The organism is Shewanella xiamenensis, from assembly GCF_014647135.1.
GTDB classification, from domain to species: domain Bacteria; phylum Pseudomonadota; class Gammaproteobacteria; order Enterobacterales; family Shewanellaceae; genus Shewanella; species Shewanella xiamenensis.
Genome location: NZ_BMOP01000030.1, coordinates 1 through 45017 on the forward strand (window position 1 = coordinate 1; position 45017 = coordinate 45017).

Here is a 45017-nt window from a genome sequence, read left to right on the forward strand (position 1 = left end):
TTACTCACCCGTCCGCCGCTCGCCACCTCATAAGTAAACTTACTTGTGCTGCCGCTCGACTTGCATGTGTTAGGCCTGCCGCCAGCGTTCAATCTGAGCCATGATCAAACTCTTCAATTAAAGTTTTTTGAATCCGAAGATTCGGCTCAATGAATTCTGAATCGACTTAACTTAATAAGTCGTTGTACATATTGCTATGAACACTCATTCATTGATTTAATTCTTTGATTACTCGCCAAACGGCAGAGTAATTTCGATTAACTCAACACCTGTGAGTGTCCACACAGATTTCTTGTTTAGATTGTTAAAGAGCGTTTGACCTCATCGCTTGCGTTACCGCTCACTGGGTCAGGGCTGCGTATTCTACGCATTTCCCTTGTCGCGTCAAGGCGTTTTTGCAAACTTCTTGAGGCTTTCGAATCAACTGCACAATTTGCATTCGATTCGCACTGTAACCGCGCTCGCTTTCGCTGTCTGCCGTGTCAGTGGATGCGCATTATAGGCAGCAGAACTTTTTGTGCAACCCCTAAATTGAAGATAATTAGCTTTTTTACGCTGTTCGTTGGATATTTGACCTGACCAGTCAGTTTTTAGCCTTTATAATGCGAAAAACCACTCAATTAGGGACTTTTTTATGTCAGGGCCACTCAGAACTTACCAAGGGATTCATCCACAACTCGGCGATAATGTGTATGTAGACCCAGCTTCGGTACTCGTTGGTGATATCGCTTTAGATACAGACGCCAGTATTTGGCCTATGGTGGCGGCGCGTGGTGACGTAAACCATATTCGTATTGGTAAGCGCTCCAATGTACAGGATGGCAGCATATTGCACGTGACCCGTAAATCCGCCTCTCGTCCAGAGGGTCATCCACTGATCATTGGTGATGATGTGACAATTGGGCATAAGGCGATGTTGCATGGCTGCAAAGTTGGCAATCGTGTATTAGTCGGGATGGGCGCGATTATCCTCGACGGTGCCATATTAGAAGATGATGTGATTTTAGGTGCGGGTTCGTTAGTACCGCCGGGTAAGGTGTTGCAGAGCGGCTACTTATATGTCGGCAGCCCAGCGAAACAGGCGCGACCTTTAACCGAAGCGGAATTGAAGTTTTTACCTGAATCCGCGGATAACTATGTGCGCTTGAAAAACGAATACTTGGCAGAACCTCAGCCAGAGTAGTGTTTCTATTAAATTGGATGGCAGTGTTTACGCTGCCATCTTGTTCATTTTGCTCTTAGCCTAAGTGCACTGCGCCAAACTCATCAAACTCTTCTGCTTCAATTAAGGCTTCTGCCATTTCTTCGGCATCGAATCGCACCGCATCAAATAGCGCTAACATGGCGGCCGCTTCATCGCTATTAGGCTGAGGCGAAAAGTCATTTAACTGCGCCAGCTTCTGCGCGCTGATATAACACTTAATGTTCATTCCCTGCTGCTGGGCAATAAAGCAAATGTGCTTTTGGGTTTCATCCCAATGTTGCAGATCGGGGAATAAAATACTCTGATTCATCTTATCTTCCTCTTGAGCCTCTATTGCGCATCGGCCTGTAGTTTGTCCCTGAGCAATTTAAGCACTCCTGAGGTATCTGGCTCGACGCCACGCCAGAGTGCAAAACTCTTCGCCGCTTGACCGACAAGCATACCTAGTCCATCAATCACTTGCGCTGCGCCCTGTTGCACAGCCCATTGATTAAATGCCGTTGGTTTTGCGCCATACATCATATCGTAGCAAGCCGTTTTGTTGCCTATGATGGACTGTGGTAGTGGCGGTAGCTCTCCCGCGAGACTCGCTGAGGTCGAGTTAATCACTAAATCGAACTCCCCCGACAACTCTGGCATCGGCATCGACTGGAGTTTATCGCTGTAACGCCCTTGTTGTACTTGGCTAAAAATCTCTACTAAGGCCTGCGCCTTACTTTGAGTGCGGTTAGTGATGACCAGTTGACCCACTTCAGCCTTAAGCAATGGCAAGATACAGCCGCGCGCCGCGCCGCCCGCCCCTACCAAGAGCACCCGCTTATGCTGCAAACTGCCGAGATGGCGAATAAGATCGGCCACCAGCCCCAAACCATCGGTGTTATCACCATAAATAGTGCCATCGGCCAACAAGCTTAGGGTATTGACCGCCCCCGCCAGCGTCGCTTCGGCACTTAGGCTGTCGCAGAGAGCAAAGGCTTGCTCTTTAAAGGGAACTGTCACATTCGCGCCCTTTCCTCCCGCCTGAAAAAATGCTCGTAAACTCGCTTCAAAACCATCGATGGGCGCCAGAATCGCCTCATAACTCAAAGGCTGCTGCGTAAGGGACGCAAACTGTCCATGGATAAAGGGCGATTTACTGTGACCTATCGGGTTACCAAACACTGCATAACGATCAAGCACTGGCGTAGTTACTGAGGGCATATCTGTAATCTGCGGGATTCTATTGGCTGTGAATGGCTTGCAGTCTAGCGTGCTTTTAGGCGGTAGCACAGCTCCTAAGTTGTTGCCCTCTGACTTTAGCCTTCTGTTTCGCTGTGGCATTCAGGCTATAATGCGCGCATCAATATTGTAGATGCAGTGCAGTTAGACCTATGAACTGGCTTAAAAAGATTTTTAGTAAACACACGAGCGTGCCGGATGACAGGGATCCGAATCAGTCTAATGCCTATGATTTAATTGGTGGCGACAAAGTGATCCGTGCTATTGCCAATAGTTTCTATCAGAAAATGGCAAGCTCAGCAGAAACACAAGCTTTATTCGCGATTCACCGAGCGCCGATTGCGGAGTCGGAACAAAAGCTCTATGAATTTTTAAGCGGCTGGCTCGGCGGTCCGCAGTTATATCAGCAAAAGTATGGTCATCCCGCATTGCGCGCACGCCATATGCCCTTCGCGGTAGATGAGACGATGCGGGATCAATGGCTATTTTGCATGAAGTTTGCCATTGAAAAACATATAAAAAAGCCAGAGCATCGCGCCGCTATCTATGAGGCGATTTCAACTCTGGCTGATCATATGCGTAATCAATAAAGTGCAATGACGCTACTCATACTGATACCCGTTGCTTATACCCAATCCCGTGGCTTGAGGTAGTTATCGTAAAGATCTGCCTCTGGAGTGCCCGCCTCTGGCGTATAAGCATATTGCCAACGTACCAATGGCGGCATTGACATCAAAATAGACTCTGTGCGACCACCGGTTTGCAGGCCGAACAAGGTGCCTCTGTCGTATACCAGATTGAACTCAACATAACGGCCGCGACGATATAACTGGAACTCACGCTCACGCTCACCATACGGAGTCTCTTTACGACGCTCAACAATCGGCGCATATGCAGTTAAGAAGCCGTTGCCCACCGCCTGCATAAAATCGAAACTCTTATCGAAGCCTGCTTGGTTCAAGTCATCAAAGAACAGACCGCCCACGCCGCGGGTTTCATTACGATGTGGCAGGAAGAAATACTCATCACACCACTTCTTATACTTAGGATAAACGTCGTCACCAAAAGGCTGGCATAGATTTTTAGCACTTTGATGCCACTCGCGCACATCTTCTTCGAAAGGATAGTAAGGCGTTAAATCGAAACCACCACCAAACCACCAGACAGGATCCGCGCCGTCTTTATGGGCAATAAAGAAACGCACATTAGCATGGGTGGTTGGAATGTAAGGACTTTTTGGATGAATAACTAAGGAGACACCCATAGCCTCAAAGCTGCGACCCGCCAGTTCAGGGCGATGAGCCGTTGCCGATGCGGGCATCGCAGCCCCTGTCACATGGGAAAAGTTAACCCCGGCTTGCTCAAATACCGCACCTTGGGTTAAGACCCGACTGGTGCCGCCACCGCCTTCAGCACGCGTCCATGAATCGGCTGCAAAGTTTGCTTGCCCATCCAACTGCTCAAGACCCGCACAAATTCGATGTTGTAGATCGAGTAAAAATGCTTTTACCACTGTCGCATCTGGCACACTCATAGCTTTTATCCTTATTTTTATTAATTAGTTACTGTCCGTTGCGCAAAATCTTGCCACTTCGAGCATCAACAATGGTGGACGGCTGACGCTGTTGACCTAATTGGCCTAGCACTAAGGCATCTATTTTGCCTTCAAAAGCGTTGAGAATGTCATCATCACTAAGTGCGGGATCTTCGCCGGCTAAGTTGGCACTGGTTGAGACGAGTGGTTTACCCAAGGCTTGGCACAAAGCCCGCACACCTTCATGGGCGGAGACGCGCACGGCGATAGAATCAAATTCACCGGATAAATAACGCGAGACATGCGGTTTAATCGGCATCACAAAGGTAAAAGGCCCTGGCCATTTAGAAAAGGCAAACTCAAGCTGCTCGGCGCTCAACTGTGATTCATCGACATAGTCTAATAACTGTGAAAACTCGCTCGCTACTAAGATAAGGCCCTTCTGCCAAGGACGTTGTTTTACGGCGAGTAATTTTTGAATGGCAGTATCATTATCTGGGTCACAGCCTAAACCATAGACGGCTTCAGTGGGATAAGCGATAACGCCACCGTTTAACACTACGTCTTTAATGTCAGAGGGGTGCAGCTGTAACATCTTTGGATTACCTTATGAATTTAATCGTTTTTCCAAACAAATTTTGGCATCTTGGCTACCCCATCCATGGTTGGACAGGGATTATACCTAAGGCGGTTTAAGCGGCCAAACTTTTAGAGGTCGATCACACTAAAGCGCTCGTTTGTATTTACAGCTTTTTTGCGGGCATTCTAAACGCATTCCCGCCGCACCTTTACGCTCGACTAAAATCCCAAAGCCACAACTCGGACAGCTTTCGCCAACGGGTGGATAATTGACGATAAACTTACATTTGGGATACGCGCTACAGGCATAAAAACTCTTACCAAAACGGCTGGTTCGATGCTCAAGTTTACCCGTTTTACATTCAGGACAGGCCACCTCAGGTTTATCGCTCTCCTGATCAGGTCTTTCAATATGAGTACAATTGGGATATTGGGTACAGCCGATAAAAATGCCAAAACGCCCCGATTTAACCGCCAACTCATGGCCGCATGCGGGACATTTAGAACCTTCAATCACTTGGGTTTCAATCGATTCGTGCTGCACTAAAGGACGAGTATATTCACAGGTTGGATAATTATTACAGCCAATAAAACTCCCATGCTTACTGTGTTTTACCGACAACTCGCTGCCACACTCGGGGCATAACTCGTATTCTTTTTCCAGTGCATGCTCATGGGCACTAAATAGTTGTTCATCGATCTTAGACATAATCATTTACCACTAGTCATTGCGGCTAATCCGCAGATAACTCACCGCACAGGTCTCAACAAACATATGGCATCAAAAAAGGAGGGCTAGCCTCCTTTCTCATTATTTATCACGTCGCAACACTTAAGAATGTAGCCGGCCTTCTTCAGGCTGCTCAAAAATTAAATCTTCCATTTGCTCATAGGCAGACTCATGGCCGGGCGCATTAAAGAGCACCATCAGAATAACCCACTTAAGATCTTCGAGGATCAAGGCAGGCTCATCAAGCTCCATGACTCTATCGATCACCATCTCACGGGTTTCGACATTAAGCACTTTAACTTGCTCTAAAAATAGCAGGAATCCACGGCACTCCACATCCAGCTTTTCCATTTCGTCTTTGGTGTAAATCCGAAACGAATGCTGATCATGATTACACAGGTAAGGCTTATCCCCTTCCTGTAACTCTGCCAGACGCTCCAACCAAGTTAAGGCTTTTAAAATCTCCGACTGATGAAAACCAGCGCGAGTGAGTTCCTTGGTTAACTCGTCTTCATCAACTAATAGTTCGACTTCACTGTGAACATAGTTTTCAAATAGATACATGAGGATATCAAACATGGCTAGCTCCTCTTTACTCTGACGTAACCACCGGGTACTGCAACAACCCAACCTTGCAACTCAAGTTCAAGCATTTGTTCTAACACCAGATCTATCGTTTTCCCACTATGTTCAACTACAGCATCAATTGTTGTAGTTTCATAACCTACACTAGCTAACAGCGATGAAAATGGCAAATCACAAATCTCACCTTGCTGTATATGGTGGCTGGAGTAAAGTTCTTCAAGATGAAAGGCTGTCAAACTTGCCAGCTCTTCCACTATATCGGCCGCGCTTTCCACAAGTTTTGCCCCATCACGTAATAAATCGTGACAGCCTTGGTGAAATCCTCCTAGGATGGAGCCAGGCACGGCAAACACCTCACGCCCTTGCTCCATAGCCAACCTTGCGGTGATGAGTGAACCACTTTTGCGACAGGCTTCAACCACCAGCGTCCCTAAAGAAAGACCGCTAATGATGCGATTTCGTTTCGGGAAATTGCCCGCAAAAGGCCCTACATCCGGCCAAAACTCGCTTATTATACAGCCTTGGCGCTGAATATCCTCATAAAGCTGCTTATGTCGGCGCGGATAAGTAATATCAATCCCAGTTCCCAGCACGGCGAGCGTTCTTCCACCATGATCAACACAAGCTTTATGCGCCGCACCATCAATCCCCATCGCCATGCCGCTACAGATACTAAATCCAAGCGCCGACATCTCTCGAGCCAATTGATAAGCCACCTGCAACCCACCAGGAGATGCATTACGGCTGCCCACAACAGCAAGAGATGGAATCGCTAGTGCCTCGACGCAGCCCTTAACAAACAAAACGCAGGGTGGATCGGTTAATTGTTTTAGCAACGGAGGATAAAGCGGATCGGAAAAACAGACTAAATGATGATGTGCGGCCTGTTGTTGCCACTCTAAAGCAGCATCGACTTTTTGATAGTCAATAACCAAGCTGTGGAGCTGATTGTCAGACAAAGGGAGCGAGTGTTTCTCATGCTCGAGCCTTTGCCTGAGGTCGTCCACATCCATGTGCGTTAATAATTGTTGTGTCCGAGCGGGTCCGAGCCCAGATACCGCACTAACAATTAACCAATCAACCAAGTTTTCAGAGATTATTGACCTCTAAAGGCTAAGGAATCTGGGGCGATTAATTTATCATCGACCCGCACAGAACGCTCCGTCGATACAATCAATCCTAAACTTGCTTTATCAAACACTTTGAATACTAATAACTTACCATTGTAAACATCAGGCATTTTGAGTGCCCTGTCAGATGAAAGTGACGCAACCACATTGTCATAGGCTGTCCGCTCCATCGTGGGCACAGGTTGGCCATCGTTATTGATCACGATTTCTTCGCCATCGCGATAAATGGAGAATACCTCGCCAGGCTCAATACCGTCCTGTGTACCTTTATCAAGATAGACAACATTGAGTTTACCGGCTTCGCGCATTTTCGACTCGATGGCCAATATGGTCGCTGGCGTCTTAAGTTCTGCGGGTTTTGGCGTAAAGTAAGCTGACATTAACGCTTCATCCTCCATAGGCAACACCCTAAAGCCCGCTTTGGTTTCACGGAAATTGCTCAGAATTTTTACCTTAGACACTTTGCCAGACTCAATGACTTGGCCTGTGGATGCCAGAATCGCTTCCTGTCCTAGCGCCTCGCCCGTTTCTTTATTAAAGAATTCTCGGCCACGCTCATAGACTCCTAACTTTTGATGCAAAGGTAATTCGCTATTGATATAAATCACATCACCAACAATATGATGGCGCGATGGGCTTTCACCGCCGAGTACCATAGGTTGCATGCCTAGCCAGCTAGCATCAACCACACGGTTTTGAACGAGATAGTTTTGGATTAATGCCAAATCAACCGCAGGAACTGCATTGCTCTTGGCAATTACGCGTCCCTCTGGAGTTTTGCGAATATGGGGTTTTGCTTCACTACCTCCAATACTCGCACTCGCGCCATTAAGCACTAATCTGGGTTGACCATCGATAAAGACTAAGGTGAGTTGATCACCGGGATAAATTAAATGAGGATTGGCTATTTGAGGGTTAACATCCCATAAACGTGGCCACTTCCACGGATCATTTAGAAAGGTTGCAGAAATATCCCACAGGGTATCGCCCTTCTTTACCACATATGACTCTGGATACCCTGCTTTCAACGTGAGAGTGTCAGCGTAAACCAATGTGCAATGAAAGGTCATTAACGCAAGTAAAATTAGCCGTTTCATGGTGCGGTCCATGTTGTTTAGCTCTTAAATCGAGCTTTTACTGTTATTGATAGGCACTAAAGATTAAAATTAACCCATTAGCCTCAGTCAGTATAACCAACTGATTGAGATTTGACAGACTTGTTAAGAGTTTAAGTATGGCACTATTAAAAGTTTTACGCTTTCCCGATGAAAGATTGCGAACTCAAGCACAACCTATCACAGAGTTTACTGCTGAGTTGCAAACTCAAATCGATGATATGTTCGAAACCATGTACCAAGAAAAAGGGATTGGTTTGGCCGCGACCCAGGTTGATTATCATAAACAACTGATCGTCATGGATTTACAAGACGAGGTTGAACGTCCTAAAGTCTTTATCAATCCCGAGATTATTGCCAGTAGCGGTGATTTCTGTAACGAAGAAGGTTGTCTGTCAGTCCCTGGTATCTATGCCAAGGTTGACCGCGCCGAATTTGTTACCGTTAAAGCTCTGGATAGACACGGTAATGAATTCACCGTTGAAGCCGATGACCTATTTGCGATTTGCATTCAGCATGAAATGGATCACCTGAAAGGTAAGTTATTTGTCGACTACCTGTCGCCATTGAAGCGCCAACGGATCAAACAGAAACTTGAAAAAGCGGCCAAACAAGACGCCAAATAAGCATTAGGATCAGATTTGAAACCACTCAATATCATCTTCGCCGGAACACCGGATTTTGCCGCTCGCCATTTACAGGCGCTGATTAACTCACACCACAATGTGATTGCTGTTTACACACAGCCGGATAGACCCGCAGGGCGCGGTAAAAAACTCACCGCCAGCCCAGTGAAAGAGCTCGCGCTCGCCCACAATATTCCAGTTTATCAACCCGGTTCGCTACGCAAAGAACCCGCGCAGCAACAACTGGCCGCCCTTGATGCCGATATTATGGTGGTGGTTGCCTACGGTTTGATCCTGCCTAAAGTCGTGCTTGATACGCCACGTTTAGGCTGTATCAATGTTCACGGTTCAATTCTGCCTCGTTGGCGCGGTGCGGCGCCGATTCAACGCGCATTGTGGGCAGGTGATAAAGAAACCGGCGTGACGATTATGCAGATGGATATCGGCCTAGATACGGGTGATATGCTGCTAAAAACCTACTTGCCAATTGAAGATGACGATACTTCGGCAAGTCTGTACGAGAAGTTAGCCCAGCAAGGACCCGATGCGCTACTGCAAGCTCTCGAGGGTTTAGCCAACGGCACCTTAGCCGCTGAAAAACAAGATGAAGCCTTAGCTAACTACGCCGAAAAACTCAGTAAAGAAGAAGCGAGGTTGGATTGGACTAAATCCGCGACCCAATTATGGCAAGAAGTTCGCGCCTTCAATCCTTGGCCTGTGAGCTACTTTGAGCACCAAGGCAATACTATCAAGGTGTGGCAGACCCAAGTCAGCACCACCAGCAGTAATGCCGCACCCGGCACTATTATCAGCGCCAGTAAAAAAGGCATTGAAGTCGCCACCGGCGATGGTGTGTTAACCCTACTCAGCATGCAATTACCCGGCAAGAAACCCCTCAGCGTTGCAGATATTCTCAATGCCCGCGGCGAGTGGTTTACCCCAAATACTCGTCTCAATAACGAGGCGCTATAATGATGAACTTGCGAGCACTGGCGGCCAAAGCCATCTTCGACGTATTAGAAAAAGGCGTGTCACTTTCAGTTGCCCTGCCAGAACAGCAAAGGCATCTTGCTAGTGGTAAAGATAAAGCTCTGCTCGCCGAGCTCTGCTACGGCGTAATGCGTACTTTGCCACAGATAGAAAAACGCGTTGCCGAATGTTTGGCCAATCCCCTCAAAGGTAAGCAAAGGATCATCCACCAGCTATTGATTGTTGGCTGTTATCAGCTTTACTTCACCCGCATACCAAGCCATGCGGCCATATCCGAAACCGCTGAGGCCTGCCGTCAGTTAAAGTTTGAGGGAATGGTAAAGGTCGTCAATGGCGTGCTGCGTAATATTCAGCGCCAATTAACACCGCTTAGCACAGAGTCGGAGACCTTAAGCTACAACACGCCGGGCTGGTTAATTAAGCGCTTAAAAGCCGCTTATCCCGATCATTGGCAAGAGATAATCCAGCAAAGTCATGAGCGTCCACCCATGTGGCTACGTAACAATCGCCTCTCCCAAAGCCGCGATGAATATCTTGCCGCCCTCAGTGAGCTTGAGATAGAAGCCAGTGCGGGCCTGAGTGATGATGCAATCCTGCTTGCCCATCCCAAGGATGTGGCGACATTACCACGCTTCCACGAAGGTGCAGCATCAGTGCAAGATGGCGCAGCCCAATGGGCAGCGACCCTGCTGGCTCCGCAAGCCAATGAACTGGTTCTCGACGCCTGTGCGGCACCGGGCGGTAAGAGTTGCCATTTACTCGAACTTGAACCTAGCATCAAGCTGGTCGCCGTCGATTTCGATGCCAAACGTCTTGAGCGCGTGCAACAGAACCTTGACCGTTTATCATTAAAAGCGGAAGTTATTCATGGCGATGCGGCCAATATCGACTCATGGTGGCAGGGTGAACAATTTGATCGTATCTTACTCGACGCACCTTGCTCAGCGACTGGCGTTATCCGCCGCCATCCCGATATCAAATGGTTACGCAAAAACCATGACATCGAAGAACTGGCAGAGCTGCAAAGACAAATTCTCGATCACTGCTGGAAGTGGCTCAAGCCCGGTGGCACACTCCTGTATGCAACTTGCTCTATTTTGCCGCAGGAAAATCGAGACCAAATTAGTGCATTTTTAGCCAGAACCGCAGATGCTAAGCTAGACACACTAGCCCAGCAGGCTTCAAGCCAAGATATTGGTTGGCAAATCACGCCAGGACAACACAACATGGATGGGTTTTATTACGCCCGTTTATTGAAAGCGACCCATTAGGAAGTAAGCAAGGCCATGAAAATTATCATATTAGGTGCGGGTCAAGTTGGGGGAACCTTGGCCGAAAATTTGGTGGGTGAAAACAACGATATCACCATCGTCGATAGCGACAAATCCAGATTACGCGCCCTGCAGGATAAATATGACCTTCGCGTCGTGGCGGGCCATGGTGCCCACCCCGATGTACTGAAAGAGGCTGGCGCCGAAGATGCCGACATGCTGATTGCTGTGACGAACAGCGATGAATGCAACATGGTCGCCTGCCAAATGGCCTACAGCCTATTTGGTACTCCGACTAAAATCGCCCGTATTCGCTCCGAACCTTATCTAGCGATGCGCGATAAATTATTTATCGACAGTGAGACCAAAAATAGTGATGGGCGTCCTCGCGGCGGTTTTGTAATCGATGAACTTATCGCACCCGAACAGTTAGTGACCGCTTACATTCAACGTTTGGTTGAGTATCCCGGTGCGCTGCAAGTGCTCGAATTTGCCGAAGGCCGCTTAAGTTTAGTTGCGGTTCGCGCCTATTACGGCGGCCCTTTAGTCGGTAATGCCTTGGCCGCGCTTCGCGAGCATATGCCAAATATTGATACCCGGGTGGCGGCGATTTTCCGCCAAGGTCGCCCTATCATGCCCCGCGGTACGACTATTATCGAAGCCGATGATGAAGTGTTCTTCGTGGCCGACAGTCGCCATATCCGCGCGGTGATGAGTGAGATGCAAAAGCTGGATAACTCCTACCGCAATATCATGATTGCCGGCGGTGGTAACATAGGCTTAGGCCTGGCTAAACGCCTCGAACGCACCCATTCAGTCAAATTGATTGAACACAAGTTCGAACGCGCAGAGTCTCTATCCGAACAACTTGAAAACACCACAGTATTTTGTGGTGACGCCTCAGATCAAGAGCTGCTACTCGAAGAACATATCGACCAAACCGATGTGTTTATTGCCGTCACCAACGATGATGAAGCCAATATCATGTCCGCCCTGCTAGCCAAGCGCATGGGGGCGAAAAAGGTGATGGTGCTGATCCAGCGCGAAGCCTATGTGGATATTGTGCAAGAAGCTAATATCGATATCGCGATTTCACCCCAGCAGGCAACGATTTCAGCCTTACTGACCCATATCCGCCAAGGCGATATCTGTAACGTGTATTCCTTACGTCGAGGCGCCGCCGAAGCCATCGAAGCCATTGCCCACGGTGACTCCAGCACCTCTAAAGTTGTTGGCAAGGCCATTGGCGATATCAAGCTGCCGCCGGGAACCACTATTGGCGCCATTGTGCGGAATGAGGAAGTGTTGATGGCTCATGATAAAACAGTGATTGAGCAAGGGGATCACGTGATTTTGTTTTTGGTAAACAAAAAATTTATCGGCGAAGTCGAAAAGCTGTTCCAACCTAGCGCCTTCTTCTTTTAAGTCATCATCCTATGCTGAACTTTAGACCGTTATTGTTTATTTTAGGGCTGTTTTTATCGATGTTAACAGCCTTTATGTTAGCGCCCTTACTTCTTGCCGCATTCAACGGCGAGGAGACCGTAGGCTCTTTCATGTTATCGGCTTTAGTCACAGGGATTTGCGCCAGCCTGTGTTTGCATAACGGCCAAAGTAAGGCCATTAACCTCAATATTCGAGATATGTTTCTGCTCACCAGCCTAACTTGGCTGATCGTGAGTCTGTTTGCGGCTATGCCTTTTACGCTTTACCACGGTATAGGTTATACGGATGCCTTCTTCGAGACCATGTCCGGTATTACCACCACAGGTTCAACCGTGCTCTCAGGGTTAGATACGATGGATCACAGTATCTTAATCTGGCGCTCGTTATTGCAATGGCTCGGTGGCATTGGCTTTATCGTGATGGCGGTTGCGATTCTGCCCTTCTTAAACGTTGGTGGTATGCGGCTGTTCCGCACTGAGTCATCGGATTGGAGTGACAAGGCAGTTCCTCGTACCCAAAGCATGGCTAAGCATTTATTCTTTATCTATATTTTACTGACTATTATCTGCTGTATTGCCTACCATGTTGCAGGCATGACGTGGTTTCAAGCCATCAACCATGCGATGACCACACTGTCGACGGGAGGCTACTCAACTTCAGATAATTCGATGGCGGCGTTTTCCAATTCTGCCCATTGGGTTGGTGTTGTTTTTATGGCGGCGGGAGGTTTACCCCTGCTGATGTTTGTGCAGATGATCCAACAGCGCGATTTAAGCGTTTGGAATGATGCCCAAGTCAAAGGCTTCTTATTTTTTCTGACCTTTGTTTCTTGCTTTATTGGTGTTTGGTTATGGCAAACCCGCGATATCGCCTTGATTGATGCATTACGCTTATCCAGCTTTAACGTCGTATCTGTTGTGACCACAACGGGCTATGGTTTAACCGACTATGGCACGTGGGGCGCGTTTGCTAATATCGCTTTTCTGTTCTTAATGTTTGTCGGTAGCTGTTCTGGCTCGACCTCTGGCGGTATCAAAATCTTCCGCTTTCAAATTGCTGGCGCCATTATGCGCGAGCAGTTAAAGCAGCAATGTCATCCCAATGGGATATTTAGGGAGCGCTATAACAATCGCCTGATCAGTGAGGATATTGTGCGCTCGCTGATCACCTTTGTACTGCTATTTATGTTTGTGATTGTTGGGCTTTCGGTGATTTTGGTGTTGACAGGGCTCGACCCCATGACCAGTTTTACTGGCGCAATTACCGCAGTCACCAACGTTGGCCCAGGACTAGGCCCCATTATTGGCCCAGCGGGTAACTTCTCGACACTGCCCGATCTGGCTAAGTGGGCGCTTGCATTAGGTATGTTGCTAGGACGCTTAGAGATTTTAACTGTGGCCGTACTATTCCATCCCAGTTTTTGGAAATACTAGTCGTATCAGTCATCAACTAAAAATGCGCTCACAGAGCGCATTTTTATTAGGCGGGCTCAGCAACCTTGGCCAAAGTCAGCAAATGGTCGGCATAGACCTTCACATCTTCCCAGTCGGTATAATCGATCACCGCCTTAGGATCCGTTGGCCCTTTGGTGATTTTCATAATCAATTGGATCATTAATCTGTCGTACCAAGGCCACGAAGGGTAATCCACCTTACCAGCAATAATCTTCAAATCGGCGGGAGTCCAAGGTGATAAGGTTATGAATTTTTGCAGGTATTTATTGTTCTCTGGAATACGTTTTTCAGGATTACGCGCCACCACATTGACGCAGAAAAAACTGTTTGGCAACGCACTCAACGCTTGCGAATGTTGTTCAACAAACTGGAATACGCTCTTGTCATAGGTACCATAGAGTACGCAAGCCCCCAAAGCCACCAGTTGATAATCGGGCCAGTTAATCCTTGTTGCAGCCGCACTATTGATGTCGACTAAGTCAACCTCAGCACCACGCAGAGTCAATTGCTGCGCGATTGCATTCGCAATCTTGGCCGTGTGGCCACCACGGGTAAAATAAAGCACCAAAATGCGTGTCATGGGGTATTCCCGTTCCGTTAAAGTGTGGCACCATTGTGGCAATCATCTGTTAAATAAACCCCTGATAGGATCACAAATCAGCGTTGTCTCATATTCTGAAATGCAAAAATTGAGATCTGAATTGCCGAGCAGTATGATTGCGTATAGAAACATGTTCAATTAGAATTATCTAATCAAAAGCGATCAAGTGAGTACCTTATGCAAAATGATATAGATGTAAATGCAATGGTAACTAATGCGGAAAGTGCGGCTAAATGGCTTAAAGCTATAGCGAATCCTTATCGCTTAATGATTCTGTGCCTTTTACTGGATAAAGAGCTGAGCGTGACGGAACTGAATGCGACAGTTCCTTTAAGCCAATCGGCACTATCACAGCATTTAGCAGTATTGCGAGCTGAAGACTTAGTCGATACCCGTAAGAGCTCCCAGATTGTGTATTACAAGCTTAAGAATGAACAAGTCACCCAAGTGATTTCCATTCTACATAGTCGTTACTGCGCGGTATAAATCGTTAAACGACGCCATGCAGTCATAAAGCCCTAGCTGAGACTAGGGCTTTATCATTTTTACAGCTTGCTAAAGTGCGTTCCGAAGGCTTCGACTTTACCCCAATCGGTAAACTCGAAGGTGCCCTTCAGGTCAGTCGGCCCCTTAGTCATCCACATGATAAAGCGGATCATGGTCCGGTCGAATAAACTATATTTAGGATAATCAATCTTGCCTGCAAACACCGCCAATTGCTGTGGTTGCCACAGCGATAATTTAAGGAACTTTTGCATGTAAGGATTGGTTTCTGGCGTGTTCTTTAATGGCTTACGCGCCACCACATTTACAGTGAAAAAACCGTTAATTTTTGCACTTAACACCGCGTGGTTGCGATTTACAAACTGATATAGCTCAGGTCTATGTTTACCATAACGAATACTCGCACCAATCAGCACTTTATCGAAATCGACAAGACTTAAGGCCTCGGCCTGTTCTAAGGTGACTAACGACACCTGCTCACCCGCTTGTTCGGCAAGCGTTTTGATTTTTCGGCAAATTTCCAGTGTTTGGCCATCGATTGTCGAATAGATTATTAATGTCTGCATATCAATCCTTCCAGAAAGTTGGCGTGAACAAAATCAACAAGGTAAAGACTTCGAGGCGACCAAATAACATGGCCACCACCAGCACCCATTTGGCGCCATCACCGATACTGGCATAGTTACTCGCCACTTCCCCAAGCCCTGGGCCAAGGTTATTTAAACAGGCAGCGGTGGCACTAAAGGCCGTAATATCGTCCAGCCCCATGGCCATTAGCGCCAACATACACAGTACGAAAACTAAAGCGTAGGCAGAGAAAAATCCCCATACTGCATCGACGACACGATCTGGTAACGCCTTGGAGCCAATACGAATTGAGAACATCGCCTTAGGGTGAACCAAGCGCTTAAGTTCACGAGAACCTTGCAACAGCAGCAGGATAACTCGGATCACCTTTATCCCGCCCGCAGTTGAACCACCACACCCACCGATAAAGCTTGAGAAGATCAACAGAATCGGCAGGAAAAGCGGCCACATATGGAAACTTTCAGTACCAAAGCCAGCAGTTGTCGCCACCGAAACCGCTTGGAATAAGGCGTGATCTAAGGTTTCTTCTGGCGAGTCATAAATCCCTGAGTGATAAAGGGTTAAGAAGCAAATCGCCGTCAGCACCAACTGAATTGCCACCAGCATCTTGAACTCAGTGTCTCGAAAATAGACTCTAAAATTGATCCCGCGGCGCGAAAATGCCGCAAAGTGCACGCTAAAGTTCACTGCAGAGACTATCAAAAAGAATACGCAAATCAGATTGATTACAGGGCTGTTAAAGTAGCCCATACTGGCATCGTGGGTCGAAAAGCCCCCGATGGCGATGGTCGAAAACGAGTGACACACGGCATCGAATACGCTCATCCCCGCCAGCCAATAGGCGCCAGCACAGGTGATGGTTAGCAGTAGATAGATGTACCATAACGCCTTAGCCGTTTCGGCAATCCTCGGCGTCATCTTACTGTCCTTCACAGGCCCTGGAATCTCGGCGCGATACAGCTGCATGCCCCCAACTCCAAGCACAGGCAGAATCGCCACAGCTAGAACAATGATCCCCATACCGCCGAGCCATTGCAGCATATGTCGATAAAACAGAATGGCCTTAGGTAAGGAGTCCAGTCCGACAATAACGGTGGCTCCTGTGGTAGTTAGTGCGGAGAATGATTCGAAGAAACTATCGGTCCAGCTGAGATCGGGTTGGCTTGAGAAGATAAAGGGTAAGGCACCGATGGAGCCAAGCACTGTCCAGAACAAAACTACGATCAGGAAACCCTCGCGAGTTCGTAATTCCTCTTTGCAGCGACGATTAGGATACCAGAGCCAAAAACCGATAAATAAGCTAACAAAAAATGCCTGAATAAACGCAGTACCACCGCCATCGTTATACCAAATGGCGATTAAGGCTGGCGGCAGCATAGTGATGGAGAACAGGCCGATTAGCAGGCCTATGATTCTTATTATGGTTTTGTATTGCATTCCGCGTGTTCAATTATTCCATTGGCTGCAAAGGTATTTTCAGCATTTTGCATATTTTGGCATAATTTACGCAGGCATCACAGCTCAAACTCTGCTCGCAGGCTACCCTGACTCAACGTTGCCAGTGATTCATTCAATATACCCTGTTGCTGTTTGCCTATTTCAAAATGGATATCAACGGCTTCGGCAAATTGCTTATCGATGATCACCGCTTCTAACTGTTGTAATAAATGTTCGACATCCCTTAATTGGGTGTAATCACAATGCAGTTTGGCTGGATAACGTAATTGCTTCAATCGCGTCGGCAATTGCCCTAAACCTTGGCGCAATCCCGAAGTATAGGCACGCACTAAACCACCCACACCTAACTTAGTACCGCCATAGAAACGCACCACCACGGCACCGACTTCACCGAGATTCGCGCCTTGTAATACTGCGAGCATTGGACGACCAGCGCTGCCCGCTGGCTCACCATCGTCACTCGAACCGATGGCAATGCTGTCGTTGGGCGCTCCAGCAATAAAGGCATAGCAGTAATGGCTGGCGCCGGGATAATCTCGCTTTATGTCAGTAAGTACTAACTTCAACTGTTCTAAACTCGTGCAATGAAATAGAAAAGAGATAAAGCGGCTATGCTTTATCTCTTCTTCTATCTGCACATTTTCACTCGGTATCAGATAACTTTCGAGCACTCGCTCTCCCTAAAATCACGCTAAGCCCAGTTCGCGGGTCATATTTTCGTTTCGATCCTGATGCACAATCACATTATCCTCGATACGAATGCCGCCAAAAGGTCGCAGCTCATCAACGGTGCGCCAATTGATCTGCTGGCCACGGCTATCTTGTTTTAGCTCATTGAGTAAAGTGTCGATAATGTATAATCCTGGCTCCATCGTAAGCACTTGGTTTGGCGCCAAAATACGGGTGCAACGCAGGAATGGATGGGCTTCAGGCGCCGGAATATGAGTGCCACGTTCATCGAAGGCAAAACCTCCCACATCATGCACTTGCAAGCCTAGCATATGACCGAGTCCATGGGGAAAGAAGGCACTGGTAATGCCTTGGTCGACTAAGCCTTGGGCATCGCCCGTGGCTAACTCAAAATCCAGCAGCATTTGTGCGACTTTACCATGGGTCGCCAAGTGTAAATCGGGATAACGCACACCCGGGCGCATCATATCGATCAGTTCGAGCTGCGCCTTGTTCATGGCAGTGATCAATTCATCAAAGCGATTCTTCTCAAACGCATAGGTACGAGTGATATCCGACGCATAACCAAAATAACTAGCACCCGCATCGATTAAAAAAGATAAACGGCGCGCCGGATTTTGATGCTCGAGTGCGGTGTAATGCAAAATCGCCGCATTTTGGTTTAAGGCAATGATATTACCGTAGGGCACTTCGTTCTCGCCCTGTCCCACGGCAGATAAATACTGCTGCTGAATTTCAAACTCGCTGGCACCGTTATAGAAGGCATTTTTAGCCGCTAAATGCCCTTGCACCGCAATCTGGTTCGCTCGGCGCATACATTCGAGTTCATATTCGGTTTTAGTGGTACGGTGAAAATGCAGATAGCTCATCACAGAGTCAGGATTGCGACTGGTGAAACCCAGCACCTCAGCCACATCTAAATGCTCACCCAAATACGCCCAGTTGGTGATATCGCTAGGCAATAGCTCGGCAACCTTATCGGCCTTAGTGAGTAATTTGATCTCAAAATGCTCGGTCCAGAACATCTCCGGCACGTCAGACACCTTATGCCAAAAATCCACTGGGCGATAAAAAATCAGTTGCGGCTTATCGCGACCATTCACCACTAACCAACAGTTAGGGTTATCCAACACAGGTAACCAGGCCTTGAAATGGGGATTGGCTTTAAAAGGATAATTAATGTCGTCCAAAAACATTCGATGTGGCTGACCCGAGTGGATCACTAAACCTGATAATGCTTCACGCGATACAATTTCAGCAACTCGACGATTAAGCTCGGCGATGTGGGCATGATAGTGATGAGCCAAGTGATCCATGTGTCAAATCCTGTAATGAACGATAGTTAATAAAAAAACCGCAAATCTGACTAAGCCATATAGGCTCAGTGTTTTCCTCTACTTACGCCCTCATTTCGCACGGGGTAGCAAATTCTCGATTTAAGCCTATGCTTTTAATTCTAAAAATAAAATTACCCAACTAGCCAGCGAGTAATACCGCTAAAGTACAAATTCCCACTACGTACTCTTTCGCGTAATCTGGCACTTCTACACTTTGTGCAGTGTATCACAAAGCTGAAAATTCACTCTAGCCGACAAGAAATTAAACAGTCGTTTAAATTGGGTGTTGTAATTTATCGAATTTCGAAGCACACTGGCACACAACTGGTCAAATGATGGCCGAAGCTGCTGTGAGATAGAGAGTCGTACTAACACCAAAAAATAATGGTGGGTATCACTTTTAAGCCAAAAGGAAGCAAGCAATGATCTACCAAAGTCCTACAATTCAGGTTGAGTTACTCGAGGATAATATTGCCAAGCTGTGCTTTAACGCACCCGGTTCGGTGAACAAATTCGACAGAGAAACACTCGCCTCACTCGATGCCGCATTAGACAGCATTAAACAACAATCAAACATTCAGGCATTAGTGCTCACCTCAGGTAAAGATACCTTTATCGTGGGTGCCGACATTACTGAATTTTTAGGCTTATTCGCACAAGATGATTCAGTACTACTCTCTTGGGTTGAACAGGCCAATGCCGTATTCAATAAACTTGAAGATTTACCTTTCCCAACCGCTTCAGCGATTAAAGGTTTTGCCCTAGGCGGCGGTTGTGAAACCATTCTGGCAACGGATTTCCGTATCGCCGACACCACAGCCAAAATCGGTCTACCCGAAACCAAGCTAGGCATCATCCCTGGCTTTGGTGGCACAGTGCGTTTACCACGTGTGATTGGTGCAGACAACGCCCTTGAGTGGATCACCACGGGTAAAGACCAAAGCGGCGAAGATGCATTAAAAGTCGGCGCTGTTGACGCCGTTGTTGCACCAGAAGCCTTAGAAGCTGCGGCGATTCAAATGCTAAAAGATGCAGTAGCAGAAAAACTTGATTGGCAAGCGCGTCGCCAACGCAAATTATCGCCACTGACACTGCCTAAACTCGAAGCCATGATGTCTTTCACTACAGCTAAAGGCATGGTTTTCTCTGTCGCAGGCAAACATTACCCAGCACCAATGGCAGCGGTAAACGTAGTTGAACAAGCATCGACCAAAGGCCGCGCCGAAGCACTACAAATTGAACATCAAGCTTTCATCAAGTTAGCGAAAACCGATGTAGCCAAAGCACTAATCGGTATCTTCCTTAATGATCAATTCGTTAAAGGCAAAGCTAAGAAAGCGGGCAAACTCGCTAAAGATGTGAAAAGCGCAGCCGTATTAGGTGCCGGCATTATGGGTGGCGGTATCGCTTACCAAAGCGCCAGTAAAGGCACGCCAATCGTGATGAAGGATATCGCTCAACCTGCATTAGATTTAGGTTTAGGCGAAGCCGCCAAACTGTTATCTGCGCAAGTTGCTCGTGGCCGCTCTACCCCAGAAAAAATGGCTAAAGTGCTGAACAACATCACCCCTGCCTTAGACTATGCCCCAGTGAAACATGCTGACGTGGTTGTCGAAGCCGTCGTTGAGCATCCCAAAGTTAAGGCACAAGTACTGGCGGAAGTTGAACAATACGTCAGTGAAGATGCGATTATCGCCTCTAACACGTCAACTATTTCAATCAACCTGCTAGCGAAGAGCATGAAGAAGCCAGAGCGCTTCTGTGGTATGCACTTCTTCAACCCAGTGCACAAAATGCCATTAGTTGAAGTTATCCGTGGCGAGCACAGCTCAGAAGAAACCATCGCATCTGTTGTCGCCTACGCCAGCAAAATGGGTAAAACCCCAATCGTTGTTAACGATTGCCCGGGCTTCTTCGTTAACCGCGTTCTCTTCCCTTACTTTGCTGGCTTTAACGGCCTGCTCGCCGAAGGTGGCGACTTTGCCGCTATCGACAAAGTGATGGAAAAACAATTCGGCTGGCCAATGGGCCCTGCTTATCTGCTAGACGTTGTCGGTTTAGACACAGGCCACCACGCCCAAGCAGTAATGGCCGAAGGCTTCCCCGATCGTATGGGCAAATCCGGCAATGACGCGATTGACGTGATGTTCGAAAACAAACGTCTCGGTCAGAAGAATGGCAAAGGCTTCTACGCTTACTCTGTGGATAGCCGCGGTAAGCCAAAGAAAGACGTCGACCCAACCAGCTACGAGCTGCTGAAGGCCGCCTTTGGTGAACAAAAAGCATTCGATGCGGATGAAATCATCGCCCGCACTATGATCCCAATGATTATCGAAACCGTTCGCTGTTTAGAAGAAGGCATTGTGGCATCACCTGCCGAAGCAGATATGGGCTTAGTCTACGGTTTAGGCTTCCCACCATTCCGTGGTGGTGTGTTCCGTTACTTAGATACTATGGGCGTAGCGAACTTTGTGGCTTTAGCAGACAAATACGCTCACTTAGGTGGTTTGTATCAAGTCACCGACGCCATGCGCGCCCTTGCAGCCAACAACGGTAGCTACTACCAAGCCTAATTAGCGGGAAAGGAATTTAATTATGAAACAAGCTGTTATCGTAGATTGCATTCGTACTCCTATGGGCCGTTCTAAGGCTGGGGTGTTCCGTAATGTACGTGCAGAAACACTCTCTGCCGAATTAATGAAAGGTCTATTACTGCGTAACCCGCAATTAGATCCCAATACTATTGAAGACGTTATTTGGGGCTGCGTGCAGCAAACCCTAGAGCAAGGCTTCAACATTGCCCGTAACGCATCATTGCTGGCAGGTATCCCGAAAACGGCTGGCGCCGTGACAGTAAACCGCCTATGTGGTTCTTCAATGGAAGCCATCCACCAAGCGGCACGTGCCATTATGACCGGCATGGGCGACACCTTTATCATCGGTGGTGTTGAGCATATGGGCCATGTGCCGATGAACCATGGTGTGGACTTCCACCCTGGTTTAGCCAATAACGTCGCTAAAGCCTCCGGCATGATGGGCTTAACCGCAGAAATGCTCGGCAAGCTCCACGGCATCACCCGTGAGCAGCAGGATGCCTTTGCTGTTCGTTCACACCAACGCGCTTACGCAGCCACAGTTGAAGGCCGTTTTGCCAAGGAAATCTATGGCATCGAAGGCCATGATGCTAACGGTGCACTGATTAAAGTACTGCACGACGAAGTGATTCGCCCAGAAACGACCATGGAATCGTTAGCAGCACTGCGCCCAGTATTCGACCCTGCAAACGGTACTGTGACTGCGGGTACCTCATCAGCCTTATCCGACGGTGCTTCAGCGATGTTAATTATGGAAGAATCTAAAGCGCGCGCTTTGGGTCTACCAATCCGTGCTCGCATTCGCTCTATGGCGGTTGCAGGTTGTGACGCAGCTATTATGGGTTACGGCCCAGTGCCAGCCACGCAAAAAGCACTGGCTCGCGCAGGCATTACCGTTGCTGATTTAGATGTTATTGAACTAAACGAAGCCTTTGCCGCACAATCTTTACCCTGCGTTAAAGATTTAGGCCTGTTGGATGTGGTCGATGAGAAGATTAACCTGAACGGTGGTGCTATAGCGCTTGGCCATCCACTGGGTTGTTCTGGCGCGCGTATTTCAACGACGCTGATCAACCTGATGGAACACAAAGATGCGACCTTAGGTTTAGCCACTATGTGTATCGGTTTAGGCCAAGGTATTGCAACCGTTTTCGAACGCGTTTAATCCTTAACGATTCTCCCTTCAAAGCCGGACTCAGTTCCGGCTTTTTTATGCAGCTTTAAAATCATTGTGAAATAATGCCACGCTAAAACGTCGATGATAAAGTTGCTAAGCCAAAAACGCTTAAAGTTAGATTATCTCGATTTTATAGCAGCTATAAAAGTCCCGTATTTTTTATGATGAAGAGTTCCCATTCTCAAGCATTTGAGAAAGATTAGGGATCACGAAATAACATTGTTCCACGTGAAACATCTCACTAATCCCGACTCTCGGATAAATAAAATGGAGTAAAACCAATTACCCGTTGCATCACAAAATCAGGCCGCCAACTTGGTTTATCCAAACCACTGGAGTAACATTAGCCAATTCTGTTTAACCGTTCAGTCGAGGTCATATGAACGACGTTTTCTCAACCGCACAACACAAACTGGATGCTCTTGGTTTGCGCTGCCCAGAACCAGTAATGATGGTGCGTAAAACGGTAAGACAAATGGCTCAAGGAGAAACACTGCTTATCATCGCGGATGATCCTGCTACTACCCGTGATATTCCCAGTTTTTGTGAGTTTATGGATCACACACTGATCGCCAGTGAAACCAACCAAACACCCTATCAATATTTGATTAAAAAGGGACTCTAAGTCCCAACATCGACATTAGGATAAGGACATCAGAAATGCCGAAACTAGTTGCTATTGCCTACAAAACCGTAAAACGTGGCCCAATGAAAGAAGTGTTGTGTGCTAATGTCACTCAGCACAGCGGTGTTGAAAAGGATGTATTTGGTCGTCCAGGCAAACGACAAGTGACCGTTCTTTCAGTGCAGCAGTGGCAAGCAGCCTGTCAAAGCATAAATGCGGATTTAGTCTGGACGATTCGCCGCGCCAATCTATTAGTAGATGGATTAAGTTTTAGTCCTGCTGATGTGGGCAAACAATTGCGCATCGGTGATTTAAGCTTAGAAATTACCGGCGAAACCGATCCATGCAGTAAGATGGAAATGGCGCACCCAGGATTAGAATTAGCCCTCACTCCAGATTGGCGTGGCGGCGTAACCTGCCGCGTCCTCAATGACGCAATGATCCATCTCGGTGACCCAGTAACTCGCGACTAAACAACTTCACCTCGGAGAGTAATCCTATTACTCTCCCATTGCCCCCTACGCCAATCATCTAGCAGCCTTCCTCGGTCATTAATTGAAACAGTATTTCCGTTTTCCTTACGGGATATTTGTGCGATAACCTACACAGCATTTACAAATGTTTATCTTATTTGATAACAACCACACCCTAAAATAACGATAACAGGATATAGCATGTTTAGACCTACACTGACCCCGCTTTATATCGCACTAATACTGAGCCTAAATCCCCTCATAGCTCACGCGGATGAAGCGCAAAAACCAAGCTGGGATGTAAACGCCCCCACTAATGCGCCGCTAGAAAAAGTCAAAATTGATGTTAGTGAAGGCACTTGGATGAACATCAGTGTCAGTCCAGACGGCAAACATTTAGTATTCGATTTACTCGGTGATATTTATAAAATCCCAGTCACGGGTGGCGAAGCTAAACCATTAGCACAAGGCATAGCCTGGCAAATGCAGCCAGTTTATAGCCCTGATGGTAAACACATCGCCTTTACCTCGGATGCGGATGGTGGTGACAATATTTGGATTATGGATGCCGATGGCAGCAATCCACGCACCGTCACATCAGAAACTTTTCGCTTACTCAACAGCCCAGCGTGGAGCCCTGATTCGCAATATTTAGTGGGTCGTAAACATTTTACCGCCAGTCGTAGTTTAGGTGCCGGCGAAGTCTGGCTCTACCATGTAGCAGGTGGCGAAGGTGTAAAACTCACCGAACGCCCAAATGATGAGAAAGACTTAGGTGAACCCGCCTATTCACCCGATGGTCGCTATATCTATTTCAGTCAAGATGACACCCCAGGAAAAACCTTCCATTATTCCAAAGACTCAGTAAACGGCATCTATAAAATCAAGCGTTACGATACTAAAACAGGTGATATCGAAATTCTGATCGAAGGGACTGGCGGAGCCATTCGCCCAACCCCAAGCCCTGATGGCACCAAACTGGCCTACATCAAGCGTGATGATTTCCAATCATCCTTATATTTGCTTGATTTGAAATCCGGTGAAACCACTAAACTGTTCGGTGATTTAGACCGCGATATGCAAGAGACTTGGGCAATCCATGGTGTTTACCCGACGATGGCATGGACTCCAGACAACAAAGACATCTTCTTCTGGGCTAAGGGCAAAATTAACCGCCTCAACGTTGCTAATAAAACGGTCACCGATATTCCATTTTCTGTAAAAACCCAATTAGACGTTCAGCCTTCAGTACGCTTTAAACAAGATATTGATAAAGATGTATTCGATGTAAAAATGCTGCGAATGGCACAAGTTTCACCGGATGGCAGTAAGGTCGCCTTCGAAGCATTGGGTAAAATCTGGTTGAAGACACTTCCCGATGGCAAGATGTCGCGCTTAACCGAGTTAGATAACAATATCGAAGAACTCTATCCCCAGTGGTCGCGTGATGGCAAAAATATTGTCTTCACAACTTGGAATGACCAAGACCAAGGCACAGTACAAGTGATCAGCGCTAAAGGTGGCAAAGCGAAACAACTTACCACTGAGCCAGGAAAATACGTCGAGCCCACCTTTTCTCCCGATGGCGAACTTGTGGTGTATCGTAAAACCCAAGGCGGCCATCTCACACCTCGAACTTGGTCGCAGGAACCAGGCCTGTACAAGGTCGATTTAAAAACCAAACAAAATAAGAAAATCTCCGCAGAAGGCTATCAAGCACAATTCGGAGCCTCAGCCGATCGCATATTTTTTATGAATAGTGGTGAAGATGACACACCGCAGCTTGCCTCTATTAACTTGGATGGGTTTGATAAGCGCGTTCACTACAGCAGTAAGCATGCAACCGAATTTAGAGTCTCACCCGACGGTAAACAGCTCGCCTTTGCCGAGCGCTTTAAAGTTTGGGTGACGCCCTTTGCTAAACATGGTGAAACCGTTGAAATCGGCCCTAACGCCAGTAATCTTCCTGTCACTCAGTTAAGTGTGCGAGCTGGCGAAAGTATCAGTTGGAATAGCAAGAGTAATCAACTCTATTGGACTCTTGGCCAAGAACTGTACCAAGCCGGTGTTGATTCGCAGTATCTCAAAAAGGACGTGCAAGCTAAGCCAAGCATTATCAATTTAGGCTTTACTGAAAAAGCTGATGTTCCACGTGGAACAGTCGCCTTTGTCGGCGGTAAAGTGATCACCATGGAAAATGACCAAGTCATTGATAAGGGTGTAGTGATCGTCAAAGACAATCATATTGTTGCTGTTGGCGACGCTAACACGGCAATTCCAAAGGATGCACAAGTTATCGATATAAGCGGCAAATCCATTATGCCAGGTTTGTTTGACGCTCACGCCCATGGCGCCCAGGCCGATGATGAAATCGTGCCCCAACAAAACTGGGCGCTCTACTCTGGATTATCCCTAGGCGTGACGACCATCCATGATCCATCGAACGATACCACTGAGATTTTTGCCGCCTCGGAACAGCAAAAAGCTGGTAATATCGTTGGCCCGCGGATGTTCTCCACTGGAACAATTCTCTACGGCGCAAATGCTCCCGGCTACACCTCGCATATCGACTCACTCGATGATGCAAAATTCCATTTAGAGCGACTCAAAAAAGTTGGTGCCTTTAGCGTTAAGAGCTACAACCAACCGCGTCGTAATCAAAGACAACAGCTTATCGCCGCCGCTCGTGAACTCGAAATGATGGTCGTGCCAGAGGGTGGCAGCTTACTGCAACATAACCTGACCATGGTTGCCGATGGCCATACCACCGTAGAACACTCGTTACCCGTGGCAAATATTTATAACGATATTAAACAGTTCTGGAGCCAAACTAAGGTCGGTTACACTCCAACCTTGGTCGTCGCCTACGGCGGTATTTCGGGTGAAAACTATTGGTATGATAAGACAGATGTGTGGGCCCATCCGCGCCTGTCTATGTATGTGCCAAGCGATATTTTGCAGGCTCGCTCTATGCGTCGTCCCCATGCACCAGACAGCCACTACAACCATTTTAACGTTGCTAAAGTGGCGAATGAGTTTAATAAATTAGGCATTCATCCAAATATTGGCGCCCACGGTCAACGTGAAGGTTTAGCCGCCCATTGGGAAATGTGGATGTTCGCCCAAGGTGGCATGAGCAATATGGATGTACTCAAAACTGCGACCATTAACCCAGCCACCACCTTCGGCCTAGAGCATCAACTTGGCTCAATTAAAACCGGTAAGCTTGCAGACTTAATCGTTATCGATGGAGATCCATTAACGGATATTCGAGTCACAGATAAAGTTACTTATACCATGGTCAATGGTAAGTTGTTTGATGCTGAGTCGATGAACCAACTCAATGGTGACAAGCAACAGCGTAAACCTTTCTTCTTTGAGAAAATCTAATCTCAACAAGGTGAAATAACAAAAGGCATGTTCCACGTGGAACATGCCTTTTCTATTTCGCTGCCCATCAAAGCAAAATGAATGAATTAATTATTGATGATCACAACAAGCTTGATAAGAAATACAGTCAACAAGATGATCATTCACCATTCCCACCGCCTGCATAAAAGCATAACAAATCGTCGGACCAACAAAGTTAAAGCCAAGCTTTTTTAATGCCTTAGACATGGCCTCTGATTCAGGTGTTTGCGCAGGCACCTGCGACATGGAGGTAAATTGATTCACCAATGGCTTGCCACCAACAAAGCTCCACAGAAATTCAGAAAAATCTTTGCCATCCGCAGTGTAGGCTAAGTATCCTTTTGCATTACGAATAATCGAATGGATCTTAAGGCGATTACGCACAATTCCTGGGTTAGCCATCAACTCCTCCACTTTAGCGTCGTCGAAAGTGGCAATCACAGCCGGCTCAAAATCCGCAAAGGCTTGTTCGTAGTTTTGCTGCTTCTTTAAGATTGTAATCCAAGACAACCCCGCTTGTTGCCCATCTAAACAGAGCTTAGCAAACAACTCCTTCGAATCATAAACTGGACGCCCCCACACCTTATCGTGGTACTCGCGATACAAGGGATCATCACTGACCCAATTACAGCGGATTTCTTCCATGGCCTATCTACCTTAACGTTTTAACGAAGAAGGTAAAAAATAACCTACATAAGCAGAGATCTACAAGGTATAATCGAAACCATTTTCTATTAAAGCTGACGGCAGTAGACAAGTAGACATGACGACGAAACACGACGTAAAAACATTTCAGGGTTTCATTCTAACCCTACAGGAATATTGGGCGCAGCAAGGCTGTGCAATCGTTCAACCTCTAGATATGGAAGTCGGTGCGGGTACATTCCACCCACAAACTTTCCTACGCTCTTTAGGGCCTGAGCCAATGAGCAGTGCCTATGTGCAGCCATCGCGCCGCCCTACCGACGGCCGTTACGGTGAAAACCCAAACCGTCTGCAGCACTACTACCAATTCCAAGTCGTGTTAAAACCGTCACCGGATAATATCCAAGAACTCTATTTAGGTTCTCTGCAAGCTCTTGGTATTGATACACAAATCCACGACATTCGCTTTGTGGAAGACAACTGGGAATCACCAACGCTAGGCGCTTGGGGTCTGGGTTGGGAAGTCTGGTTAAACGGCATGGAAGTGACTCAGTTTACTTACTTCCAACAAGTCGGCGGCTTAGAGTGTAGCCCTGTCACGGGTGAGATCACCTACGGTTTAGAGCGTCTCGCCATGTATATCCAAGGTGTGGATAGCGTTTACGACCTAGTATGGACCGATGGCCCAATGGGTCGCATCACCTACGGCGATGTGTTCCACCAAAACGAAGTTGAGCAATCGACCTATAACTTTGAGCACGCAGACGTCGACTTTATGTTTGCCCTGTTCGATCAATGCGAAAAGATGTGTCAGCACTTATTATCGCTTGAAAAACCATTACCTCTACCCGCCTATGAGCAAGTTATGAAAGCCTCGCATGCATTCAACCTGCTCGATGCACGCCACGCCATTTCAGTGACTGAACGTCAGCGTTATATCCTGCGCGTTCGTACAATGGCCAAAGCCGTTGCTGAATCCTATTATCAGGCACGCGAAGCGCTTGGCTTCCCAATGTGTAAGTAGAGGTAACACATGAATTTTGAAAACTTACTCATCGAGTTAGGCACTGAAGAACTGCCACCAAAGGCGCTGCGTAAACTGGCTGAGTCTTTCTTAGCGAACTTTACCGAAGAGTTAACCAAAGCTGATTTAGCTTTTAAATCAGCTGTTTGGTATGCAGCACCCCGTCGTTTAGCCATTAATGTGACTGAACTGGCTATTGCTCAAGCGGACAAAATCGTTGAAAAACGCGGCCCAGCTGTCAGCTCAGCTTTCGATGCCGAAGGTAAACCAACCAAAGCCGCAGAAGGTTGGGCACGTGGTAACGGTATCACTGTTGACCAAGCTGAGCGTTTGGTGACCGACAAAGGCGAATGGCTGGTTTATAACGCCAAAGTAGAAGGTGTTGAAACCAAGAGCTTAATTGCTGCTATGGCACAACGTGCGCTGGATAAGTTACCCATTCCTAAGCCAATGCGCTGGGGAAGCAGCAAGACACAATTCATTCGCCCAGTTCACACCGCCACTATGCTGTTAGGCAGTGAGTTAATCGAAGGTGAATTGCTCGGCATTAAATCGGCACGTAATGTTCGTGGTCACCGCTTTATGGGTACAGGCTTCGAGCTTGACCGTGCAGACAACTACCTGACACTGCTGAAAGAAAAAGGTAAAGTCATCGCCGACTACGAAAGCCGTAAAGCCTTAATCAAAGCCGATGCCGAAAAAGCGGCCGCTAAGATTGGTGGCACCGCCGATATCGAAGACGACCTGCTGGAAGAAGTCACCTCTTTAGTTGAATGGCCAGTCGTATTAACCGCAAGCTTTGAAGAGAAGTTCTTGAACGTGCCTTCAGAAGCCTTGGTTTATACGATGAAGGGCGATCAGAAATACTTCCCAGTATTCGATGATGCCGGTAAGTTACTGCCAAACTTTATCTTTGTCGCCAATATCGAATCAAAAGATCCAGCGCAAATCATTGCTGGTAATGAGAAAGTGGTTCGTCCACGCTTGGCCGATGCCGAGTTTTTCTTTAATACCGATAAGAAGCACACGCTAGAATCACGTTTGCCAAGCCTTGAGACTGTGTTGTTCCAGCAACAGCTCGGCACCTTAAAAGACAAAGTGACTCGTATCTCTGCCCTAGCCGCCTTTATTGCCGAGCAAACTGGCGCTAACGCAGTTGATGCAGCGCGCGCTGGTTTATTGTCTAAAACAGACTTAATGACCAATATGGTGATGGAGTTTACCGATACGCAAGGCACTATGGGCATGCATTACGCCCGCCTAGACGGTGAAACTGAAGCCGTAGCCTTAGCCATGGAAGAGCAATACAAGCCAAAATTCTCTGGCGATACAGTTCCGACGGCAGCGGTATCTTGCGCAGTCGCTTTAGCGGATAAACTCGATACCTTAGTCGGTATCTTCGGTATTGGTCAGGCACCTAAGGGCGCAGCTGACCCATTTGCTCTACGCCGCGCCGCCATTGGTGTGCTACGCATTATCGTTGAGAACAAGTTGCCACTAGACTTAGTGACCCTAATTGCTAAGGCTCAGGAACTCCATGGAACCAACTTAAGCAACGCGAATGCAAGCGATGAAGTGCTTGAGTTCTTAATGGCACGTTTCCGTGCTTGGTACCAAGATAAAGGTATCGATGTTGATGTGATCCTCGCCGTGTTAGCACGTCGCCCAACTCGCCCAGCTGACTTTGATAGCCGTATCAATGCGGTATCACACTTCAGAAGCTTAGAAGCTTCTAGCGCTCTGGCTGCGGCGAATAAGCGTGTGTCTAACATTCTGGCGAAAGTGGAAGGCGAATTACCTACAGCGATTAACTCGGCTCTGTTAGCCGAAGCCGCAGAACAAGCATTAGCCGCTAAGCTTGCCGAACTGCAGCCTCAACTCGCTCCACTGTTTGCAAATGCTGATTACCAACAGGCATTGACACTGCTGTCGAGCTTACGTGAAAGCGTTGACCAGTTCTTCGAAGACGTGATGGTTATGGCGGATGACGAAGCATTGAAAAACAACCGTTTAGCCCTGCTAAATAATCTACGTGAGCAATTCTTACATGTAGCGGATATTTCTCTACTCCAGTAAGTCACACGTTAGGTACCAATAAAAAACGCGCTGATAGCGCGTTTTTTATTGGCTGCAATTTATTAAAATTGCTGGAGTTTTTCATGCAACGCCTCAAATTGAACTTGATCGAGTCCAACCAAGGCTAACAAGTTGCTCAGCATGTCAGCAGGCAATTTACCCGCTTGCTGCAGCATCGAAATCTCACTGATGATATTCGCGCGCCAAACCACTGCGGCAATCCCCTCATGCGGCCGGGTATGTACGTGGGCAAGTTTATCCAGTTCAGCTTCAAAAATACTGGGTAACTGCCAATATCTTGCTAATAACGCACTTAAGGTAAGTGATTTGGCCGTCATCACTTGTCGGAATAACCAAGAATTTGGCTGCTCACCAGGCTCTGCTTGCACAAAAGCATCAAGCAACATTTTGAAGATGGCGAGCTTACCCACATCATGCAGTAATCCTAATAGGAATGCGGTATCCCTATCTTCTTCACTCAGCTCGCTAGTTAAAAAGGCCACCTGCATTGAATGACGCCAAATCTCAGCGCCAAAACGCCGAAAATAAATGGGTTTAATATCTAGCATCTCACGCACTAGGCAGCTAGTCACAAAGCAACGTAACTGTTCACGGCCAAGTTGTACTAAAGCTTGCTGCAAGCTAGTCACTTCCCGCTCGCCACGCTTAAAGGCCGGTGAGTTACACAACTTAAGCACTTCGACACTCAGTAAGGGATCTTGCTCGATTAACGCCAACAAGTCTTTAGTATCAAACTGTGGATCAGCTAACTTACGGTCTAACTCCAATACCTTAGAGGGAAGCTTAAGCACCTTTTCTGCTATCACTTGTGGCGATGCTAAGGCGAGCTCTATTTCAGCCATTACTCGCCGTTCAAGGTTATTAGCAACGCCACCAGCATCTTTGGTTCTGGCGGGGAATAACAAACTATAAAACAGCGCCGCTAAGTCAATACTCATCGAAGTATCACATTGCTCTTCTACACGTTTTTTAGGTAACGCTGTCGTTATAGGTTTGCTGAGATCGGTCTGACTAAAGCTTTTAGGTCGCTCAAGTGTTGCTTGTTCACGGATATTAAAAATTTTGTTGAATATGGACTTAATCAAAATATTCCAACCTATGAAAGCTGTGTTTACTGAGCCAGTATTACATTATCCGTCCATTGTAATTGATATGCTAGAGCAGCCACTATCAGTATTATGTGCAGCTTGAGTATATGTTGCCAAACTTAAGATAAGGTTACCAAGTCGAATTGTTTCACGTGAAACCATAGTCCAATTTAGCTTGATAGCGTGAGCAATTTTAATGGCTGAAATGAGTATGCAACAACTTAACCGCTCGGTGAAAAACAAACATAATGTATAGTGATTAGCACGACTCAAAATTGGAAGGCGCTTATGAAACTCTATATCGGCAATAAAAACTACTCTAGCTGGTCGCTCCGAGCTTGGTTAATGGCTGCGAAATCAGGCGTTAAGTTCGATGAAGTGCTATTACAACTCGATACCGATAGCTTCTACCAGCAACTCCAATCTATTTCACCAACGCTAAAAGTACCAACACTGGTCGATGGTGACATTACCGTTTGGGATTCACTGTCGATTTGTGAATATATCAATGATTGTTATCTTTCAGGCGCTGCATGGCCACAAGAGCCAAAACAAAAAGCCAAAGCTCGTTCCCTCGCCTGTGAAATGCATTCAGGCTTTCATGCCCTGCGAAATGCCCTGCCTATGAATATCCGTGCCCGTCGATATGTCGAGCTTAACCCCGCGGTTCAGCAAGATATTGCTCGGATCGACAGCATTTGGTCTCAGCAAATGACTGAGTTTACCCCATCCAAAAATCAGGGCACTTGGTTATTTGGCCAGTGGTCAATCGCCGATATGATGTTTGCACCAGTGGTAATGCGCTTCTTTACCTATGAGATTGAAGTCTCGCAAGCGAGCCGAGCGTATATGGAATTTATTGTGAGCCAGCCAGAAATGCAGGCTTGGATAACTGCCGCAAAAGCGGAGACTGAAATTGTCAAAGCTGATGAGGCGGGTGTTGATAGGTAATTTTTTGCAAAAGAAAAGGGAAAGCAAAGCTTTCCCTTCTTATCAATCACTTTAGTCTGTAAAAAACGATATTAAACGTTTAGATATTAAACGTCTAAGTTAGCTACGTTCAGCGCGTTGGCTTCAATAAACTCACGACGAGGTTCTACTTGATCGCCCATCAAGCAAGTAAACAATTGGTCTGCGCCGACGGCGTCATCAATGGTCACTTGCAGCATACGCCGTGATTCAGGATCCATTGTGGTTTCCCACAATTGCTCAGGGTTCATCTCACCCAATCCTTTATAACGTTGGATATATAAACCACGTTTAGCTTCAGAAATAGTCCAATCTAGTGCTTCAATGAAGCTACCAACTTCTTTCACTCGGTCGCCACGTTGCACATAACCACCGACTTCAATCAAGCCTTCTAGGGCTGCACCTAACTTAGCAATACGTTGATAATCCATTGATTGGAAGAAGTCATAGCTAAATAGGTAATGCGTGTCGATACCATGTTTACGAATGGTGATCTTTGGCAGATACACTTTACGCTCAGGATCGAGTACAGGCTCACCAGAATACAGCACGCCGCTGTTTTCTAATTCCACCAACTCATGGATAAAGGCGTCTATCCATTCCTTCATCTTAGCTTCATCGGCCAACATCTCATTGCTGATCATTGGGTGGTAAAGCATCCGATTAGTGATATGGGTTGGATAACGTTGCTCTAAACGGGCAACAATCGCTTCTACTTCGCGGTATTGCGTCACTAAACGCTCTAATGGCTCACCCGACATACCTGGCGCACCTTGAGATGGATAAATGCTGGTTCCATCTAACGCTTGAGTGGTCAGATACTGAGTCAGTGCCGCTTCGTCTTTCAGATATTGTTCTTGCTTACCTTTCTTCACTTTGAATAAAGGCGGCTGAGCAATATACACATAACCACGCTCAATCAGTTCAGGCATTTGGCGGAAGAAGAAGGTCAACAGCAAGGTACGAATGTGCGAGCCGTCGACGTCAGCATCCGTCATGATGATAATGTTGTGGTAGCGAGTCTTATCGGGGTTGTATTCATCACGACCAATACCACAGCCAAGTGCGGTGATTAGTGTTGCAACCTCTTGAGAGGAAAGCATTTTATCGAAACGAGCTTTCTCAACGTTTAAGATTTTACCTTTCAGTGGCAGAATCGCTTGATTCTTACGATTGCGTCCCTGCTTAGCACTACCGCCAGCAGAGTCCCCTTCCACTATGTAGATTTCTGAAAGACCAGGGTCTTTCTCTTGGCAATCCGCCAGCTTACCAGGCAAACCACCTAAATCGAGCGCGCCTTTACGACGGGTCATTTCACGGGCTTTACGCGCCGCTTCACGGGCACGAGCCGCATCCACAATCTTACCAACGATTAACTTAGCATCGGCAGGATTTTCAAGCAGATAGTCGTTTAGCTTTTCACCCATGGTTTGTTCAACCGCGGCTTTAACTTCGCTAGACACTAGCTTGTCTTTGGTTTGCGAGCTGAACTTAGGATCGGGCACTTTAACCGAGATAACAGCCGTTAAACCTTCGCGGGCGTCATCGCCAGTCGCGTTGGTTTTGCCTTTCTTGTTATAACCTTCGTTTTCCATGTAGTTGTTGAGGTTACGTGTCAACGCACTACGGAAACCGGCTAAGTGAGTACCACCGTCACGCTGCGGGATGTTGTTGGTAAAACAGAATATGTTTTCTTGGTAACCATCGTTCCACTGCATCGCCACTTCAACGGTAATGCCGTCGTCACGCTCCTGCATAAAGTGGAATACATCTTTGTTTACCGGCGTTTTATTACGGTTCAAGTAATCAACGAATGCGCTGATACCGCCTTCGTATTTAAAGAATTCGTTTTTATTATCACGCTCGTCGACTAAGCGAATCCCCACACCAGAGTTAAGGAACGATAGTTCTCGCACCCGTTTAGCCAGGATTTCAAAGTGAAACTCAACATCACTGAAAGTTTGCTCACTTGGCCAGAAACGGATTTCGGTACCCGTTTTAGTTGCATCACCAATCTCTTTGATTGGCGCATCAGGTACACCATGGGTGTAAAACTGCTCGTGGACTTTACCATCGCGACGAATGGTTAATTGCAGCTTTTTAGAAAGCGCGTTGACCACCGACACACCCACACCGTGCAGACCACCTGACACTTTATAGGAGTTATCGTCGAATTTACCACCAGCATGCAGTACCGTCATGATAACTTCTGCGGCCGATACACCTTCTTCTTCATGGATAGAGACCGGAATACCACGGCCATCATCCTTAACAGAAACCGAACCATCCACATGGATAGTAATTGTGATATCAGTACAATGGCCCGCTAAGGCTTCATCGATAGAGTTATCGACTACTTCGAACACCATATGATGTAGACCCGTACCGTCGTCGGTGTCACCAATATACATCCCAGGTCTCTTACGTACTGCATCAAGGCCCTTAAGGACCTTAATACTCGAAGAATCGTAACTATTCTCTGACATATTATTCTCTCAATGGTTATTCAATTACCGTTACACGTCCGTGTTCCACATGGAACATCCTACTGGGAGGCGTGTGTAACGAATCGACTATTGCTGCTGGCTCAATGGCGGTCACAAACACTTGTGCACCAGTGTCCACTAGCTGTTTCAGCAATAGCTGCCTATGCTGTGCATCCAACTCGGATGGAAGATCATCCACAAGATAAATACTGTGTTTATCTATTTGTTGTTTGAGCAACTTTCCCTGTGCAATACGCAGTGCACAGACTAATAATTTCAATTGACCACGGGACAGGGCATCCTGCGCCGGCAAAGTGCCTACACGAAGTCTTAAGTCAGCTTTATGGGGACCGCTGACGGTATGACCCGTAGCCAAATCTCTGGGATATTGTGATTCGAGAAGTTGTGCAAAATCCGTTTTGCTATCCCAGCCGCGGGTAAATGAAACCTTAACATTCACCTGCGGTAAAAACTCCTCGATTATACCCTTAAGTAGCTCATTTAACGAGTCTACATAACGGTTTCGTATTTCGGTGACCTGCTCGGTATAACGGACAAACTCCCGATCCCAATATTGGATTTGATCATAGGGAGAATTATTTCTAAGTAGTTGATTTCGTTGTTTAAGAGCTCGCCTCACATTCACCCACGCCGAATAAAACTGTGGGTCCGAATGAAAGGCTCCCCAATCAATAAATTGCCTGCGGGATTTTGGACCTTCAAACAATAACGAAAAGCTTTCTGGCGTGATGACTTGTATGGGCAAGGTTTCAGCTAAAGTCGATAGCCGTTTGACCTTTTCGCCGTCAATTTTGACTTCGGTTTCGCCACTGCGAAAACGCCGCAGACCGATTTTACTGTCGCCGCGGGGTAAATTTAAGGTCGCAAACAGGGTTAGTTTGTCTTGGTCGTTATTGATGACTCGCTGGGATAAGTGGCTGCGAAACGAACGCCCCATCCCGAGAAAGTAAATAGCCTCAAGAATACTGGTTTTGCCACTGCCATTTTGACCATAGATCAGATTAATCCCCTCACTCGGGCTCAGTTGCGCCAATTGAATATTGCGAAAAGAATCAATATTAAGACGGATAAGGCTCATGCGTTACTCATCAAACCGCATCGACGGCTCAGGCCAAGACTCAGGACTGTTATCATACCGCACTTCACATCCATTAGAGTTAATAAGGCAACAAGGGATAAGGTTTGAAGACATATACGCCGCTAAAAAGCGGCGTATGGCACTGCGTAGAAATAGGATGACTATAAGCGCATTGGCATAACCACATACATGGAATCTTCTTCCAAGTGGTTTTCCAATAAAGCACTCGAGTTCCCATCGATTAAAGTGATACGCACATCATCGGACTTAAGGTTGTTGAGCACGTCCAATAAGTAACTGACGTTGAAACCAATTTCGAGTGGCTGATTGTTGTAATCCACATCGATGATTTCTTCCGCTTCTTCCTGCTCTGGGTTATTAGCGGTGATTTTCAGTAACCCCGCCTCTAACTGAATGCGTACACCACGAAACTTCTCATTCGATAAAATAGAAGCGCGCGTTAAAGCTTGCTTGAAGTGGTTACGGCTGGCGATAACGATTTTATCACCGCCCTTAGGTAACACGCGGCGATAATCGGGGAAGCGACCATCGACTAATTTGCTGGTAAAGACTGTGGTGCTGGTGGTCGCGCGAATCGCGTTATCGCCAATGGCAATCGCGATATCTAAATCATCGGCTTCCAACAAACGTGCCATTTCCATCACGCCTTTACGGGGCACGATCACTTGTTTTTCAGGTAATTGTGCATCTATGGTTCTGTGACTTAAGGCTAAGCGGTGACCGTCGGTAGCAATGGCGCGCAGCACATTACCTTCGGTTTCGAGCAATAAACCATTCAGATAGTAACGAACGTCTTGGTTCGCCATCGAAAACTGGGTCGCATCAATCAACGACTTCAGCACGCCTTGCTTAAGGGTAAATTCGATTTCCGCCTGAAAGGCTTCCACATTGGGATACTCTTCGGCAGGCAGGGTTGCCAGCGAAAAACGACTACGGCCAGAGCGTAACAACCATTTGTTATCTTGCTGCTCGACCTTAAGCTCGCTTTGCTCGGGTAAGGATTTAACGATATCTAACAGCTTCTTAGCAGGAACTGTAGTTCGACCTTCTTCGATATCACCATGAATAACCGCCTGACCGACTAACTCAACTTCAAGGTCAGTACCTGTTAATTTGAGTGAGTGACCACTAACTTCTACAAGGAGATTTGCCAAAATAGGCAAGTTATGGCGTCTTTCTACCGCACCACAAACCAATTGAAGCGGCTTTAATAGGGCGTCCCTATCAATTGAAAATTTCATAGTGTCCAAATTCCTTGATTTTAAGAAGATAAGGTTCTAATCAAGTTAGCATAATCTTCTTTAATGTCGTGACTCTCTTCCCGTAGCTGAGCAATCTTACGACAGGCATGTAACACTGTGGTGTGATCTCGACCACCAAAGGCATCACCAATTTCCGGCAAGCTCTGGTTAGTTAATTCTTTGGATAACGCCATGGCCACTTGTCTTGGGCGCGCAACACTGCGCGAACGACGCTTAGACAACATATCAGCCATCTTGATTTTGTAGTATTCAGCTACGGTTTTCTGAATGTTGTCTATAGTGACTAATTTTTCCTGCAGTGCCAAGAGGTCACGTAGTGCTTCACGCACAAAATCAATCGTTATTGGGCGACCAGTAAAGTTAGCGTTGGCGATCACACGGTTTAACGCCCCTTCTAACTCGCGTACGTTTGAACGTAAGCGCTTAGCAATAAAAAAGGCCACTTCATCGGGCAGGTTAATGCCGCTCTCTTGGGCTTTACGCATCAAAATCGCCACGCGAGTTTCAAGCTCTGGCGGTTCAATTGCAACTGTTAAGCCCCAACCAAAGCGGGATTTTAATCTGTCCTCTACCCCGTCGATCTCTTTTGGATAACGATCCGATGTCAGGATGATCTGATGATTACCTTCAAGCAGTGCGTTAAAGGTATGGAAAAATTCTTCTTGGGATCGGTCTTTATTGGCAAAAAATTGAATATCGTCGATAAACAGTGCATCGACACTACGGTAATAGCGTTTGAATTCTTCGATCGCATTGTTTTGCAGCGCTTTGACCATGTCTTGCACAAAACGCTCAGAATGCATATAAACCACTTTAGCATTGGGATTATTTTTAATGATCCCGTTACCGACAGCGTGCAACAAGTGAGTCTTACCTAGACCAGTTCCACCATATAAGAATAGTGGGTTATATGCACCGCCTGGATTTTCAGCTACTTGCAATGCAGCCGCTTTACCAAGTTGGTTTGACTTACCCTCAACGAAGTTATCGAATTGATAAGTTGGATTGATATTGCTGCGATGGTTAGTGTTAGTCACAGGCTCGGTGGTATTAAATGATGTACCAACAGAAGCCTTAGTTTGGGGATTGGGTACGCGCACTGCTGCGACGGGCGCAGGTTCTGGCTTTTTCGCGGACGGACGACTACCGATATCGAAGCGTAGCTTAGGCGCATCATTACCCATTTGCTCAGTAAAAAACTGATTAATGATATTGATGTACTTATCCCTAACCCAATCGAGCACGAAGCGGTTAGGCGCATATAACACCAAAGTATCTCCATCCATTTCGGCTTGTAACGGTCTGATCCACATACTGAACTGCTGAGCAGAAAGCTCATCTTGCAGTCTTCCGATACATTGTTGCCAAAGTGAAACCGCCACTAAGTTATCCCCAAAAGATCATCAAAAAGAGGTGTATTCTATAGCGAGATCTCAAGGATCGCTATCCTTAAAAAATAATTATCCCCAACAAGATCATTCTTTGTCAGCATCCTCGATCATCAAAGATCAAATTCGATCCTTTTATTCAACAAATAGGGAAAATCCCGCTTTATTAAGCGATCCAGATTGATCTATAATGGCGCCCCTTTGATCTGTTAACAGATCCTCTTAACTACTAGATGTAGTGTCCATACACAGAGTTATCCACATCTTATAGTGTGTGGGGGGAGTTGATCTAAGGATACGCTGGCAGAAATAACCCACTTGCTGACTTTCGTTGTTGACGGGGACAAGTAAAGTGATTACAATTCGGCCTCTTTTTTACCCTTACCTCTATTCGTGGAGATAAGGATATGTTCACTAATAACAAAGACGGATTGCCATCATGAGTAAACGTACTTTTCAACCTAGCAACCTGAAGCGCAAGCGTTCTCACGGCTTCCGCGCTCGTATGGCTACTGCAGGCGGCCGTAAGGTGCTTGCACGTCGTCGTGCGAAAGGTCGCGCTCGTTTATCTGCTTAATTAAGTGGATAACTAGTTGACTAGCTATACCTTTACGCGGGAGTTACGCTTGCTAACTCCCGCGCAATTTAAATCTGTATTTTCCAATCCCATCAAAGCATCTTCTGCTGAAATAACCTTGCTTGCCATTCCTAATTCGGAACAACATCCGCGTCTGGGTCTTACTGTTGCTAAACGCTACGTAAAACGTGCCAATCAGCGAAATCGCATTAAGCGAGTGATCAGAGATAGTTTTCGCCTCAATCAACACAATATTCCTCATCTTGATATTGTTGTGCTGGTTAGAAATGGGGTGATGGAAATGGAAAATGCCGAACTCAACAAGTTGATAGAAAAGCTATGGCGCAAACTCAGTCGCCGCTACAATGGCTAGCAACCACGTTTATTCGTGGCTATCAAATCTTCATCAGCCCAATCTTGGGACCTCGATGTCGTTTCAATCCCACTTGCTCTCATTACGCCATTGAGGCAATAAAAGTGCACGGAACCGCGAAAGGTTGTTGGTTTGCATTGAAACGCATATTAAAATGTCACCCTTTGCATCCCGGCGGTAGTGATCCCGTCCCCCCTAAAAATGACAGGTGTAATAAATAGGCTATGGAATCTCAACGCAATATATTGCTAATAGGACTACTGTTTGTCAGCTTTTTGCTGTGGCAACAGTGGCAAGCAGACAAAGCTCCAAAACCCGTTGCAACCGAATCGTCTGTAGTGGCGAATGCGACCACTAATCACAGTGCTGATGTTCCAGAAGCGGATACTGGTGTGCCAGCAGCAGTCGCTGCGACGCAAAATCTAATCACGGTTAAAACCGATCAGCTCGATGTGCAAATCAACCCTGTGGGTGGTGATATTGTTTTTGCTGCACTGGTTTCACATAAATTGGAACAGGGTAAAGACCAGCCATTTGTTTTGCTTGAGCAAACCAAAGATTACACTTATATCGCTCAGAGTGGCCTAATTGGCCGTGATGGTATCGATAGCAGTGCTAAAGGTCGCGCCGCATTTGCCGCCAGCAAAACTGAATTTACCTTAGCCGATGGCCAAGACACCTTAGAAGTACCACTGACCTATGTGGCTGATAACGGTGTGACTTACACAAAAGTGTTTGTATTCCATCGTGGCAAGTTTAATGTTGATATCGATTACAAAATCAACAACACCTCAGCTGCTCCATTGCAAGTTCAGATGTACGGTCAGATTAAACAGACCATCAAGCCATCTGAAAGCAGCATGATGATGCCAACTTACCGTGGCGCCGCGTTTTCGACTCAAGATGTACGTTACGAAAAGTACAAGTTTGAAGATATGAGCAAGAGCAACCTCAATCAACCGACTCTCGGTGGTTGGGCGGCGATGCTGCAACATTACTTCGTATCAGCTTGGATCCCACCAGCAACCGATAGCAACACGATTTTCTCGAGTGTAAGCGCTGGCGGTTTAGCGAACATTGGTTTCCGTGGCGCGGTATATGATATTGCACCAGGTGCAACGCAAGAAATTAGCTCACAGTTCTATGTTGGCCCTAAAGATCAAAAAGCGCTATCTGCGTTATCTGATACCTTAAACCTAGTAGTTGATTACGGTTTCCTTTGGTGGTTAGCCGTTCCAATCCACTGGTTATTGATGTTCTATCAATCATTTGTGGGTAACTGGGGTGTGGCAATTATCCTGATCACCTTAACCGTTCGTGGTTTACTGTTCCCGCTTACCAAAGCGCAGTACACCTCAATGGCTAAGATGCGTAACCTACAGCCAAAACTGCAGGAACTAAAAGAGCGTTTCGGCGATGACCGTCAAAAGATGGGTCAAGCCATGATGGAACTGTATAAGAAGGAAAAAGTTAACCCTATGGGTGGCTGTTTACCTATTATTTTACAGATGCCAATCTTTATTGCCCTATACTGGGTATTGCTAGAGAGCTTCGAGCTGCGTCACGCACCATTTATGTTATGGATCCACGACTTATCAGTACAAGATCCATACTACATTCTGCCGCTGCTGATGGGTGTGTCCATGTTTGTGATGCAAAAAATGCAACCCATCGCACCGACAATGGACCCAATGCAAGTGAAGATGATGCAATGGATGCCAGTGATCTTTACCGTATTCTTCCTGTGGTTCCCATCGGGTCTGGTACTGTACTGGTTAGTAGGTAACATTGTTGCCATCATCCAGCAGAAGATTATTTATGCAGGTCTAGAGAAAAAAGGCTTAAAATAAGCCCAAGCGCTAGATAGGAGCTAACAGCTCAGCATATTCAAAAAGGCGGCTTCATTGGCCGCCTTTTCCTTTAGGTAATTTGATCGATATTAATGGGTATTTCCGTGACAACTGACACTATCGTGGCACAAGCCACCGCGCCCGGACGGGGCGGCGTGGGTATCATTCGAATCTCTGGTGATAAGGCAACCGATGTGGCCATGGCCGTATTGGGTCATTTACCTAAACCCCGTTACGCCGATTACTGCGACTTTAAAAATGCCTCAGGCCAAGTGATAGACCAAGGTATCGCACTGTTTTTTAAAGGCCCTAATTCCTTCACGGGTGAAGATGTATTAGAGCTGCAGGGCCACGGTGGTCAAATCGTCCTCGATATGCTGATCAAGCGCGTATTAGAAGTCGAAGGCATTCGCATCGCCAAACCCGGCGAGTTTAGCGAACAGGCCTTTATGAACGACAAGCTGGACTTAACCCAGGCCGAAGCCATTGCCGACCTTATCGATGCCACCAGTGAACAAGCGGCTAAAAGCGCGCTGCAATCACTGCAAGGTGAGTTTTCGAAGGAAGTGCATGAGCTGGTGGATCAAGTCACCCATCTGCGTTTATACGTAGAAGCCGCGATTGATTTCCCCGATGAAGAAGTCGACTTTTTAAGTGATGGCAAAATTGCCAATGCACTCTACAAAATCATCGACAAACTCAGCGCCGTCCAAGCCAGTGCCAAGCAAGGCTCGATTATCCGCGAAGGCATGAAAGTGGTGATTGCTGGTCGTCCCAATGCCGGAAAATCCAGCCTACTCAATGCCCTCGCGGGTAAAGAGTCGGCGATTGTGACCGAAATAGCTGGCACCACTCGCGATGTGCTGCGCGAACACATTCATTTAGATGGTATGCCGCTGCATATTATTGATACCGCAGGTTTACGTGATACCACAGATACGGTTGAACAAATCGGTATCGAGCGCGCTTGGAATGAAATCAACAGTGCCGATCGAGTGTTGTTTATGGTCGATGGCACCACCACGGATGCCGTCGATCCCCACGATATTTGGTCGGATTTTATCGATCGTCTCCCCGCCAATTTAGGCGTGACCGTTGTCCGCAATAAGGCCGATCTCACAGGTGAAAACCTCGCCATGACCGAAGAAAAAGGTTACAGCGTGTATAGGATCTCGGCCAAAACAGGCCTCGGTGTTGACGAGTTAAAACAGCACCTTAAATCGCTGATGGGTTATCAGAGTAATCTCGAAGGTGGCTTTATCGCCCGTCGTCGTCACCTAGAAGCATTGGATGTTGCCGCGAGCCATCTGCAACTAGGTAAAGAGCAATTAGAGGTTTATCTCGCAGGTGAACTGTTAGCAGAAGAGCTCAGAATGGCGCAATTAGCCCTGTCTGAAATCACTGGCCGTTTTACTTCAGACGATCTACTCGGCAAAATTTTTAGCTCATTCTGTATCGGGAAGTAAAAGAGTAAACGCATCCGATAAATTAAAATCAATATTATGATTTTTAAATATTTTATTGATGATTAAAAGGTTGCTATCAAAAAGCATATGCCCCTCGTTAACATTTTAACGAGGGGCATTTTTTTGCAAAAAACTGGGCCCTACCACAGAGAAGCTATTCCGCAGCCGCGCGGTTTAATCGATCCCAAATATCAGCCCACTCCTCAAGACGAGGCGGCGCTTCAACCAAAAGTGTTTTAATCCCCTTTAGGTCTAATGCGTAAAGAGAGGCATAAAGTGCTTGTCGATATCCTTGGTGGTTGTTCGGTAATATCAGCTTATGTTGGCAATGGATATTTTCCATCTGTGCAGAATATCCCAATATCCCCGTAGCTTCAGGCTCTGCATAAAATTGCGTTGCAAGTGAAGCAGCAGCACAAATCACGACTTTGGCATTAGGCTGATAATGGACTTTCATATTGCCAGAAATCGCTTCTTGATGGCATTCAGGCGTAATAACGGGGAACGGTAAGTAGGGCTGAAAATCCCTCGCGGATAATGGACCACTTCGTAAAATCTCAGCTTGATTTTCACTTATCCGTAAAATAGTCGACTCAGTACCCACACAGCAAATCCCACCATCGAGTACAGCAGCAATCCTTCCATCAAGCCCACTCAATACTTGCTCTGCACTAGTCGGGCTCAGTTTTTTATGTAAGTTTGCAGATGGAGCGGCAACGGCAATATTGAACTGTTGCAATAGTGATAAGAGCACCGGATGATCAGGCATTCTTATCGCAATACTGGGCAATCCACCGGTTATAACATCCGAAACCGAGGGATGACGCTCAAAGATAAGTGTCAGCGGCCCAGGCCAAAACGCCTCGGCAAGTGGCGCAACCCAATCAGGAATATCCTTAACCCATCGAGAGAGCTGATCGATGCTGCCAATATGAGTTATGAGTGGATGATTTCTAGGACGTTGTTTAGCAGAAAAAATCTTTTCAACCGCTTCAGGGTTGCTGGCATCCGCTGCAAGCCCATAGACAGTTTCAGTCGGTACTGCGACTAGTTCGCCCGCAATTAGCAACTCTCCTGCACGTTGTAAATCAGCAGGATTGAGTGCATTAAGTCTTTCTGTTCTCATGGATTACACCAGTGGCAACGATAAGGATCAGCCACACTCTCCTCTTTGGTTTCAATTTGTTGATATTGGCAGTGAATACAGGCTTTGTTTCCTAAATCGATTCAGCGAACAAAGCCCCTCATAATCGTCTAAATATCAAACTACACGGTAAGTTACAGGCATGCCTAGCCCAGTAAGTTTGTTCAAAGCCCTAATCATCGCGTAAG

General features: G+C 46.8%; 41 protein-coding genes and 1 rRNA gene. 21 read left to right on the forward strand and 21 right to left on the reverse strand.

Translation table 11 applies throughout. The annotated features are described in order from the left end of the window. Positions 1 to 120, reverse strand: a 16S ribosomal RNA gene (locus IEY09_RS17865); the annotation flags it as partial. Positions 121 to 634: 514 nt separating this feature from the next. On the opposite strand from IEY09_RS17865, the gene IEY09_RS17870 reads away from it, so the two are divergent. Continuing rightward, positions 635 to 1183, forward strand: a complete 549-nt coding sequence (locus IEY09_RS17870; protein WP_086904512.1) for a gamma carbonic anhydrase family protein — start codon at positions 635 to 637, stop codon at positions 1181 to 1183. Between the two features lie 55 nt (positions 1184 to 1238). Here the strand turns inward: IEY09_RS17870 and IEY09_RS17875 are convergent, their stop codons facing one another. Continuing rightward, on the reverse strand, positions 1239 to 1514 hold the full coding sequence (locus IEY09_RS17875) for a DUF1488 family protein (protein ID WP_011620874.1): 276 nt from the start codon (positions 1512 to 1514) through the stop codon (positions 1239 to 1241). 20 nt (positions 1515 to 1534) lie between these two features. Next, positions 1535 to 2413 (reverse strand): shikimate dehydrogenase, encoded by an 879-nt coding sequence (gene aroE, locus IEY09_RS17880; RefSeq protein WP_188872123.1) that lies wholly within the window; start codon positions 2411 to 2413, stop codon positions 1535 to 1537. Between the two features lie 161 nt (positions 2414 to 2574). Between aroE and IEY09_RS17885 the strand changes: the two genes are divergently transcribed. Beyond that, entirely contained in the window at positions 2575 to 3012 is a 438-nt protein-coding gene (locus IEY09_RS17885; protein ID WP_144346148.1) for a group II truncated hemoglobin, read from the forward strand. A 35-nt stretch (positions 3013 to 3047) separates the two neighbouring features. Here the strand turns inward: IEY09_RS17885 and hemF are convergent, their stop codons facing one another. The 6 genes from hemF to IEY09_RS17915 all read right to left on the reverse strand — a co-directional run bounded on the left by hemF (position 3048) and on the right by IEY09_RS17915 (position 8089). Then, positions 3048 to 3956, reverse strand: coding sequence for an oxygen-dependent coproporphyrinogen oxidase (hemF, locus tag IEY09_RS17890; RefSeq protein WP_144376480.1), 909 nt, complete (start codon positions 3954 to 3956; stop codon positions 3048 to 3050). 28 nt (positions 3957 to 3984) lie between these two features. Beyond that, on the reverse strand, positions 3985 to 4551 hold the full coding sequence (gene tsaC / locus IEY09_RS17895) for an L-threonylcarbamoyladenylate synthase type 1 TsaC (protein WP_037413519.1): 567 nt from the start codon (positions 4549 to 4551) through the stop codon (positions 3985 to 3987). Positions 4552 to 4680: 129 nt separating this feature from the next. Next, entirely contained in the window at positions 4681 to 5244 is a 564-nt protein-coding gene (locus tag IEY09_RS17900) for a DNA topoisomerase family protein (protein ID WP_069455363.1), read from the reverse strand. 123 nt (positions 5245 to 5367) lie between these two features. Then, a complete protein-coding gene (locus IEY09_RS17905) occupies positions 5368 to 5844 on the reverse strand; it encodes a DUF494 family protein (protein ID WP_011070451.1) in 477 nt (158 codons plus the stop codon). A gap of 2 nt (positions 5845 to 5846) precedes the next feature. Next, the gene (dprA, locus tag IEY09_RS17910) at positions 5847 to 6935 is read right to left on the reverse strand and encodes a DNA-processing protein DprA (RefSeq protein WP_088586451.1); all 1089 of its coding nucleotides are present in this window, start codon (positions 6933 to 6935) and stop codon (positions 5847 to 5849) included. A gap of 11 nt (positions 6936 to 6946) precedes the next feature. Further along, on the reverse strand, positions 6947 to 8089 hold the full coding sequence (locus IEY09_RS17915; RefSeq protein WP_144376481.1) for a LysM peptidoglycan-binding domain-containing protein: 1143 nt from the start codon (positions 8087 to 8089) through the stop codon (positions 6947 to 6949). 125 nt (positions 8090 to 8214) lie between these two features. Between IEY09_RS17915 and def the strand changes: the two genes are divergently transcribed. Genes def through IEY09_RS17940 form a run of 5 tightly spaced genes read left to right on the forward strand, consistent with a single transcriptional unit; the run spans position 8215 to position 13861 of the window. Continuing rightward, on the forward strand, positions 8215 to 8721 hold the full coding sequence (gene def, locus IEY09_RS17920; protein WP_037429378.1) for a peptide deformylase: 507 nt from the start codon (positions 8215 to 8217) through the stop codon (positions 8719 to 8721). A 15-nt stretch (positions 8722 to 8736) separates the two neighbouring features. Beyond that, positions 8737 to 9693 carry a methionyl-tRNA formyltransferase gene (fmt, locus tag IEY09_RS17925; RefSeq protein WP_144376482.1) on the forward strand — a complete coding sequence of 319 codons (957 nt, stop codon included), beginning with the start codon at positions 8737 to 8739 and terminating at the stop codon, positions 9691 to 9693. 2 nt (positions 9694 to 9695) lie between these two features. Next, the gene (rsmB, locus tag IEY09_RS17930) at positions 9696 to 10982 is read left to right on the forward strand and encodes a 16S rRNA (cytosine(967)-C(5))-methyltransferase RsmB (RefSeq protein ID WP_037429389.1); all 1287 of its coding nucleotides are present in this window, start codon (positions 9696 to 9698) and stop codon (positions 10980 to 10982) included. 15 nt (positions 10983 to 10997) lie between these two features. Further along, complete coding sequence (trkA, locus tag IEY09_RS17935) at positions 10998 to 12407, forward strand: Trk system potassium transporter TrkA (RefSeq protein WP_037429374.1); 1410 nt, start codon at positions 10998 to 11000, stop codon at positions 12405 to 12407. A gap of 11 nt (positions 12408 to 12418) precedes the next feature. After that, positions 12419 to 13861 (forward strand): TrkH family potassium uptake protein, encoded by a 1443-nt coding sequence (locus IEY09_RS17940; protein ID WP_037413506.1) that lies wholly within the window; start codon positions 12419 to 12421, stop codon positions 13859 to 13861. A 46-nt stretch (positions 13862 to 13907) separates the two neighbouring features. Here IEY09_RS17940 and hemG (IEY09_RS17945) read toward each other — a convergent pair whose 3' ends face one another. Beyond that, positions 13908 to 14462: a menaquinone-dependent protoporphyrinogen IX dehydrogenase gene (gene hemG, locus IEY09_RS17945; protein WP_037413503.1), complete on the reverse strand. Its 555-nt coding sequence runs from the start codon at positions 14460 to 14462 to the stop codon at positions 13908 to 13910. 198 nt (positions 14463 to 14660) lie between these two features. Here hemG (IEY09_RS17945) and IEY09_RS17950 point away from each other — a divergent pair, with 198 nt between their 5' ends. Then, on the forward strand, positions 14661 to 14969 hold the full coding sequence (locus IEY09_RS17950; protein WP_011715321.1) for an ArsR/SmtB family transcription factor: 309 nt from the start codon (positions 14661 to 14663) through the stop codon (positions 14967 to 14969). 59 nt (positions 14970 to 15028) lie between these two features. On the opposite strand, the gene hemG (IEY09_RS17955) is transcribed toward IEY09_RS17950, so the two are convergent. The 4 genes from hemG (IEY09_RS17955) to pepQ all read right to left on the reverse strand — a co-directional run bounded on the left by hemG (IEY09_RS17955) (position 15029) and on the right by pepQ (position 19039). Further along, a complete protein-coding gene (gene hemG, locus IEY09_RS17955) occupies positions 15029 to 15553 on the reverse strand; it encodes a menaquinone-dependent protoporphyrinogen IX dehydrogenase (RefSeq protein ID WP_037413499.1) in 525 nt (174 codons plus the stop codon). A 1-nt stretch (position 15554) separates the two neighbouring features. Next, positions 15555 to 17012 carry a TrkH family potassium uptake protein gene (locus tag IEY09_RS17960; protein ID WP_037429372.1) on the reverse strand — a complete coding sequence of 486 codons (1458 nt, stop codon included), beginning with the start codon at positions 17010 to 17012 and terminating at the stop codon, positions 15555 to 15557. A 77-nt stretch (positions 17013 to 17089) separates the two neighbouring features. Beyond that, entirely contained in the window at positions 17090 to 17704 is a 615-nt protein-coding gene (locus IEY09_RS17965) for a YigZ family protein (RefSeq protein WP_037429370.1), read from the reverse strand. A gap of 15 nt (positions 17705 to 17719) precedes the next feature. Further along, a complete protein-coding gene (gene pepQ, locus IEY09_RS17970; RefSeq protein ID WP_089066600.1) occupies positions 17720 to 19039 on the reverse strand; it encodes a Xaa-Pro dipeptidase in 1320 nt (439 codons plus the stop codon). A 443-nt stretch (positions 19040 to 19482) separates the two neighbouring features. On the opposite strand from pepQ, the gene fadB reads away from it, so the two are divergent. From fadB to IEY09_RS17995, 5 genes are all read left to right on the forward strand, one after another. Next, positions 19483 to 21633, forward strand: coding sequence for a fatty acid oxidation complex subunit alpha FadB (gene fadB, locus IEY09_RS17975; protein WP_140907433.1), 2151 nt, complete (start codon positions 19483 to 19485; stop codon positions 21631 to 21633). Between the two features lie 22 nt (positions 21634 to 21655). Further along, complete coding sequence (fadA, locus tag IEY09_RS17980) at positions 21656 to 22819, forward strand: acetyl-CoA C-acyltransferase FadA (protein WP_037413491.1); 1164 nt, start codon at positions 21656 to 21658, stop codon at positions 22817 to 22819. A 391-nt stretch (positions 22820 to 23210) separates the two neighbouring features. Beyond that, positions 23211 to 23456: a sulfurtransferase TusA gene (gene tusA, locus IEY09_RS17985; protein ID WP_023266036.1), complete on the forward strand. Its 246-nt coding sequence runs from the start codon at positions 23211 to 23213 to the stop codon at positions 23454 to 23456. 35 nt (positions 23457 to 23491) lie between these two features. Then, positions 23492 to 23929 carry an MOSC domain-containing protein gene (locus IEY09_RS17990; RefSeq protein ID WP_088586449.1) on the forward strand — a complete coding sequence of 146 codons (438 nt, stop codon included), beginning with the start codon at positions 23492 to 23494 and terminating at the stop codon, positions 23927 to 23929. Positions 23930 to 24130: 201 nt separating this feature from the next. After that, positions 24131 to 27319: an amidohydrolase family protein gene (locus IEY09_RS17995; RefSeq protein ID WP_188872112.1), complete on the forward strand. Its 3189-nt coding sequence runs from the start codon at positions 24131 to 24133 to the stop codon at positions 27317 to 27319. Positions 27320 to 27409: 90 nt separating this feature from the next. Here IEY09_RS17995 and IEY09_RS18000 read toward each other — a convergent pair whose 3' ends face one another. Continuing rightward, a complete protein-coding gene (locus IEY09_RS18000) occupies positions 27410 to 27985 on the reverse strand; it encodes a DNA-3-methyladenine glycosylase I (protein WP_047538192.1) in 576 nt (191 codons plus the stop codon). Positions 27986 to 28103: 118 nt separating this feature from the next. On the opposite strand from IEY09_RS18000, the gene glyQ reads away from it, so the two are divergent. Both glyQ and glyS read left to right on the forward strand, forming a co-directional pair. After that, positions 28104 to 29009 carry a glycine--tRNA ligase subunit alpha gene (gene glyQ, locus IEY09_RS18005; protein WP_011070431.1) on the forward strand — a complete coding sequence of 302 codons (906 nt, stop codon included), beginning with the start codon at positions 28104 to 28106 and terminating at the stop codon, positions 29007 to 29009. Between the two features lie 9 nt (positions 29010 to 29018). Then, positions 29019 to 31085, forward strand: a complete 2067-nt coding sequence (gene glyS, locus IEY09_RS18010; protein ID WP_188872114.1) for a glycine--tRNA ligase subunit beta — start codon at positions 29019 to 29021, stop codon at positions 31083 to 31085. 62 nt (positions 31086 to 31147) lie between these two features. Here the strand turns inward: glyS and IEY09_RS18015 are convergent, their stop codons facing one another. Next, complete coding sequence (locus IEY09_RS18015) at positions 31148 to 32191, reverse strand: HDOD domain-containing protein (RefSeq protein ID WP_088586446.1); 1044 nt, start codon at positions 32189 to 32191, stop codon at positions 31148 to 31150. 291 nt (positions 32192 to 32482) lie between these two features. Between IEY09_RS18015 and IEY09_RS18020 the strand changes: the two genes are divergently transcribed. Next, the gene (locus tag IEY09_RS18020) at positions 32483 to 33145 is read left to right on the forward strand and encodes a glutathione S-transferase family protein (protein ID WP_088586445.1); all 663 of its coding nucleotides are present in this window, start codon (positions 32483 to 32485) and stop codon (positions 33143 to 33145) included. A gap of 86 nt (positions 33146 to 33231) precedes the next feature. Here IEY09_RS18020 and gyrB read toward each other — a convergent pair whose 3' ends face one another. From gyrB to dnaA, 4 genes are all read right to left on the reverse strand, one after another. Beyond that, positions 33232 to 35649, reverse strand: coding sequence for a DNA topoisomerase (ATP-hydrolyzing) subunit B (gyrB, locus tag IEY09_RS18025; protein ID WP_088586444.1), 2418 nt, complete (start codon positions 35647 to 35649; stop codon positions 33232 to 33234). 16 nt (positions 35650 to 35665) lie between these two features. Then, positions 35666 to 36748 carry a DNA replication/repair protein RecF gene (recF, locus tag IEY09_RS18030; RefSeq protein ID WP_188872116.1) on the reverse strand — a complete coding sequence of 361 codons (1083 nt, stop codon included), beginning with the start codon at positions 36746 to 36748 and terminating at the stop codon, positions 35666 to 35668. Positions 36749 to 36909: 161 nt separating this feature from the next. After that, entirely contained in the window at positions 36910 to 38010 is a 1101-nt protein-coding gene (gene dnaN / locus IEY09_RS18035) for a DNA polymerase III subunit beta (protein ID WP_037429330.1), read from the reverse strand. Positions 38011 to 38030: 20 nt separating this feature from the next. Further along, a complete protein-coding gene (gene dnaA / locus IEY09_RS18040) occupies positions 38031 to 39413 on the reverse strand; it encodes a chromosomal replication initiator protein DnaA (RefSeq protein WP_037413464.1) in 1383 nt (460 codons plus the stop codon). A 445-nt stretch (positions 39414 to 39858) separates the two neighbouring features. Between dnaA and rpmH the strand changes: the two genes are divergently transcribed. The 5 genes from rpmH to mnmE all read left to right on the forward strand — a co-directional run bounded on the left by rpmH (position 39859) and on the right by mnmE (position 43685). Beyond that, a complete protein-coding gene (gene rpmH, locus IEY09_RS18045) occupies positions 39859 to 39996 on the forward strand; it encodes a 50S ribosomal protein L34 (protein ID WP_011070423.1) in 138 nt (45 codons plus the stop codon). A gap of 16 nt (positions 39997 to 40012) precedes the next feature. Continuing rightward, on the forward strand, positions 40013 to 40369 hold the full coding sequence (gene rnpA / locus IEY09_RS18050; protein ID WP_011070422.1) for a ribonuclease P protein component: 357 nt from the start codon (positions 40013 to 40015) through the stop codon (positions 40367 to 40369). After that, positions 40336 to 40590 (forward strand): membrane protein insertion efficiency factor YidD, encoded by a 255-nt coding sequence (gene yidD, locus IEY09_RS18055; RefSeq protein WP_037413461.1) that lies wholly within the window; start codon positions 40336 to 40338, stop codon positions 40588 to 40590. The genes rnpA and yidD overlap by 34 nt, the downstream gene beginning before the upstream one ends. Positions 40591 to 40593: 3 nt before the next feature. Further along, on the forward strand, positions 40594 to 42219 hold the full coding sequence (gene yidC, locus IEY09_RS18060) for a membrane protein insertase YidC (RefSeq protein WP_037429332.1): 1626 nt from the start codon (positions 40594 to 40596) through the stop codon (positions 42217 to 42219). A 104-nt stretch (positions 42220 to 42323) separates the two neighbouring features. After that, complete coding sequence (mnmE, locus tag IEY09_RS18065; RefSeq protein ID WP_188872118.1) at positions 42324 to 43685, forward strand: tRNA uridine-5-carboxymethylaminomethyl(34) synthesis GTPase MnmE; 1362 nt, start codon at positions 42324 to 42326, stop codon at positions 43683 to 43685. 154 nt (positions 43686 to 43839) lie between these two features. On the opposite strand, the gene IEY09_RS18070 is transcribed toward mnmE, so the two are convergent. After that, positions 43840 to 44811, reverse strand: a complete 972-nt coding sequence (locus IEY09_RS18070; RefSeq protein ID WP_188872121.1) for an L-threonylcarbamoyladenylate synthase — start codon at positions 44809 to 44811, stop codon at positions 43840 to 43842. Positions 44812 to 45017: the final 206 nt, after the last annotated feature.

Excerpts from the sequence above, each read along its gene's own strand:
- IEY09_RS17870 (WP_086904512.1), top strand. The coding sequence starts at position 635 with ATGTCAGGGCCACTCAGAACTTACCAAGGGATTCATCCACAACTCGGC.
- IEY09_RS17875 (WP_011620874.1), bottom strand. The coding sequence starts at position 1,514 with ATGAATCAGAGTATTTTATTCCCCGATCTGCAACATTGGGATGAAACC.
- IEY09_RS17885 (WP_144346148.1), top strand. The coding sequence starts at position 2,575 with ATGAACTGGCTTAAAAAGATTTTTAGTAAACACACGAGCGTGCCGGAT.
- hemF (WP_144376480.1), bottom strand. The coding sequence starts at position 3,956 with ATGAGTGTGCCAGATGCGACAGTGGTAAAAGCATTTTTACTCGATCTA.
- tsaC (WP_037413519.1), bottom strand. The coding sequence starts at position 4,551 with ATGTTACAGCTGCACCCCTCTGACATTAAAGACGTAGTGTTAAACGGT.
- IEY09_RS17900 (WP_069455363.1), bottom strand. The coding sequence starts at position 5,244 with ATGTCTAAGATCGATGAACAACTATTTAGTGCCCATGAGCATGCACTG.
- IEY09_RS17905 (WP_011070451.1), bottom strand. The coding sequence starts at position 5,844 with ATGTTTGATATCCTCATGTATCTATTTGAAAACTATGTTCACAGTGAA.
- IEY09_RS17915 (WP_144376481.1), bottom strand. The coding sequence starts at position 8,089 with ATGGACCGCACCATGAAACGGCTAATTTTACTTGCGTTAATGACCTTT.
- def (WP_037429378.1), top strand. The coding sequence starts at position 8,215 with ATGGCACTATTAAAAGTTTTACGCTTTCCCGATGAAAGATTGCGAACT.
- rsmB (WP_037429389.1), top strand. The coding sequence starts at position 9,696 with ATGAACTTGCGAGCACTGGCGGCCAAAGCCATCTTCGACGTATTAGAA.
- trkA (WP_037429374.1), top strand. The coding sequence starts at position 10,998 with ATGAAAATTATCATATTAGGTGCGGGTCAAGTTGGGGGAACCTTGGCC.
- IEY09_RS17940 (WP_037413506.1), top strand. The coding sequence starts at position 12,419 with ATGCTGAACTTTAGACCGTTATTGTTTATTTTAGGGCTGTTTTTATCG.
- hemG (WP_037413503.1), bottom strand. The coding sequence starts at position 14,462 with ATGACACGCATTTTGGTGCTTTATTTTACCCGTGGTGGCCACACGGCC.
- IEY09_RS17950 (WP_011715321.1), top strand. The coding sequence starts at position 14,661 with ATGCAAAATGATATAGATGTAAATGCAATGGTAACTAATGCGGAAAGT.
- hemG (WP_037413499.1), bottom strand. The coding sequence starts at position 15,553 with ATGCAGACATTAATAATCTATTCGACAATCGATGGCCAAACACTGGAA.
- IEY09_RS17960 (WP_037429372.1), bottom strand. The coding sequence starts at position 17,012 with ATGCAATACAAAACCATAATAAGAATCATAGGCCTGCTAATCGGCCTG.
- pepQ (WP_089066600.1), bottom strand. The coding sequence starts at position 19,039 with ATGGATCACTTGGCTCATCACTATCATGCCCACATCGCCGAGCTTAAT.
- fadB (WP_140907433.1), top strand. The coding sequence starts at position 19,483 with ATGATCTACCAAAGTCCTACAATTCAGGTTGAGTTACTCGAGGATAAT.
- fadA (WP_037413491.1), top strand. The coding sequence starts at position 21,656 with ATGAAACAAGCTGTTATCGTAGATTGCATTCGTACTCCTATGGGCCGT.
- tusA (WP_023266036.1), top strand. The coding sequence starts at position 23,211 with ATGAACGACGTTTTCTCAACCGCACAACACAAACTGGATGCTCTTGGT.
- IEY09_RS17990 (WP_088586449.1), top strand. The coding sequence starts at position 23,492 with ATGCCGAAACTAGTTGCTATTGCCTACAAAACCGTAAAACGTGGCCCA.
- IEY09_RS17995 (WP_188872112.1), top strand. The coding sequence starts at position 24,131 with ATGTTTAGACCTACACTGACCCCGCTTTATATCGCACTAATACTGAGC.
- IEY09_RS18000 (WP_047538192.1), bottom strand. The coding sequence starts at position 27,985 with ATGGAAGAAATCCGCTGTAATTGGGTCAGTGATGATCCCTTGTATCGC.
- glyQ (WP_011070431.1), top strand. The coding sequence starts at position 28,104 with ATGACGACGAAACACGACGTAAAAACATTTCAGGGTTTCATTCTAACC.
- glyS (WP_188872114.1), top strand. The coding sequence starts at position 29,019 with ATGAATTTTGAAAACTTACTCATCGAGTTAGGCACTGAAGAACTGCCA.
- IEY09_RS18020 (WP_088586445.1), top strand. The coding sequence starts at position 32,483 with ATGAAACTCTATATCGGCAATAAAAACTACTCTAGCTGGTCGCTCCGA.
- gyrB (WP_088586444.1), bottom strand. The coding sequence starts at position 35,649 with ATGTCAGAGAATAGTTACGATTCTTCGAGTATTAAGGTCCTTAAGGGC.
- recF (WP_188872116.1), bottom strand. The coding sequence starts at position 36,748 with ATGAGCCTTATCCGTCTTAATATTGATTCTTTTCGCAATATTCAATTG.
- dnaN (WP_037429330.1), bottom strand. The coding sequence starts at position 38,010 with ATGAAATTTTCAATTGATAGGGACGCCCTATTAAAGCCGCTTCAATTG.
- rpmH (WP_011070423.1), top strand. The coding sequence starts at position 39,859 with ATGAGTAAACGTACTTTTCAACCTAGCAACCTGAAGCGCAAGCGTTCT.
- yidD (WP_037413461.1), top strand. The coding sequence starts at position 40,336 with ATGGCGCAAACTCAGTCGCCGCTACAATGGCTAGCAACCACGTTTATT.
- yidC (WP_037429332.1), top strand. The coding sequence starts at position 40,594 with ATGGAATCTCAACGCAATATATTGCTAATAGGACTACTGTTTGTCAGC.
- IEY09_RS18070 (WP_188872121.1), bottom strand. The coding sequence starts at position 44,811 with ATGAGAACAGAAAGACTTAATGCACTCAATCCTGCTGATTTACAACGT.